Genomic DNA, 57,671 nt, shown 5'->3' on the forward strand with positions numbered 1-57,671 from the left:
CTGCGGGCGGGGGATCTCCACGGTCTCGAGGACGTCCGGGCCACCGAATGTGTTCTGACTGATTGCTCGCATGACAGCGATTCTGCGATGCTTGGTAACCATTGGAAAGTAGGCACTAATTAGATACCGAGGTACCCGATGGATACCGCTTGCGCCCCGCACTGGATCGACGAGAACGACCTCGTCGACAGCTACCTGCACCGCTGCCCGGCCCGCGAACTGCTCGGCCTGCTCGCCGACAAGTGGGTGCTGCTGGTGATCGGCGTGCTGCGCCTGAGCGAGGAGCCCGTCAGATTCAACGTGCTGCGCCGCCGCCTGGACGGAATCACCCAGAAGATGCTCACCCAGACGCTGCGCGGCCTCGAGCGCGAGGGCCTGGTCCAGCGCACCGTATACCCGACCGTCCCGCCGCGCGTGGAGTATTCCCTCACCGCGCTCGGCCTCGACCTGGGCAACATCACCCACGCCATGGGCATGTGGACCGTCGACCATCGCGACGAAATGCTCACCGCCCGTGCCGAATTCGATGCGCGCGAGGTCGGCTCACCGGCACCCGTCGCACACCGCGGCAACTAGCAGCGCGCCGGAGCGACACTCATTGCGGAACTCGGCGACGAGAACGTCGCATGACCGGGGAACCTACGAGCCGAGTGGCCACATGGCGATCGACGTGGCCGCCGCGGATTCGGCCCGAGGCCTACCCCCAGGGTTGATACGCGCGTTGACGACGGGTCGGTATCCTGGCGCCGGGCCGTAGCCGCCGACCGGGCTCGCGGACAGCGCGGCGCGAGGCCACCACCGACCACACGGTGTCAGTTCCCTCCGGCGCGGGAATGCCCGCGAAACGGTCACCGATCCAGTCGGCCATCGCCCGAATCCCGATGAACTGCAAGGGAAGATGGGTGCTGAGACGGTCTCGCACGTACCGCACCCGCGCCCCCGCGCGCAGGTAGCGACGCACCAGCTCATCGACGTCGGCGACGGCGATCACCTCGTCGTTCACGCCCTGCAACACCAGCATCGGCATCGCCGGGGCCAGGTCGCCGGGCCGGATGTCCGCGATCACCTCCCGCATATCCGGCAGGTCCAGCAGCGCAGCCAGACCGGGTTCGCAGTGCCGATCGACATCGCGCCCGGCCAGCCGTGCGAGCAGCGGAAGGGTCGGCGTCACTTCGGCTTTCGCGAGCAGCTCCAGATACGACGGGCGCAGATGCGCGAGCAGGATCGCGTCCAACCGCGGATAGGCCCGCCGCAGACCCGCGAGGAAGACCATGGCGAATCCGGCGAACGGGGTGCCGTTCAGGCGGACGAAGGCCGCGCCCGGATCGCCCACCGGAGACCCGGCCACGGCGCCGACGATCCGGAGCTCCGGCGCGTACCCCGCGGCGAGCTCCGCCGCCCAGGCCGTGGCCAGCCCACCGCCCGAATACCCCCACAGCGCAACGGGTGTCCGCGAATTCAAGCCGAGCGGCCCGAACCCCAGGGCGGCCCGGATCCCATCCAGCGCGCGATAACCGGGCTCACGCGGCACCCCGAAGTGCCCGCCCAGGCCGCCGTGATCCGGCACCGACACCGCCCAGCCGCGGGCCAGCGCGGCGGTGATCAGCGGCACCTCCAGCTGCGGCACGGCCCCCAGCGCCCTGGCACCGCGGCGCAGCGCATAGGATGGAAAGCATTGCGGTGCAATGGCATCGATCGCGCACTGATAGGACACCAGCGGCCGCGGCCGGGCGGGATTCGCGCCCCGGGGCAGCAGCACCGTGGTCACCGCGACCTCGGGAGCGCCGTGCAGATCCACGCTGCGGTACAGCAGCTGCCACGCCGAGACCCGCAGTGGGACAACACCGAACATCGCCAGCTCCACCTCACGACTGCGCAGCAGCGCGCCGGGCTCGAGCCGCTCGAATCCGCCGGGCGTGCGATAGAACGGGTCCCGGTCCGGACGCAGCGGCCACACACGGTCACCACGCCGAGCGCCGCGCACTCTGTCTCCCTCGCCCATTCGCGTCTCTCCGCTCACCGGCAACCACCGTTCGTCTCGTCACAACTCACACCCGCCCTCGCAGCGCATACGAGCCACCGCCGCCACGATCCCGCTCGTCCACGCGCGTTACCGGGCGGAATGCGCCGTCGCCGCACTGCCCGCCCGGTCCGAGCACACCGAGTTGACGGAAAACCAAGTGCTGCTGCGGTATTCGTTGCTTCTCACAACCCACCTCCGCCGCCGACCAACCACGGATTGAATGTGCACACCAGCCCGGGATGCCCTATCGGATCCAGTGCGTGCAGCACGATCGACAGTGCGCGAGGCGAATACATCATCGTGAGATGGTCGGACAGATCCTGCCCGCACCCGTCCTGCAACGTGATGTCGTCCACGGTCGCGGCGGGGCCCGCGCGCAGGTAGCCCAGGGCGACCGGGTTCATCACCTCGTCGTAGCGCGATTCCACGACCGTGTAGGCGACCCCCGCAACGGTGTCGCCGCCCGCCCCGAGCCTGGTCAGGAAGTCCGAGCCGACCGCCTGCTCCACATTCGCCGGGCCGATGATCGGACGGTAGAAGCCGAAGATGGGCACGCCGAGCCGATCCAGCAGCCGTCCCAGCGTCGCCATGCCCAGCAGAGTGGTGCCGTGATGGGTGCCGCCGAGGCTGATCACCCGCGCCACCCTGCCCGTACCGCCGTCGAATTTCAGATATTGATCGGTGACCGGCGCCCCCTGCGAATGCGCGACGATGTCGACCCGATCGGCGTGGGTCGCCGCGCGCACCCGGTCGACGAAATCACCGAGCTGGCGCGCGGAATTCTCGATGGGGCCGACCCCGTAACGCCCGGGCAGCACCGAGGCGACACCACCGCCGTCCAGCAGCCCGCTTCGCCCGTAGTTGAAGGCGAAGACGCAGAATCCGGCGCGGGCCAGCCTCGGCGACATGGCCGAGAAACTGTCGTAGGCATCGAGCCAGGTGCCGTGCACCAGCACGATCGGATCCGGATGTGCGGCGCTCGGCGTGCATCCCCAGTTGTTCGCTCCCGGCGGCGCCGCGTCGGGATGACTCAGGCTGTAGGCGAATGCGGCCAGGTAGGAGGACATTTCGGGGCCGGCGCCGAGCGTGTCCGAGGCCCAGCTGGGCCTCGGGCCCGCGCTACCGGTGTCCACGATCGGCCGAATCCACCGCCCCGCGTCCGCATGCGTCCCCACGGCCAGGTAGTCGGCGAACTGCTGTGCGGTGGGCGGGGGCGGCGGCGCGGCGTATCCGGCCCCCGCGCCCGCGGTGATTCCCAATGCGGCGGCACAGGCCAGCACGGCCGCGCCGAATACCCTGCGCCCCATTGTGTGCGTCATTGCAACCTTTCGTCGAACCCCGCCGCTCCGTACACGAAATTCGTTGCCGCAGTGAATGAACCGCCAATTCCGGTGTCACACCGCGATTCCCGCCGAATCGACCCGAATCGACGCTAATCCGGGGGAACGGCCGGTGTCACTGCACTCGGGCGAGCAGGTATCCGCGGTGACATTGTCGTGCGGAACAAAGTTCAGGCGCCCTGAGCGCTCCCCTTGCCGCCTGCACTGTCGCCGGTAACAATCGGCCCATGCCCCCGCCACCCACCCTCGCCGTGCGCATGCTCGATCGCCTGCCACAGATCGCCGAGCGCATCCTGGCCTCCGGGCTGGGTTCGACCCCGCCGGCCGCGGACCTGCCCGACGGGCATTTCCTCGAGGTGCTCCCGGTCATTCACGGCTGCGCGCACGCGTTCCTGCATGCGGTGGATCAGGGCCGCGCGTTCACCCACGAGGAGGTGGCGGAGTTCATCGTTCCGGCGGTGGAACGCCATGCGCAGGACCGGCTTCCGCTGCGGCTGCTCGTAGAGGCGGTGCACGCCTCGGCGCGGCAGGTGCTGAGCGAGGCGGTGGCGCTGAGCGATCCGGAGGACCTCGATCAGCTCGTCGACTTCGGCGATCGCATGCTGGAGCTGCTCATGCACATCAATACGATCACCGTCGAGTCGTATGCCGAGGTCGAGCGGTCGATCTACCACGCCGAGCGCGAGGCCCGCCGGGCATTGTGCGCGGCGCTGCTGCGCGGGCACCCCGCGACCGAACTCGCCGCCCAGGCGGGCATTGCACTGGCCGGGCGCTACACCGTGCTGGCGATCGGGCTGCCGCCCGGCGAGCATCGCGCGGCGGTGGCCACGCTGCTCACCCGGCGGCGCATCCGGCTGCTGCAGCAGAGCGTCGATCAGCTGGCCGGCACGGCGGTCCTGCACACCTTCGACGGATCGCACGGAATCGCGTTGCTGCCCGCCGATTCCGAGCCCGGCACCGACGAATCTGGCTGGCTGGCAACCGAACTCGCCGACCAGTTCGGCACGAGCGTGATCCTGGCCGAGATTCCCTCGGCGCCACGCGAATCCGTGCCCGACGCCGCGCGCCTGGCCGCCGAACTCGCCGAGCTGGCCCGGTTGCTGAACCGCCCTACCGGCGCCTACCGCCTGGACGATCTGCTGCTGGAGTACCAGCTCACCCGCCCGGGACCGGCGCGCGAGCGGCTGGCCGGGCGCATCGCCCCGCTGCTGCGCAGCCCGCACCTGCTCGAGACCCTGGACGCGCACCTGCGGCACGGCTCGGACCGCAAGGCGGCCGCCGCCGAAATGCACGTCCACCCCAACACCTTCAGCTACCGGCTGCGCCGGATCGCGGAGCTGACCGGAACCGACCCGGGCGAACCCGACGGCTCGCGGCTGCTGGCCGCCGCCCTCATCGTGCACCGAAGTAGCCATACCATTCAGCACATTTCGGACACCGACCCGAAAACAGCAGGTAGGCCCGTATAGTCAAACGGTTTGCCAAAAGGTAGCCTTTCCGATCGACAGGGGCGGGGGTCCGTCCCGATCACCCCGGCCCACGGGGTGTCTGGTCGACGGCAGGGAAGCGGGTTTCACGATGGCTACGAACGGACAGCTCAGGGCGGCGCTGGCGATCCTGTGCACCGATGTCGACGCCGTCGCCGAGCAGGTGTGGGGCCGGACGACGGCCGGCGAGGACACCGCCGGGATCGAGCAGGCCATGCTGGCGGGCCTGCTCTACCGGGTGGTCGGCGCGCAGCTGCGGCAGTCGCTCGCCAACGCGCCGGATGTCGCCAGCCTCGAGAATCGCGCGCGGGCCGCGGGTCCCAGCGGCGTCGCGGTGCGCGGCGAGGACGAATACGGCCAGGCACATTTCGAGGCCTACTGGCTGACCGACCGCATCGCCGAGCTCTACGGCAGCCTCGATTCGGTACCGCCGCAGCTGGCCGCGGCGGCGTATACCGCCGAGGCCTCGCGCACCCTGCTGCGCATTCATCGCGAGACCTTGCACAGCGCCCGCCCCGACGCGGCGCACGCAGGATGGGAGTCCGTGCTGGGCCAGCTCGACCGCGCCCGCGCCCTGGCCCGCGCCGCGCATGCGGAGGCCGAAACCGTGCCGCAGCGCGGCATCATCCGAACGCCGGCCGAATAACCATCCAGGCTATCGAGAACTTCCGCGCTATCGAGAACTCTTGCGCAACAGCGAATGCCGGACACCGTAGGTGAAGTACAGCGCAAAGCCGACGACCATCCAGATCAGGAAGCGCAGCCAGGTCTCCACCGAGAGGTTCAGCATCAGCCAGGCGCACGCGATCACCGCGAGGATCGGGATGAGCGGGACCAGCGGGACACGGAAGCCGCGCTGCAGATCCGGGCGGGTGCGACGCAGGATCATCACACCGAGGGACACCAGCACGAAGGCGAACAGCGTGCCGATGTTGACCATCTCCTCCAGGGTGCCGAACTGCACGAAGCCCGCCAGCACCGAACACGCCACGCCGACGATCAGGGTGATCCGCACCGGGGTGCCCTTGGATCCGGTGTGCGCGAGCCTACGCGGCAGCAGTCCGTCGCGCGCCATCGCGTACAGCACCCGGGTCTGGCCCAGGAACAACACCATCACCACGGTGGTCAGGCCGGCCAGCGCGCCGACGGAGATGAGGTTCTTGGCCCAGGTCACCCCGTGCACCGCGAACGCGGTGGCCAGCGTCGCGTTCTTACCGGCCAGGTCGGTGTACGGCACCATGCCGGTGAGCACCAGCGAGACCACCACATACAGCACGGTGACGATCGCGAGCGAGCCCAGGATGCCGCGCGGCACGTTGCGCTGCGGATTCTTGGTCTCCTCCGCGGCGGTCGCGACGACGTCGAAGCCGATGAACGCGAAGAACACCAGGCTTGCCGCGGCCAGCAGCCCGTACCAGCCGAAGTTGCTGTTGCCCGCGCCGGTCAGCCAGGAGAACAGCGTCTGATGCACGCCCGAACTACCGGTGGTGTGCTGCGCGGGCGGGATGAAAGGCTTCAGATTCGAGGTCTTGAAATAGCCCAGGCCGACGACCACCACCACGGCGATCACGGCGAGCTTGATCGCGACGGCCACGGCCGACACCCGCGAGGACACCTTGGTGCCGACGGCCAGCAGCACGGTGAGCACCGCGATCAGCAGCACCGCACCCCAGTCGAAGGACACCGACCCGAGGTGCACGACCGGCGAGTGCGAGCCCATCACGTTGCCCAGATACTGCGACCAGCCCTTGGCGACCACCGAGACGGCCAGGGCCAGTTCCAGGATCAGGTCCCAGCCGATGATCCACGCGGCCAGCTCGCCGAATGTGGCGTAGGAGAAGGTGTAGGCGCTGCCCGCCACCGGAACCGTCGAGGCGAACTCGGCGTAGCACAGGGCGGTCAGCCCGCAGGCGATCGCGGCGAAGACGAAGGCCAGCGAGACCGAGGGCCCCGCCACGGTGCCCGCGGTCTGCGCGGTGAGGGTGAAGATGCCCGCGCCGACCACCACGGCGACGCCGAAGACGGTCAGATCCCAGGCCGTCAGGTCCTTGCGAAGCTTGGAATCCGGCTCGTCGGTGTCGCGCATGGACTGTTCGACCGACTTGGTCGCGAACAGCGCGTTGCGCCGGCTAGCCGATGAATTGCCGGTTTCCCGCTGACCTGGCTCCGGGATAGCCAACCGTCTCTCCTTGATCTGTGGCGCGATCTACCGGCGCCGCGAACTGCGTGAACGTGCCGGAAGAATCTAGCAGCCGCGACCTGTGACCCAGATCTCCGGGTTGCTCAGACAATGCCGGTTCAGCATGGTATGTGACGGAGCAGATCGAGAAACTCCCTTCCGCGCTCCGACTCCGCCCATCGCAAATGTCCCAGAAAGTAGTGGCGATAGGCGATGTCGGCATTGCCAGCACCGGGACGCGGCAGCACCGACAGGAAGTAGTCGATCTCGGAGAGTTGGTAGTGCACATGCGCCAGCGGGAAGATCTCCGGCAGGACGGCGCGTTCGCGGAGGGCGAGCGGGCGGATCTCGGCGTATCCACGCAGGAAGGCGGCCAGCTGATCGGTGTGGATCCGGGCCACACCGGTATCGCGCAGTCCGATCCAGTCGACGGCGAACCGCTCGATCGCGACCGCCAGGTCGAAGACGGCGGTCGTGCGATTGGCCAATCCGAAATCGAACACCGCCGTGATCGCGTCGGCACTGTCCGCCGCGAGCTCTCCGCCACCGGCGCTTCCCCTGGCGCTATCGCTGCGCCACAGCAGGTTTGTGGCATGCCAGTCGTTATGTGTCCAGAGTGGTTCCAGACCGGCGAGGTCGACCGCGGGCGGTACCCCCGGCCCGAGTTCCGCCTGCCAATCCCGTTCGGAGAGAAACGCCCCCAGCGCTGGGCGCGCGGCCGCATGCCGCTCGACACCCGGAACGAGATCCGTGCACTGCGCCGACAGCAAGGGCAGCGGCGGCCGGGAGGGTGCATCGAAACCACGTGCCGCGCAATGTATTCGAGCGAGCATGGCACCGGCTGCGGCAGCGTGCCCCGTGGAGCGATACGGCGACCACGAGAAATCGCCGCGATACGCGTCGTCGCCCGACCCCGGTGCCTGGAATTCGTAGCTGAATTCCCCGTGCGTGCGCGACCACACCTCGGGAATCGGAATCCCGCGTGCCCGAAGGTGATTCATGAATGCGTGCTCCTCGGCGAGCGCATCGGCATCGCGCAGTGCCACCGGCAACCGCTTCACCACCAGCCGTGCACCGTCGTCCAGGCGCACCCGCACGGTCGACGACAAAGGCCGGGGACTGCGCCACTCGATCTCAGCAGCGAGACCTCCCGACACCGAATCACAGTCGGCCAGAACACTATTGATCTCGTCGAGCGTCAACGGCGGCCAGTCGGGCTCGGCCATCCGGGCCTCCCCCATCCCGAACACCAGGCCCGCATCGGCCCGGTCGCGCGCGGTCACGGATGCCCGGCCGATCCCGGCGGAGCAGGCTCACGGCCGCTTTCACTCACGCGCGGGCCGACGCTCGACGAGCACCAGCACACCGGTCGCCACACCGGCGACCACGAACGAGAACAGCGACGCCGAGGACCACCAGCCCGGATGCACGTGCAGCGCATCCTGGGCGTGCCCCCACAGGCGCGCCCACCAGCCGACCGATCCGGGGTTGAGCAGCTGATAGACCGCGAAGCCCAGCGCCCACGGCAGCAGCATCAGCGGCCGGGCCGGGGCCCGTTCGTCCAGGTCCCAGCCCTGCCGGCCGCGCCCCAGGAAGTAGTCGACCACGAGCACCGCGCACAGCGGCACGAAGACCGAGCCGATCAGCAGCAGGAAATTCGAGAACCCGGTGAAATCGTGGACGCCCAGCGCCAGCACCGTCGCCAGCGCGCCGACCGCACCCGCGAGGATGCGCCGGTCCACCCGCGGCAGCAGATTCTGCAGCGACATCGCCGTCGAGTAGACGTTCGCGAAGGATTGATCCGATTCGCGCAGCACCAGCACCGCGAAGAACACCCAGCCCGCCGCGACACCCAGGAAGGTGTCGAAGATCTTGTCCGGATTCCCGCCGACCTGGATCAGCGCGATGACACCCAGCAGATAACACCAGGTCTGGGCGACCGAATAGCCGACCATCGCGGCGCCCGACGCCGCGCGCGCCGACCGGGCGTGCCGGGTGTAGTCCGCGGCCAGCGGCACGAACGACACCGCCACGGCCAGCGCGGTGTCCACGCCCGGAAAGAATCCGCTCCATGAGGTCCCGGGCACGTGCGGCAGCGGATGGCGCAGCAGTTGCACCGTGAAGTACAGCATCGAAATCGCCACGGCCACGGTCACATACCGGCGCAGGATGTGCAGCACCCGCAGCGGCCAGATCGACATCGCGGTGCACAGCACGCCCGCCGCGATGATCACCGGCGCGTGCGGGGCATGGCCGTGGGTCAGGGCCAGCACACCGCCCGCGATCACCGTCAGCTCGTAGACGCCCCAGCCGATGCACTGCACGATATTGGCCACCGTCGGCAGGTACGACAGCCTGGTGCCGAACAGTCCGCGGAAGTTGGCCATCGCCGGGGCGCCCGTGCGCGCCCCGACCGCGCCCGCCGCGGCCACCATGGCCGTGCCGAGCACGGTGCCCAGGATCGTCGCCAGCAGCGCTCCGACCAGTGGCAGCTGCGGATGCCCCGCCGGTTGCAGCACGAAGATCGCACCGGTGAAGCCGATGAGGCTCACACCCAGGTTGGCCCAGAACGCGGTCTGATCGGCGAGGGACAGGCTGCGCGGCGGATCGGTGGTCAGCACCAGCGGCGCTTCATCGGCGCGTATCGGTCGGGTTGTCGTCATAGCGGATCCGATGCTACGGGGCCCTCGAAGCCGCAAATGTCCTGATCCGCCGATTCACCCCCGACGCCTGTCGTGGTCGACCCTGCGGTGACCGGCCGCCGGGTTCGAGCCGTCTCGGGCGGGTGGAGCGCAGCTCGGTGCGCGGGCCGAGTCCTCGATGGCGCGCCGGGAGTACATCGGCGCAGGACACAGGCGGTTCGGTGGTATACGGGGGTAGCAGGTAACCTCATCCCGGATGGTTAGTGTCACGGACTCCGCACGTCAGCAGCCCGCGACCCGTCCGATGCGACGCGTCCGATGGCTGGTACCGCCGACCCTCGTCACCGCCGCGGTGCTGTGGATGGCGCATCCGACCTGGCCGATTTTGCCCATCAGCCGGGTGTTCATCGATCTGCAGGTGTACCGGCTCGGGGTGCAGGCCGCCATCCACGGCGTCGACATGTACGGCACGCTGCCCAAGACCACCATGGGGATGGGGCTGCCGTTCATCTATCCCCCATTCGCGGCGATCGCGCTGGGCCCGTTCGCGCTGATTCCGTGGGGCGTGACGCAGTGGGCCTTCTTCGTCGTGTCGGTGCTGGCGCTGTCGATCACGATCTATCTCACCGCGCGCCGGGTGTGGGGTGAGCGCGGCACCGAGCTGGTGCTGTGGGCGACCGCGTGCGCGATCCCGCTCGGGGTGCTGCTCGAGCCGGTGCATTCGACGCTGGACTTCGGCCAGGTCAACCTGATCCTGATGGTGCTGGTCGCCGCCGACTGCCTGACCGAGAAGCCGAAGTGGCGGCGCGGCATCGGGGTCGGCATCGCCGCCGCGATCAAGCTGACCCCGGCCGCGTTCGTGCTGTACTTCCTGATCCGCCGCGACTACAAGGCGGCGATCACCGCCGCCGTCACCGGGGCCGTGGCGACCGCGCTGGGCTTCGCGCTGATGCCGCACGAATCCACGAAGTACTGGTTCGGCGGGATGGGCAACGTGTCCGGGCTCAGCGGTTCGTCGTTCCGCACCAACCAGTCCATCCAGGGCGTGCTCTCGCGCCTGCGGGTGCCCGAGCCGGCGTTCACCGCGCTGTGGGCGGTGCTGAGCCTGGCGCTGCTGGTGCTGGCCGTGGCCGCCATGCGGCGCGCGGCGGACAATCCGCCGCTGGCGATGTCGTTCAACGCCGTGTTCACGCTGCTGGTCTCGCCGATCTCGTGGTCGCACCACTGGGTGTGGATCGCCCCCGCGCTGCTGGCGGCGGTCGGCGCGGCCACCCGGCTGCCGCGGCGCCGCGCGCTGATCTGGTATCTGTTCCTGCTGGCCACGGCCTGGATCTTCGTGGACGGCCCGCAGAACCGCCTGCCCGGCGACAACAACCGCGAATTGTCCTGGACCCCTTGGCAGCACATCGTCGGCGACACCTACGTGTGGTTGAGCGTGCTGCTGGTGATCCTGTACGTGATCAGCACGCCGCGCCCGGCGAACGCCGAACCGCTGCTGCCGAATTCGCTGCGCCCATTGCGCTCCAAGACCTGAGGAGGCCGCCGCGGTACCGGTTCCGGTGCAGCTCGGACGGGGTCCGGCGTATCGTTCACTCTTGTTGTCGCACAATCCGGTTGATACGTTGCCGAGCACGCAGGCGGCCGGGACCGACGGAGGATGATGACCGAGTTCGAGGACGCCGCGAAGCCGAAAGCGGACCTGAACACGCCGAGCAGCGCCCGGATCTACGACTACGTTCTCGGTGGGAAGGACAACTACCAGGCGGATCGGGACGCGGCCGAGAAGGTCATCGCGGCGTATCCGACGGTTCGTGAGGCCGCGAGCCACAATCGGCACTTCATGAACCGCGCGGTCAATGCGCTCACCGACATGGGGATCGTGCAGTTCCTCGACATCGGCACCGGCATTCCCACCGTGCCGAACCTGCATCAGCTCGCCCAGGAGGTGGTCCCCGAAGCCCGGGTGGTCTACGTCGACAACGATCCGATCGTGCTGGCCCACGCCCGTGCGCTGCTGCACGGCAAACCCGAGGGGCGAACCGTCTACCTCGATGCGGACCTGAACGACCCGGCGGCGATCCTGAACTCCCGCGAGCTGCACGAGACCCTGGATCTGGACCGCCCGGTCGCGTTGAGCCTGGTCGCGGTCCTGCATTTCCTCTCCGACGAGCAGGACCCCTACGGCATCGTCGACACGCTGCTGGACGCCCTGGTACCCGGCTCGGTCCTGGTGGCATCGCACATCACCGCCGACCTCGATCCGGTCGGCATGACCAAGGCCCTGGACATGTACCGGCAGGGCGGGGTGTACGCCCAGGGACGCAGCCGGGAGGAATTCGCCCGCTTCTTCGACGGCCTGGAGCTGCTGGATCCGGGGGTCGTCGTCGTCAACCGGTGGCGGCCGACGCTGCACACCCCGAGAACCCCCGACGAGCAGGTCAACTGCTGGGGTGCCGTCGCCCGCAAGGGCTGAGCTCGGCACGATGGGTGGGTGCACCCTTGACGTCAACCGGCCCGTGCCGTCTCAGCTGGATTGTCCGAAGGTGATATCACCGTGGATGTCACGGGCCTGCAACACATTTCCCAGGGTAGTCCCGGAAAGATCGTTGGCGACACTGCCGTCACTCGCGCGGCCGTCTACCGTCAGGCTTGCCCACTCAGCCCGTAACTTCTCCTTGAAACTCCCGTCGGATCGCTCGGCACGTTCGAGAATCTCGGCCAGCATCAGCACCTTTGGCGAATCAGGTCCCGCGCCTACCGCCTCATCGAGGACCGCGGCCTCCTCGGAACTCTTTGCGAACTTCTTGCGAACAAGGTCGTAGAGCCCACCGGCAGCCTTGGCGGCCAACGAACTAGCAATCGAAATCATAACTGGCTCAACCATTTCGGCCCCCTCGAGCATCGATGACCACTTCCGGCTATGATACTTCGCCGCCGGCCATTCCCCAGTTCCTTCAGACGTGTAGTCCCTAGCCTGCTTCGTCCTCGAGGACAGCCGCGATACGCCGCCGCATGCGGACAGCCTTCGGATCGTCGAATTCGGCGAGGATGGATTGGGCTTCCTCCAAGCACGACCGGGCACTGCCTGCGTCACCGACATGGCGCATGTCGGTACCGAGCTGTTCCAGGGCCGATGCGAGCAGCCACCGGTCGCCGAGTTCACGCTGTGCGGCGACGGCCAGTCGATGGAAGGCTACTGCCTCGTCCGGCCTGTCCAGTTCCCGGTACACCTCGCCGGCGCCGTCCCACGATTGTGCCTCGCGTCCGCGATCACCGATCCGACGATGCAGAGCCGCCGCGCGTTGATACGATTCCAGCGCTTCGCCATACCGGCCCAGTGCCCGCTGGACCGCTCCCAACTCCATTGTCCAGCACCCCTCCCACATATGGTTGCCGTGATTGCGGGCGATATCCACGGCCTCCTGCGCGGCGAGCAGAGCTTCGTCGGGACGATCGAGTTCACGCATGGCCATGCTGAGCAACCACAGCGCGTTCCCCACCCTGGAGGACTGCTCGCGTTCCCGGAAGATCGCCAGTGCCGGGCGAAGCAGCGCGGCGGCCTCGTGCTGGCGCCCGAGGCGAACATAGGCCTCGGCGATATTGACGGTGGCGAGCACCTCCCACATCGAGTCACCGAGATCGTGCAACACGACGCGGCACTGCTCCAAGTGCGCCAGCGCCCCCGTGAGATCGTGCTCCCGAAAAGCCAGCAGCCCCAATCCATTCAGAGACATGGCCGCTCCGAACCGATCGCCGGTCTCACGTCGAATCGCCAGGGCCGCGCGATGGTGTTCGGCCCCTTCGGCCAAACTGCCGGACTGGGTGTAGGCGATCCCTAGGCTCTCCAGAACCTCGGCCTCCCCGCCACGGTCGCGTGCGCGGCGCGCGGCGGCGAGTGCGACGTGCCCGGTGATCAGCCAGTCGTCGAACGGATTCTCCTGCATATAGATGCTGCGCAGTACGACATGGAGTCGCCAGGCCAGACGATCCAGCCCGGCGTCCGCCGCGGTGCGAACGGCGCCTACCAGGTTGACCCGCTCGAGGTCGTACCAGCGCACCGCTCGTTCGGCGTTGTCGAACGCGACCGGCATGATCGTGGTCCAGATCCGTTCCGGCGCCTCGTCCGGGTCGAACGCGACATGCGGTTCCATCGGGCTGATGTGTGCCTGAGCCGCATCCGCGCCGAGCAGGTACCACAACAGGATGCGCCGCAGTGGCGCTGTCCGAGCCTCGGGCGGCTCAGTGGAGTGAATCTGGTCCAGCGCGTATGCCCGCAGCAGGTCATGGAACCGGAAGCGGTCTGGGGCATGCTGCTCGATGAGATGCGCACCCACGAGGACGTCCAACAGATATCGTGCCTGCCGGTCGGATAGGTCGGCCAGGGCCGTCGCCGCCGCGGTACCGAACTCGGGCCCCGGGTGCAGGCTGAGCAAACGGAACAAGGTTGCCGCTTCCTCGGGTAGCGCCCGATACAACCATGCAAACACTGTGCGCACGTCTGTTTCGTGTTCCGGGCTCGACCCCAACGCATCCCAGAGTTTGGACTCGTCGCGAAGATCCGCGATCAGATCGGTCAGTGGCACGCAGGGCCTGCTCGCAGCGCGGTCCGCGGCGATGCGCAAGGCCAGCGGCAGTCTCCCGCACAGCCGGGCCAATTCCGCGAGTTGCTCGGCATCGTCGGCGACCCGTTCGTCGGACGTCGCGGCGCGCAGCAAGGTCACCGACTCGTTGTCGCTCAGCACATTCAGAGTCAGCCGTTTCGCGCCTGCCCGCACGGCCAAGCCGGGCAGATCGCTACGGCTGGTCACCACCGCCAGGCAGTCGGACGTGCCCGGCAACAGGGGTAGCACCTGGGCGGTCGTCGACGCGTTGTCGAGAACGACCAGCATCCGCCGTTCGGCCAGCAGCGATCGGAACAGGGCCGCCTTGCCCGCCTCGTCGGCTGGAATCCTGGCTGGTGTGACACCGAGCGCACGGAGGAATCCGTCAAGGGCCTGACCGGGAGTGAGCGGGGCGCCGGCGTCGTAGCCCCGCAGGTCGACATAGAGCTGTCCGCTGGGAAATCTATCCCGAACCCGGTGTGCCCAGCGTAGAGCGAGCGAGGTCTTTCCAACCCCTGCGGTCCCCGTAATCACCGATACCCCACACACCAGCGGCTCATCGGGATCGCCCGCCAGTACCCGGTCGAGCCGCGCGAGGTCGGCCAGCCGGTTGACGAAACCGCGGATATCGGCCGGCAGTTGCCGCGGTGTTGGATCATCGGCTCCACGGCGGTCGCTTCCAGCATGGAAATGCACTCCACCGTGGACGTCTCGAGCCTGCACGATGTCGCCGCCCGAACCCGAGAGCTCGGAATGCGTGGAGCCGTCGCCGGAGCTCCCGCCATCCTCATCGGCCCCGGTCATTCGATACCACGTAGGGATTTATACGTTTGTCGCACAGTCAGCGTCTTTCCGGCGGATCCATGGTGGTCACCCGTCGATCGAAGAAGCTGCTCATGTCCTCACCTACCGCGTACACCTCCCGCATGAGATCGGTACAGCGGGTGTAGATATCGGGATCCTCGTACCGGCTTGCGCCGATCAGGGTGCCGGTTTCGTCGTAGCGGAATTCGTAGACCGTTTCCGTGCCGACCGTCAACAGTTCGGGCAGTTCACCACTGGACTCGTACCGATCGATGGCCTCCGGCCCAACGATGCGGATCTTCTCGCCGTACTCCGCTCGCAGGGCCAAGAGATGAAGTTCCCACTGCAGATACGGAACGATCGGCTCCTCGACCACACGCACCCGGTAGAGGTCGATGCCCCGCGTAATCGTGTCGCTCCGCAACTCAGCCAGGTTCGGACGTTCCTTCTCGAGCAGCCGCAGAGCTTCCGCCCATTCGCCCCGGTCGAAGGCCTCCCAACTGGCGAACTGCGGATCGCGGAAATGCTGTCGGCGTTCGAGCTTCCATGAATCGAGCCCACCGGGCGCGGCGAAGCGCTTCTCGTAATCCGCATGCATAGCGTCGGTGGCCAGGAATTCGCCGGGGATGTCTCGAAACAGATCATGCATCTGGAATATCCGACTTGGCTGCGATGATCATCGCTCGCGGAATGATTACCAAGCGCTCATCGTGGTAGATTGTCACGTCTTGGGGGAGACGGGTGGCATAGACATCCGTCAGGTCCCGACCGATTACCGCGATGTCGCCATTATCGAGCTCCCAAATATCTGGGCACGAGTCCCGTCCACCGGTCTGGCCCAGCTCCTTGGCCGACTTGCCCAAGCGTCGCGCCATCGACGCCGCGGGATCGGCCTCCCACCTTCGCTCCATAGCCACCCCTGTGCGTTGGGTTGAGGTAAGTTCGACATCCAATTCTATAGCACGTCAACAAGATCCGCGCAGAGATCTACCGCGGGGAGCTGTCGTTCGATGTCCCACGGGCAACACATGAACGGTAGTCTCGAGGTGAGTCTCGCACGTCGAGAGGGGCTGCTTTGGTCGAACCACTACGGGTTGTGCTGGCCTCGTCGAGGGCCGACGGACTCGTTGCCCTTTATGATGGCTGCAAACAAACTGGACATCTTCCAATAGCCGCTGTCGTACCACGCTCGGCGGTGTCGGAGGGTGCAAAATCCGTTGCGGCATTCGCCGCAATCACCCAGGCAGTACCGAACGGTCTGGATTTGATAATGGTTGCCGGAAATAGCGGACTTGGCATGGTTTTATCCGGCTATCGCGCCGACGTAATGATCTGTCATGGATTCCCCTGGCGACTCTCCGGTACAGTTTTGCAGGCGCCGCGCCTGGGAGTTCTCAATGTTCACACCTCACTGTTGCCTCAGCACCGCGGCCCGATGCCCGTCCACTGGGCTCTGCTACACGGAGACGCCGAGACGGGGGTCACGATTCATTGGATGGATCGCGAATTCGACTCGGGCCCGGTCGTAGTGCAGCGAGGCGGGGTTCGCCTGCCAGAGGCCATCGACGACGCAACCGCCGATGGTCTGATCCGCGATTTCGATGACATCACGCGAGACCTGGTGCCGACAGCCTTGGAACGAGCGGCACAGGGGTTCCCTGGAGAACCACAGAACGAGGCGGACGCAACATACGAGGGCCCCGTCGGTCCCGAGTGGTCGACGGTCGACTGGTCGAGAACGGCACGCGAGATTCACAACCAAGTGCGGACACGACGGTTCGGTATCTACGATCCCCCCGGCCCCGTCGCCGAGCTGAACGGTCGCCGGATCTCTCTGCTGCGGACCAGCCTGACGCCGGCTGCCGGGCTGCGAGTTCGTTGCTCCGATGCTTCCCTGTGGATAACGGAGTATCGCGAGGCCTGACTCCGGTCAGTCGAGCTGTGCGGCAATATCTTTGAGTTCTCCGCGCGAGGTCACGCCGAGTTTCGGGTACGCCTTGTAGAGGTGGTAGCCGACGGTGCGGTGGCTCAGGAACAGCTGGGCGGCGATGTCCCGGTTGGACAGGCCCTGGGCGGCCAGGCGCACGATCTGCAGTTCCTGTGGGGTCAGCCCGGCCACCGCGCGGTCGCGGGCGCGCTCACCGGCCTCCGGAGCACCGGCGGCGGTAAGTTCGTTGCGCGCCCGCCGTGCCCACGGTTCCATGCCGAGCCGAGAGAAGATCGTCAGCGCCTCGGTAAGATGGGTTCGCGCCGGGGCCTTGCGCCGCTCCCGGCGCAGCCATTCGCCGAAAAGCAGTGCGGTACGGGCATATTCGATAGGGCGGCCGTCGGCATCGTGGGCCGCCAGGGCCCGGGTGTACAGGTCTTCGGCGGCTGCGTCGTCGAGCAGTGCGCGACAGCGCAGGACCAGGGCGTCGGCCCAGGGCTGCCGCACCGACGCGGCCCAGCCCTCGAATCGCGCGAACGGGGCGGCGGCCCGCTCGGGCTCGCCCACCCGGACGGCCGATTCGACCAGATCGGGAATCGACCGGGTGGCACAGATGTGGTGGCTCAACGGTTCCCGGGTCAGGCGCTCGAACCGCGACAGCGCGGCCTCGGCGCGGCCGAGCCCGAGTTCGAGCAGGCCCAGGGACCACTGCGCCCAACCCGCGCCCGGGGCAAGGGATCCCGCACTGTCCCCGCCCAGGCCCGCCGACGCGGCGGCCCGGCATTCCTCCTCGCGCCCGCTCACCGCGTGCACGAAGGCCAGCACGCTGCTGAGCTGGCTGATCCACTGCTGCTGGCCGGTGACGCGGGCCAGCTCCAGGCCCTCGGTGGCGGTGGCGAGCGCGGCGCCCGGACGACCGGTGAAGCCGTCCACCTCGGCGACGAAGAACAGCACCGTGGGCAGCCTTCCGGCCGCGCCGGTGGTCCGGTATCGCGCGGCCAGGCCGGTCGCGAGGTCGTACGCCGCGCGGTCCTGACCGCGTGCCATCGCCACCCCGCACAGCATGATCAGCACCTGGTCCGAAACCTCGCCCCGGGCGCGGATTTCCGCCAGGGTGTCGGTCAGCGAGGGCGGCGGCGCACCGGGCCCGGAGTCCAGCAGCCGCGCGACGAACGCCGCCGCGGGCATGATCGGGTGCGCCCGCGGCAGTTCCAGCGCGCCGAGGCGTTCCAGCACCTCGGCCAGCGCGCCCTCACCCAGGTACCAGCCGGTGTGGATGGCCTGCAGCAGCTGCGCCGCGGACTGCCCGGGATCCGGCTCGGCAATCAGCGCCGCGCCGTCCAGCAGCAGCCGGTGCCCGGCGGGATAGTCCCGCTGCCAGAAGGTCGCGAGGGCCTGCACCTGAAACAGGCCGGCGCGCAGGGCATTGTCGTCCGTGCGCCCGATCGCGCGCCGCGCGAGCCTGCGCGCGTGGTCCAGATCCCCTGCCTCCAGGGCGGATTGGGCGGCCAGCGCCTCGCGCCGCGCCCGCGGACCGGGCTCGGTACTGAGCCGGGCCGAACGCTCGTAGGCCGCTGCGGCGGCCTGCTGACCGCCCCGCTCCCGGGCCCGCACCGCGGTGCGTTCCAGCGCGTCCGCCACCTCGGCATCGGGTCCCGCGGCCGCCGCGGCCAGGTGCCAGGCGCGATGGTCGGCGTCCTCGGCGTCCGTGAGCGCGTCGGCCAGGGCTCGATGCACCGCGATCCGCTGCCCGAGCGGTGCGCGCTCGTAGACCGCCGCACGAATCAGCGGATGCCTGAAAACGATTGCCGCACCGGCGGTATCGCCCCCGGCACCGCCGCCGCCCCAGCCGTCCGCACCGGGACGTCCGCCGGTCCACCGCAGCAGGCCCGCCTCCTCCGCGGGCGCCAGGTCGTCGATGTCGGCGCCCAGCGTTGCCGCTGCCCGCAGCACCACGGCCGGATCCCCGGACTCGTGCGCGGCGACGACGAGCAGCAGGCCCTGGGTGGCGGCGGGCAGGCGGCTGACCTGACCGTGGAAGGCCAGCCGCAGCCGGTCGGTGAGCGGCAGCGCGCCCGCGCGCAGATCCGAGGAGGGCTCGGCGGCCAGTGCGATCGGCAACTCCCGCAAGGCAAGTGGATTGCCCTGCGCCTCGGCCAGCAGCCGGTAGCGCACGGCCGGTGCGAGCTCGAGCCCGTCGAGCAGCGCGGCGGCCGCATCCGCCGACAGGCCGGTCACGCGATGTTCGGGCAGTCCGTCGGCGGGGAACGCGCCCTCGCCGTCCCGGGACGCGAAGACCATCGCCACGCCCTCGGCGTAGAGCCGGCGGGCGGCGAACAGCAGCGCGTCGCGCGAGGCACGGTCGAGCCACTGCGCGTCGTCGACCAGCACGAGCGCGCCGGACTCGCCCCCGTGATCGGCCAGCAGCGAGAGCACGGCGAGTCCGACGAGCATCGGATCCGCGCCCGCGCCCGCACCGATTCCCAGCGCCGATTCCAGTGCAGTGCGCTGGGATTCGGGCAGGCCGGCGAGAGTATCCGTCGCCGGCCGTGACGCCTGCCGGCTCACCCCGCCGAGCACCGGGCGCAGCAGCAATTGCAGGCCGGCGAACGGTAATTCGGCCTCCACCTCGATGCCCGCCCCCCGCAGCACCCGCAGCCCACCCGCCCACGCGGCGGCATGATCGAGCAACGCGGACTTGCCGATTCCCGGCTCGCCGCGCAATACCACTGCTGCACTACCGCCCTCGCGTGCGGTGTTCACCAGTGCGGCGAGAACGGCGATCTCGGTCTCCCGGCCGCGCAGGTCCCTCTCCGGGCCACCCACGCTCTCAACAGCATCCGGCATCAATGATTCGATCGGGAAACTCACAGCGCGGCGGCCGCGTCGAGAATCATCCGGCGCGAACGGTCGGGGGTCTCGGCCTGCACGCTGATGCGGTCCATGACATGGCGGTAGTTTTCCAGATCAGCCTGCTTGTCCATGTAGGTCGAGCTGCTCAGCTGCTCGGTGTAGACCACGTCGGGCAGGTCCTTCTCGGCGAAGCGCAGCATCGTGAACGAACTACCCAGTGCCGCATGGCCGCCCGCGGCGTACGACAGCACCTGGATGGTCACCCGCAGATGCTCGCTCATCTGCGCCAGATGCTCGAGCTGCCCGCGCAGCACGGCGACGCCGCCGAGCGGACGATGCAGCACCGCCTCGTCCAGCACCGCCCACAGCGTCGGCCCGGAGGGCCAGTCCAGCATCTCCTGACGACGCTTGCGCAGCTGCACCCGGCGCGCGGCGTCGGAGTTTCCGTGGCCGAGCGCGACCACCGCGCGGGCATAGTCCTCGGTCTGCAGCAGCCCCGGAACCAGTTGCGCCTCGAAGGTTCTGATCGAATACGCCGCCTGCTCGAGCCCGATATACGTCTCGAACCAGGAGGGCATCAGATCGTTGTAGCGGTGCCACCAGCCGGGCTCGTTCGCCCTGCGGACCAACTCCAGGAACTCGCCGATATCGTCGGGGTCGACGTGGTAGAGCTCCAGCAGATCGCGGACGTCGCGCTCCTTGAAACCCGTGCGGCCCAACTCGAGTCGGCTGATCTTGGCGGTCGAGCCGCGAATATGATCGGCGGCCTGCTCCGGCGTGATACCTGCTTGGTTGCGAAGCTTGCGCAGCTGCCCGCCCACCAGCATCCGCAGCGCCGTCGGACCTCGTTCGGGGACGATCGAGTCGACGCTCGAGATCCGGTAGAACTCTGCGGTCATGAGGTCAGCTCCGATAGTCGAAAGGCTGGCAGCGGTGGGGATGCAATGGTATTCGGCCCGTACATCACCTCGCCAGAAGCCATGGTATCGCCCCGAACGCCCGGTCGTCGAACCCTTCATCGATTTTGCGGTAGTAATTTGCGGCGAAATCGGTCGGTTTCGAACCCTTCTCGAGCGACCATCCAGTAGGTATTAGCTGGCAATATGCGCCCGCCACAGCGCTGGCCGAGCCCCGCCGCCGCACCGGGCGAGAAGCCTTCCAAATCCGGTGGGGTGCTCGGCGATCCGTCCACCCCTGGGAAGCGGTGTGCGACCCTCGGCGGGTTCGAGCTCCCGGGCCGGGTGACAGGACGCCGACGCATCGACCGCGCGCAGGCACCGGCCGTCGCCGACGTGGCGCAGCTCACTTTCGGCCGCCTCCGGTCCGTGAGCAGGTATTTTCCGGCCTCCACGCGGAGCGGTGACCCGGAAAATCGGGTGCGATTGCCGACAACCGCTGGAATACTCTCGCGGATGCGATGAGTTGACCCGATAGATTCCGTCCTCACTCGTATGGCGCCGAACCCAACGACGGGTGGCGCTCATCCCGACCCCGTTCAACGCTCCCGGAGGTACCCCATGTCCGCCGACCTAGACGCTCGTCCAACAGGGCGTCGGACGCCGACCGTCATCCGGCTCCTGGTGCTCGCGACCTTCGTCGTGATCCTGAACGAGACCATCATGATCAACGCGATCCCGCGCCTCATGGTGGACATGAAGGTCAGCGACCGTACGGCGCAATGGGTTTCCACCGCGTTCATGCTCGCGATGGCCGCACTCATCCCGATCACCGGATGGTTCCTGCAGCGGGTCAGCACCCGGCGCGCCTACGGGTTCGCGATGGGCGTGTTCCTGACCGGCACCACGATCGCGGCCATCGCCCCCGACTTCGGGGTGCTGCTCCTCGGGCGCGTCGTGCAGGCCGGCGGCACCGCGGTCATGATGCCGCTGCTGATGACCACGCTGATGACGGTGGTGCCCGAGCACGACCGCGGCCGGGTCATGGGCAACGTCACCCTGGCCATCTCGGTGGCCCCCGCCATGGGTCCGGTCATCTCCGGTCTGGTCCTGCAGCTCGGCTCGTGGCGCTACCTGTTCCTGTTCGTGCTGCCGATCGCGGCCGCGGTCACCTGGCTGGGCCTGCGTCAGCTGGAGAACATCGGCGAGCCGGAGGGCGGCACGATCGACTGGCTCAGCGTCGTGCTCGCGGCCCTGGGCTTCGGTGGGCTGGTGTTCGGCCTGAGCCGGTTCGGCGAGGGCAGCGTGCTGACCCCCGCCCTGATCGTCACCGCCGGGCTCATCCTGATCGGCGCGTTCGCGGGTCGTCAGGTGATGTTGCAGCGCAACGGAACTCCGCTGCTGGACCTGCGCACCCTGCTGTCGGGCGCGTACGCCAAGGGCCTGGTCCTGATGTCGATCGCGTTCCTGGCGATGATGGGCTCGATGATCCTGCTGCCGCTGTATCTGCAGAACCTGCGGCACCTGAGCCCGCTGCAGACGGGTCTGCTGGTCATGCCCGGCGGTCTGGCGATGGGCGTGCTCGGCCCGACGGTCGGGCGCGTGTTCGACCGGTTCGGCGGCCGCGTGCTGGTCATTCCGGCCTCGATCGGCATCACCGCCGCCCTGGCCGGATTTACGCAGATCTCCCTTACCACGCCGTACTGGCTGCTGGTTGGCCTGCACATCCTGCTGATGCTGTCGCTGGCCGCGGCGTTCACGCCGGTGTTCACCCTCAGCCTCGGCGCGCTGCCGCAGCATCTGTACTCGCACGGCAGCTCGATGCTGGCCACCCTGCAGCAGGTGGCCGCGGCATTCGGTACCGCGCTGGTCATCACGGTGCTCTCGGCCCGCAGCACCTCGCTGATCTCGCACGGCGCCAACCCGATTCACGCCACCCTGAGCGGCATGCAGCTGGCATTCGGCGTCTCCGCGGCGCTGTCCGTCCTGGTCGTCATCGCCGCGATCCTGCTGCCCAATCGGGCAAACACTCCGCTCGAGGAGGTCGCCGCGTCGGACGAGGTCATCGCCTCCGATGCGGCCGTGGCGGATCTGGTCGCGGACTGAATCACCGGCGATCCGGGAGCGGGCTGCCCGCTCCCGGATCCTCCCCGTACCGGGAATCCGCGCCGATCATGCCTTGATGAACTCGAGCAGATCGGCGTTCAGCTGATCGGCGTGGCTCGCGTAGAGGCCGTGTCCGCCGGTTGGGTACTCCTTGTAGACGGCCTCGGGCAGCGCGGCGGCCAGCTGCCGCCCCGTCACCTCGACCGGCGCGGAGAAGTCCGCCGCACCGTGCACGATCAGAGTGTCGATATCGAAGGAGCGCAACGCCTCCCGGCTGTCGCAGCGGGCGATGGCCTCCTGGATCTTCAGCATCGCCCACGGCGAGCAGGACAGGCACTGCTGGTAGGTCAGGTCGACCTGGCTCGGGGAGACCCCGGTGGCCAGGTGGGTGGCGAAGTACGCCTGGGTCTGCCGCGCAAGCCAGTTCGAGCGGTCCGTGCGAATGTCGTGCAGCATGGCCTCCAGCGCCGCCTCGGGCACCCCGATCGGATTGTCCTGCGCCTGCAGCAGATACGGCAGGATCGCCGCGACATAGGCCACTCGCGCCACCCGCTCGGTGCCCCGGCGGGCCAGGTAGTGGGCGATCTCCGCGCCGCCCGTCGAGTGCCCGACCAGGGTGGCGTCGCGCAGATCCAGATGATCCAGCAGCGCCTCCATATCGGCGGAGGTGGTCGCGATGTCGTATCCGGACACCGGCCGGTCCGAGCGGCCGTGTCCGCGGCGATCCAGCGCGATGCACCGGTATCCGCGCTCGACGAAGAAGGGAATCTGGCACTCCCACATGTCAGCGTTCAGCATCGCCCCGGCCAGGAAGACGATCGGCTCGCCGGTCCCGTACTCCTCGTACGCCAGGGTGGTGCCGTCGGTGGGGGTGGTGAAGAACATTTCGTGCTCCTTTGTGCTCGTTGTCGCTGTACACAAAGGTATTGAGGATCGGGCGGCCTGGAATCCGTCACGCTTAGGTACTTTCGACCGGGATACCGGTGCACTCGCGCGCCATCCCCGGACGCGGGCGACATCCCGCGCCCGGGACGGCTCGAGGTGGGCCTACCGGTCGCGGTGGACGACAGCGTGCGCCAGGTGATGCAGATCCCCCGAGGCCGGAAAATCGGCCAGCTGGGACACCGCACTGTCCAGATAGCGCCGGGACTCCGCCTGCACCCACCGCTTTCCGCCCGCCAGGGTGACCAGGTCCGTCGCGCGCGCGATCGTCACGGGGTCCATGGGGCGCCCGTCGCGATACAGCTCGGCCAGCTCGCGACCGGCGGGCGTACCCGACGACAACGCCGCGACCACCGGCAGCGAATGCTTGCGCCGCACGAGATCCGCACCGACCGGCTTTCCGGTGCGGGCCGGATCGCCCCAGATGCCGAGCAGATCATCGACCAGCTGGAAGGCGATGCCCAGCTCGCGGCCGAAGGTGTCCATCGCGTCGATCACCCCGGGCGGGGCCTCGGCGGCCAGGGCGCCCAGCACGCACGCGCAGCCGAGCAGCGAACCGCACTTGTGCCGCACGACCTCCAGGCATTCGTCGAGGGTGACGTCCTGGCGCGTCTCGAAGGCACAGTCGTGGAACTGCCCCAGGCACAGCTCGATGACGGCCTGCTCCAGACGGGCGATCGCACCCACCCCCACGCCCGGCTCGGAGGCCAGCAGGCGAATGGCCAAGCCCTGCAGGGCATCACCGGCGAGGATGGCGTCGGTGGCGCCCCACAGCTTCCAGATGGTGGGGCGGCCGTGGCGCATCTCGTCGCGGTCCATCACATCGTCGTGGATCAGCGTGAAGTTGTGCACGAGCTCGACCGCCACCGCGGCCGGTAGCGCGGCCTCGGCTGAGGCGCCGGCGGCCCGCGCCGCGGCCAGCACCAGCGCGGGCCGCAGGCCCTTACCGGATTCGGCCCGTGTCGGCGTGCCGCGCTCGTCCCACCAGCCGAAGTGATAGCCGCTCATCATCCGTAGCTCGCCGGGTAAGGTCTCCACCGCCGCTCGTAGCAGCGGATCCGTGGCCAGTTTGGCCCGGGCCAGGATCCGGGCGACCGCGGTCGCCCCTCCCGCGCTACTTCGCTCGAGACCACCGAAACCTGCTGTGGCCGTACCCATCACGGACTCCCTTCGATTGCCGCAGAACTGGTCGAAGTCGTGATGCGGGCGTACGTACCCGCGAACGGCCCGGTCGGACCCGCGATCCGGGGCCGCGGCCGGTGGCGTCGCGCCGCGGCGTCGTCGTACCGGCCGCCGGTCTGGTGCCAGGCCAGATTTCCCGCGATGTAGTCGCGCAACCGGCGCGCCCGGGTCAGCAGCGCGCGACGCTGCTCGCCGGACAGGTCGCCACCGGCGCAGAATGCGGGCAGTTGCTCCCGCTCGAGCTGCTCGAACTGGTGTAAACGCTGCTGCGCGAGATCGATGACGATGTCGCGAGCGGCCTCGCGCGGGCAGTTCAGGAACGACTCGGTGAGATAGACGAGATTGTGCCGCTCACCGTCGGCCTGGATCTCCTTGCGGTAGGAGTACAGATCGTTGACGAGTGCGGCGTGATCGAATGCCGAATTCTCCAGCTGCCGAAGCACACTCGCGTCGTCGAGGGCGCCGCCGAGCGGTCCGGCCCCGGCGAGCACGGCGACCAGCGGCCCGCCGAACGCGCTGCGGCGCATCTCCAGGTAATCGATGGGATCCGGGATGCGCCCACGGGTTTCGTTGTCCAGCCGCCACTGCCACGCCTCGAGCAACCGGAGCACCGCGGCCCGCAGGTGCGTGCGGGTGCGCGCCCGCGCCGTGGTCCGCCACAGGTCGCACAGGGCACGTTCGACCGGTGTCGCCGGCGCCGGAATGATGGCGACGGCGATCGCGGCCAGGCGGCGCAACTGCGCCCGCCCGGCCGCCGGATCCGCGCGCCACACCCGGGTCGTCAGGTCGCCGACGTGAAATCCCCACGCGCACCAGCGCGCCCGGACCGCCAGCGCGGCGGCATCGGCCTCCGGGTAGACCAGGGCGGCCAGGCGGGCGAAGTCGGCGTCCGCCAGCGACTGCGGGGTCCACCCGAGGAGAGGATCCAGCATCCCCATCTCCGCCACCCAGTCCGCGAGCCCGGCGCGGACCGCGCCCAGATGCGGGTTCGTGTCCGCGCCGTAGGGCATCGACAGACCGGTGACCGGTAGCGGCCCGGAGGTCCGGGCCGGCGGGGTGTGCTGGTTCACCCGGACGCGGAGCCCCGGCAGCAGCCGGGTCGCCGCCGTACCCAGACCCGTTGGCTTGGAATCGATTCCGGAGTTCATGTAGCGGCTCGACCGCAGGTGCCATTCGTGCCCGCCGGCCTGCCAGTCCTGCAGCCCCAGCGTGTAGCGGGCGACGGCATGCTGTTCGGCGGGCGCGGCGGCCCGGTCCAGGAACAGCTGCGGCACATCGACTTGCGCGGTGTCCTCGAACTGCGTGAGCCGGCTGGTGATCAGATCGTTGACCAGATTCGCCGCGGCCTGGGTCGGTAGCCCCAGGAATTGTTCCAGCACCAGAACGGCATTGGCGTTCTCGCCCTCGACCCGCACCTCCCGCTCGTAGGAGAACAGGTCGTTGCGCAGGTGCACCGCATCGGAGAAGGTGTCGCACAGGGTGCGCAGCGCACGCTCACCCGCGAAGCGGCCGGGCACCTCGGCGGTGGCGTATTCGACGAGATTGGCCGACCAGGGTGCGCCGCCCACGCGCCGGCGCATCTCGATGTACTCGATGGGGTTGGCCACCCGGTCGCTCGCGATATTGTCCAGCTCCCAGAGCGATTCGACCATCAGGTTGTGCGTGCTCAGGGCCATGCGCCGCCGCCAGTCCGGCGACATTGACCCGACGGTGCGTGCCCAGCAATCCGACAGGCCGGCCTCGGCGGGATTGCCGGGTTCGGCTGCGGCGGCGCCGGACTCGGCCATGAACAGCTCGAGCCGATTCAAATATCGCACGGCGGCGGCGCGGTCGCGGGTGTTCTTGAATTTGGCGAGGAAGTCGTCGTCGAAAAAGAAGACCCAGATGTACCACTCGGTGATGAGCGCCAGCGCGTCGGCATCACAATCGGGATGGGTATAGGCACACAGCAGCGGCATCTGCATGCGCGTAAGCCGGTCGGCATCCCACACCAGACTCCCGTCCGGACCGGGCTCGTCGAGAATTCCCATGCGCCGCGCCCATGCCATCGAATGCTCTCGGGCGTATTCCAGATGCGGATTGAGCCGAGCCGGATGGGGAAGATAGAAATCGGGCAGAGTGAACGGCTGCATCGACGGCCCCTTTTCGACATCACACTGTTTCAATTACCTCGCGGATGTATATCCCTGATGCGGGCGGACGTCACGAATCACAGAGCGCGGAAACCACATGCCCCGACGCCGAGGGCGACAACGCGTTATCGTCGAAACCCTATGTTAGCTGGCGCTTTTCGGACTGTCGAGACCTTCGAATTCATCCGACCGACCGGTTCCCTACCCGGGCGCCCACAGCGGGCCACGTTCCGCGGCTCGGCGCAGGTAGGTCGCGGTCATCGGCATACCGGTTCGAGCTGGGCATCTTCCGAACGAAAACGGGCGATACAGACAGCGGCGTCACCGCGGGCGCGCGGCACGGCGTTCAGATTCGCGATCGGCCGCCGCGCGATGTTCGGGGGGCAGCAGGGTACGGATGTCCTTGCGGGTGCTGATCATCAGCTTGGGCAGAATGGCCGCGATCTGCGCGTCCACCGTCCGGCGGGACGTGCCGCGCCGCGCGGCGATCGCGGTATTGGTCATGCCCGCCGCGGCCAGCACCGCCACCTCCTGCTCGGCAGCGGTCAGCTCGTCCCACCGCGTCGGATGCGCGCCCGAATCGGCCGAACCATTCGAGGGCGGCACCCCCGGGCCCGGATCTCCGGCCGCCAGGACGGCCTCCGGCTGCCCCAGACCACGCCGGGCAGCTATCTCGAATTCCCTGTCGCCCAACACTTTACGAGCCAATGTGTCCGCTTCGACGGTCTTCATCCCGAAGGGTCGCAGGTTGTTCAGATCGATGCCCAGTTGCCGTCGCAGGGTTGATGTTCCGCCGGATATCCAGGCGATCTCCCTGGCCCACCGCCGAATTCGATCCCGCGATCCGTCCGGCTCCGCCGCCGTGGCGTCGATCATGGCCGCGAGGATCCACGCCCGGATATGCACCGCCCAAACCCCGCCCCAGCGGTCCCGCATCGGAATCTGCCAGGCCAGCGCCGTATCGCACAGCGCCATAGCCGCATTCGGGTCCCCGTGCGCCGCCTCGGCGATCGCGCGCGCCAGCCGGGCCCACGAGGTCGCCCATGCGGCACCGGAGGATACGAAGGTAACCAGGTGGCGGCCGGTGACTTCCATCGCCTGCTCCGCGGAGCCGTGCAGGGCCGCCGCCAGTGTCTCGAACAGCTCGGCCATCGCGACGCCACCGAGATCGCCCGCCGCGGCGAACTTGGATCGCGCGCGCGCCAGCACCATCGTTGCCCGCGCATCGCAGTCGACGAGCATCAACGTACTGCCCCACAGATATTCGACCGACGCGGGCAATCCCAGGTCGGTCGCCGGATCGGCCGGCCATTGCGAAAGGCCCTGCGGTTCCAGGCAGATCGCGACCGCATCGTCCAGCATGCGCAGGGCGTCGTCGCGCACCCCTTGGCACAGGCTGAGCCAGCCGATCAGCGCGAGCGCCGAGACCTCGAGCTCGGCCGGGCACCGTCCCAGCGCCCGGGCGGCCGCAAGGCTGCGCTCGGCCAGGGCCCGCGATTCCCGTAGATGGCCGCGCAGGAACGGGAGTCGCAGCGCGATCAGGCCGGTCGCGATCTCCAGGCCGACCACGGCCTCGTCGGGATCGGACAGGCTGCCGTCGACGGCGCACTGCTGGTTGTCCGAATCGGCGCGGGCCCGGGCCAGCAGTTCCTGCTCCCGCGGACTGAGCCACTGGATGCAGTACTCGGCGATGCGGTCGCGGTAGTAGCGGCGGTGCCACGCGGCCAGCCGGAGCCATTCGCCGTCGCCGCCCTCCCGCAGGCGCTGCTGGGCGAACACTCGGAAGCTCTCGAGCAGGGAGTATCGAACGGTGTCCGCGCCGACATGAATCGACACCATGGATCGATCGACCAGTCGTTCCAGCAGGCCCTCGATCCGGTCCCGGGCCAGCCCGCCGGGGTCGGTGTCGGCGCAGACCGCCTCGATCGCGGCCAGATCGGCGCCGACGTCCGGGCAGTAGCCGCCCTCGGCGTCGAGGTCGATGTCGTCGGGGTTGTCGTCGTGGCCGGTGGCGAAGACCGACATCCGCTCGAACAGCAGCTGCTCGACCGGGTCGCACAGCTCGAAGGACCAGCCGATCACCGCGCTCAGATCGCGATGCCGCTCGTCCGCCCCCACCCGGAACCCCGGTGACCAGCGCAACCGGCGGTCGGTCCCGGCGCCGTCCAAATCGTGCAGGATCATCGGCAGGGATTGATACCGCAGTCGCGCCGCGGCCAGGCGGATGTGCAACGGATAGCAGTGCAGATGACGGCAGATCGACTCCACCACAGGCAGATCGGCATCGGCGACGGGCCGGCCGCCCAGGTCCGCGCGCTGCCGGAACAGGGCCACGGCCTGGGCGCGCGTCAGGGGCGGGATCGGCACGACGTGCTCGTCCACCCAGCCGATCGCGGTGCGGCTGGTCGCCAGCACCGTCAGGCCCGGGACCGCGTCGAGCAGCTCCGCGACGACCTCGCCGACCTCGTCGAGCACGTGTTCGCAGTTGTCCAGCACCAGCACGGTCGGCAGGACCCGGCCGACCGCGTCGGTCCGGCCGAGGGTGTCGATCAGGGTCTGCCTGCCCGGCCGCGCGGAGTAGTCGCCGTCGACCACGGCGCCGACGATCTCGTCCTCGATCGCGCCGACACTCGCACCCTTGGGCAGGCGGGCCAGATACACCCAGTGCACCGGAAGTAGTTGCGCCCTGCGCATTCTGCGCGCAACGGCCATCGCGAGCCTGGTCTTGCCGATTCCGCCCGAGCCGACCAGCGTGATCAGGCGCGCGGAGTCGGACAGCAGCGAGGCGATGCGGTCCAGCTCGCCGTCCCGGCCGACGAAACCGTCGCTGTCCGTAGGTATACCGACCCCCAGCGCCGCATGTCCCGCTGACATGAGTGGAAAGCATAACGGCTGGTTCGCACAGCGTCCGCCCGACCGGCAAACCCGCAGCTCGGTGCGACATCGGCAGGTCACCGATGCAATGTGCGGATGTGCCGGGACTACCTATCTGCCCAGACTTGGGGGCAGGGCCTGGACGGGTCGGGCGCGGTAACCGGAAGGGCGAAGCATGGCTCGGGTGCGGGTGTTCGGTGCGGGTGAATGTGGTCTGCCGCTGGCGCGGCGGCTGCTGGACGGTGGAGTGCCCGTCACCCTGGTGGCCGACCGCACCGCCGAGCAGGTGCTGAACGGCTCGGTCACCAGCACGCAGGTCAAATTCCCCCGCACGCTCGATCTGGAGACCGCGGCGGGCATGGGGACCTGGCGCGAGACCGCGCCGCAGATCCTGGGCATCCGATTCCATCTGGCCGTCGACGCCGCACTGGTGACGACGTGGACCGCGCCGTTCAGCCGGCCCGCGCAGAGCGTCGACCAGCGCACCGCGCTGAGCCATCGGATGACCGAATTCGTTTCCGCCGGAGGGGATCTGCGGATCACCGAGCTGTCGGCGGCCGAGGCCGACCGGCACTCCGGCGACTACGACCTGACCGTGGTCACTCGGGCGTCGAAAGATCTGGCCGCCTGCTTCCCGGCCGATGCCGCGCGCCCGATGCCCGACCGGCCGATGCGGCGGCTGCTCGCGGTGTACCTGGACGGCGTCGCACCCGACCCGGACGGCATGGGCGCCTATGTGGCGCTGCCGGGTCTGGGCGAGGCCGTCACCACCCCCTGTCTCGTCGGCGCGCCCGGACACGAGCGACGGGCCGACAACGTCATGTTCGCCGCGCTCCCGGGCGGCGAGCTGGATGTGTTCGACGAGGCGCGCACCCCGGCCGCTCGACTGGACCTGATCCGGGCGCTGATCGTGAAGTACCTGCCGCCGGAGCTGGCCGACCGCTTCCGCGACGTGGACCTGACCGATGCCGGCGCCACGCTCGCCGGCGGCGTGACACCGGCCGTCCGGGAGCCGGTCGGCGTTCTGCCATCGGGCGCCGCGGTCCTGGGTGGCGCCGATGTCGTGTGCCGGATGGATCCCGGCGGCGCACAGGGCGCGAACAACGCGGTGCACTGCGGCTTCCGCTACGCCGAGGCGATCTTGGCCACGCCCGAGGGACCGTTCGACCGCGAATGGATGCGGGCCACGGCCCAGCCCTGGCTGACCGAGATCGCCCATCCGGCGGCCGAGTGGACCATATCCATGCTCGATCCGTCGCCGCGGATGCAGGAGCTGCTGCTCACCGCCGCGCAGAATCCCGCGCTCGCCGCGGCCTTCGCCGAGACCTTTGTGCACCCGGCCACCATGTCCGATCTCGTTGCGGGACAGGTGTCCTGAGCAATCCAACAGGAGTATGTGAGATGGATCGAGACTGCCCGTACCGCTTCCGGGGACGGGTGACGCCGAATCCGATTCGATCGGTGTGCCACAGCCGCTCGGCATCCTGGCCACAACCGACCGACGCGGGCTGGCTGGTGGTGGAGCGCAGGGGCACGGCCGGACCACGGGTGATCCTGGTCCACGGCATGCGGGCCGCGCGGGCCAGCTGGGCCGCCCAGCTACCGCTCGCGCAACGGATGCGCCTGGACATCCTGCACCGCGGCGTCCGGGACGGCGCACTGTTCCCCGGTGGTGACTACCTGCACGACGCCGGCGATCTGCTCTCCCTCCTCGAATCCGAACCGGCCCATCTGGTCGGGCACGGCTACGGCGCCGTCGGCTGCCTCGTGGCCGCGGCCGCGATGCCGGACCGCGTCGCGTCCCTGACCCTGATCGAACCGACCTGCCTGGGCGTGCTGTCCCATCCCGCCGTCGTGGGCATGCGCCAACGCTGGCGCTGGGACCGCCCCGTGGACCTACTCGAGTTCGCCGGCGCCTACGGCCGCCTCGCGGGCCTGGCCGCCGACACCGAGTTCACCACCGAACAATGGCGCGCCATCGCCCGCCTCCGCACCTGCCGCCCGCCCTGGGACACCCGCCTCCCCCTGGAAACCATTGCCCAGCAATCCATCCCGTCCCTGGTGTGCTCCGGCGACCACTCCCCCGTCCTGACCGCCGTCGCCGCCACCGTGACGGAGCACATCGGCGGCGAGCACGCGGTGCTCCCCGGCGCCCAGCACGCGGTGCAGTCGCTGGGCGCGCCGTTCAACGATCTTTTGGAGCGTCATATTCTCCGGGCCTCGCAGGATTGATCCGCCAAACTCTCACGCCCCCAATCGGACTCGACCCCGGCACCGAACTCGCCGCAGAATGGTTCCATGAGCAACGAGGTGCGAGGTGCCGTGGTGGCCGAGCTGATCAGGCTTGCCGGAAGCCCCGACTACCGCGACCGGGCGGACGCCGGACGCTGCCTGGCCAGCTTCGCCGAGATGCCCGAGACCAGGGGGCCGTTAGTGAGCCTCGTGCTTGATACGGACGATACGTTCGTTACCTACGCCACGGCAGAAGCACTGCTCCGGCGTCAGGATGCAGCCGGTTTCGCGGTGGTCGCCGCAGGGCTCGCCTCGGCCGGCTGGGAACAATCCGACTGGATATACACAGCGATGCGCGATGTACTCGGCGTGTTCGCGAACGACCGGGATGCCGCACTACGTGAGTGCGAGAAATTAGCCAAGGTGACCGATGAGCAGGTACGTCGCGGCGCAGGCCTGCTGATCACCACCTTGGCCAAAATCGACACGATTTGCCTTCCAGTGCAGGACGATTAGACACCGATTGCCACAACCAGCGGGAAACAGACTGCGCAACAACCGATTACGTATGGCTCGCCTGGACAGCCGAGGCGTTGAGGTGGTCGGCATCCCGGCTACGACCCGGCCGCCAGGTGGACCATGTAGACGGCGGACGCTATCGCGAGAAGCAGGTACAGGCCCGGGAAGGCGATGTTGTAGAAGACGCGGGCTCGGACGTGGGCAACGACGGCGCCTAGGTAGAACAGGATCAGCCCGATGCCGGCGGCGACGCCGAGCCAGGGCGCCACCGTCGGACCGAGGACCAGCCCGAGGGCCCCGGCCAGTTTCAACGTCGCGAGGTAGGGCAGAACGCCGGCGGGAAGGTGCACCTCGGCAGAGTTCTCCAACACGAACGGCGCCTTGACGTAGTCGGCGACAGCGATGAGAGCGTTCGCGACGATGCACACGATCGTGGCGGCGAACAGGGTCGTAGTCATGCGCTGCACCCGCCCATGACTGTGTGGGAGCGCAGCGCTGGGTGGTCGGCCCGCGCGAACAGCGCTGCGATCTGCTCGGTCACTGCGGGGATCGGTGCGGGATCGGTGCGGAATCGGATCGTCTGTACGCTCATCGGCAAGTGTCTCCTCGGGGGTGGATCGTCGGACATGGTTGGTGGTCTCATCCGTCCCGACGTTTCCCGCCTCGGAAAGGTGACATCCGGTGGTACCGATTGTGGAATTCGAAGCGGCCCGACCGCAGCTGACGGCAATGGCGTTCCGATTCCTCGGATCCCTCCAGGACGCGGAGGACGCCGTGCAGAGCACCTGGATCAAGGCATCGACCACGGACGCCGGCGCCCTCCGCAACCCGGCCGCGTGGTTGACGACCGTCCTGACCCGCGTGTGCCTCGACCAGCTACGAATGCGGAACCGCCGTCGGGAGGAGCCCCTGCTCGCCGACGTGCTCCCCACCGAGACGCCGGCAGCGGACGAGCACTACCTACAGCGGGAGAACGTCTCCCGCGCATTGATGGTGGTCCTCGACCTGCTGACGCCCGCCCAACGCGTCGCGTACGTTCTGCACGACCTGTTCGATGTCCCATTCCGCGAGGTGGCGGACGCTCTCGGCACCAGACCGGATAACGCGAAGAAGCACGCCAGCCGGGCCCGCAGCCGAATCGAAGCGACCGAACCGACGCCGAGGGCGACCACTATCGACAGTGCCGTCGTGGACGCGTTCCTCGCCGCTGCCGCCGGCGGCGACATCAACCGGATGGTCGCCCTGATGACCGACGACTGCGTACGCGTCGCCGACCCAGCCCTCCTCCCTCCCGGCACGCCGGCCGTCGTCACCGGCGCCCGCGCCGTCGCCGAGGAGACGACGCTGTTCGCCGACCGAATCCGAGCCAGCTCGCCGATGCTCATCGGCGGGCGCCCGGTCCATGTCATCGCCCCCGGCGGCCACCTGCTCGCCGTCATCGACATCACCGTCAGGGACCGGCGAGTCGCCCGGATCGACATCCGTCGCGTACGCCGAAACGGTCTGACCGAGAACGGCACGCAACCTCACACGGTGGTCTCGCGCCGACTCGCGATCTGATAGACGTTGCCGAACGAGTCACGGACCATCGCTCGGCGGTCACCATAAGGCGTGTCGAGCGGTGGCTCCACGCTGACCGCACCCGCGGTCAGCGCTCGCTGATATGTGGCGGCGACGTCATCGACATAGATATACAGAAAGGCTGGAAACACCTCGCGCTCGCCAGATCCCGACACCATGATCAGCGAGTCGCCGATACGGACCTCGGTCGGTCGATTCGGCTCGACGTCGCCGACGGCTCCGAATACCGTCCGCAGGAACCCGACCGCGGCAAGCTGGTCGTTGACCACCATTCGAGGTGTCACCGAATGAAACCCTGGCGGAAGTGCAGCATCGGCAGCCATACACAGAGTCTCGCACGCAACCGCGAGCTTTGACCTGACTCAACCGGATTCTGCAGCAGTCCTTGTATCGGTGTGATGCGAAATGTGCGCGCAACTGCTCGACCAGTAACGCGCCCGAGGGATGCGTGGCCGGCTGTGCGAGATCGCCCAGCTCACCATCTGATTGCGGGAAGACTGAAAACCCCTGCTCAGAGCACAGGAGTGGCATGTGTGGATGCCGTACGTGCCCCCAGTCGGACTCGAACCGACACTGGGCGGATTTTAAGTCCGCTGCCTCTGCCAATTGGGCTATGGGGGCTCCCGGGACAGCGTACCGAAGTCGTACGTCCGTCTCGGAATTCTTTTGGGAAGTTAGTGGACGCCCTCCATCAGACGGCTCACCCGGGGTGCGATGAGGAAGACGCCGATGCCGACCGCCATGGTGACCAGGCCGAGGATGCCGAAGTAGGCGACCTCGTGGTGCGGGCTGTAATAGTCCGAGAGCACGCCGGACATCGAAGTGCCGATGCCGACGGAGAAGAAGTACAGGGCCATCATCTGGGCCCGGAATGCCTCCGGCGCAAGCTTTGTCGTGACGGCCAGGCCGATCGGGGACAGCATCAGCTCGAAGATCGCGAAGGCGCCGAGAATGAGGAAGACCAGCAGCGCGGGCACCGTCTTGCCGTGGAATCCCGTCAGCAGCACGAAAAGCATGAAGGCCGCGCCCATTCCGATGACGCCGTAGGCGAACTTGCGCGGCGTGCTGGGCGCGCGGTCGCCGAGACGGGTCCACATGAGCGCGAACAGCGGCGACAGCGCGATCACCCACACCGGCTCCTCCGAGCCGATCCAGTTCGACGGCGCGGTCCAGCCGAAGATGGACCAGTTCATCCGCTCGTCGGAGTACACCGCGAGCACGGTGAAGATCTGCTGGAACAGCGACCAGAACACCGCATTGGCGATGAACAGCGGAATGAACGCCCGCACGCGGGTCTTCTCCAGCGCGTCGACCTTCGGGCTCCGCAGCATGACGGTGAAGTAGACGATGGCGGCGAAGGCGATGACGCCGGTGGTCCACAACGACACGTTGGACAGCTTCACCAGTCCGGTCAGCGCGGCCATCGCGATCACCACGATCACCACGGCGATGAATCCGATCACGATCGGGATCTGGTTACGCGGCAAAGGATTCGGCACGATGCGACCGTGCGTGCCCAGGTTGCGCCGGAACACCACATACTGAATCAGGCCCAGCGCCATACCGATTGCGGCGGCCCCGAAGCCGTAGTGGAATCCGAGGCCGGTCTGAAGCACGCCGGTGATCAGCGGGCCGACGAAGGCACCGATGTTGACCCCGAGGTAGAACAGCGTGAATCCGCCGTCGGCGCGCGCATCACCCTTCTCGTAGAGGGTGCCCAGCAGCGAGGACGCGTTCGCCTTCAGCGCACCGCTGCCCAGCGCGACCAGCATCAGACCCACGCCGACGCCCGACAGGCCCGGCAGGACGGCCAGCGCGATATGCCCCGCCATGACCACCACGCCGCCGTAGAACACGGTCCGCTCCATGCCGAGCACCCGGTCCGCCAGCCAGCCGCCCAGCACCGTGGACATGTACACCACGCCGCCGTAGGCGCCAACGATGCCGGTGGCGGTGGTCTTCTCGAGCCCCAACCCGCCCTGTGTCAGGGAGTAGTACAGGTAGTAGCCCAGGATCGTGACCATGCCGTAGTAGGAGAACCGTTCCCACAGCTCGACCCCGAACAGATTCACCAACCCGATCGGATGCCCGAACAGGGTTCGTTCGGCTGCCCGTTCGGTAGCCCGTTCGGGCCGGTAGTCCACCTGTGTCATGCGCTCGACCTTTCCATGGCACGCAATTTCTCAGCAACCAGGGTTGGGTTGCAGTACTTCGAGCGAACCGGGTTGCCGGGCCGCCGCCGGGAGGCAGAGTAGTCAGGTTTATGTGACGTACACGTTAATTCCGATCACATTGCTCTCAATCAGAGCAGTGTGCCAGGCTAATTTGCGCCGTGATCTAGATCAACTGACCAGATTGCACAGTCCAATCGTGTCCCACGTCACCCATTTGCCACGGAATATCCGTGAGTCCCCTGAACAGGGTAGGCGAGGAACAATCCGGCGGCGATGCGCCCGGGGCCGGGCCCGCATCTCCTGCTCACGGCTCGAGGCGGGGAACACGGACACGTCATACCGAATCCCTACCGCCGCGGATGGCCGTTTGCGGAAACGAAACCACCGGACGTCACGGCAAAACGCCACGCTCGACGAGCGCACGACGCCCCGGGCCGGCCGACGCGCGCAACCCGAGGCACGCATCGAAAAAGCACCCCTGACACCCCATCTCCGCGACCTACCGGACAACCTTGTCCATATGCCCGGCAATCCGAGGGCGGATCGATCGCGCCGCGACCGCACGGACGACCCCGTCCCGGTTCACGATCCCGGTCCCGCCCGGCCACCTCGAGGCGCCGTTCGGCGGGCGTCCGCGTAATCCACAGCGCCGTCGTGGAGTCCGGCCGCGGGCACCCCGGAATCGTTCCCCGACCCGATCAGGCGATGGATAAAGCGATTCCGTCGAGAATGTCGTGCTCGCTGACGATGAGTTCACCGATTCCGGCCCGGCGCGCCAGCTCGTCGGCCAGCACCTCGGCGATCACCGCTCCCCCGCCGATCACATCGACCCGCCCCGGATGCATCGGACCCAGTGCCGCGCGCTGGTCGTGGTCCATGCCGATCAGCCGATGACACACGGCGCGAAGGTGATCCAGGCTCATGCGCGTCAGATGTACCTTCTCCGAATCGTATTCGGGCAGGTCCAGCGCGACGGCGGCTATCGTGGTCATGGTCCCGGCCACGCCGACCCAGGTGTGCGCCCGCTCCACCGGCACCACGCCGAACGCCTGCGCCAGGCGCTGCGAGGCGAAAAACCGTGCCGCGGCAACCTCTTCGGGTGTGGGCGGATTCGAATGCAGGCAGCGCTCGGTGATCCGCACACAACCGATATCGGCCGAATAGGCGGCGTGTACGCCGCTCGCGTCACCCAGCACCACCTCGGTGGATCCGCCGCCGAGATCGACGACCACGAAAGGCCCTGCGGCGCTGGACAATTCCCCGACCGCACCGGCGAACGAGAGCCGCGCCTCCTCGTCGCCGGTGATCACCTCGGCCTGTGCGCCCTCGACGACGCGGCCCAATTCCGTTGCGGTCATGGCGAAGAAGTCGTCCCGGTTGCGCGCGTCGCGGGTGGCCGAGGTGGCGACCATGCGCACGGTCGTGACGCCGGCCTCGAGCATCATGGTCACGTAGTCGTGCAGGGCCACGCGAGTGCGCTCGATCGCGTCGGGATTCAGCTCCCCGGTCGCGTCCACGCCCTGTCCGAGGCGCACGATCCGCATCTCGCGGTGCAGGTCGGTGAGGCGGCCGTCGGCGCCGGCATCCGCGATCAGCAATCGGATCGAGTTCGTGCCGCAGTCCACCGCGGCCACCCGGTTACTCATCGCGCCACCCTCTTCTCGTCAGCTGTCGGCATTGTCAGGACTCGGCCGGATGGAGATCGGCGTAGGCGGGCCAATCGGCCGGAATCGCCGTCCCGCGCAGGCCGTTGTCGGCGGCCAGCGCCACCGCCTCGTCACCGAGCGGGTTCAGTCCCGGCCCCTTGGCCAGCGCGTGCGCGATCAGCACATGCAGGCACTTCACCCGGTCCGGCATGCCACCGCCGCTGAAATCGGTGTGCGTGGTGAGGAATTCGATCTCGTTGCGCTCGGACAGGTAGCTCTCGTGCGCCTTGCGGTAGGCCGCGGCCAGCTCCGGGTCCGTCGCCAGCCGCTCCTGCATCGGCCGCATCAGGCCCTCGGCCTCCTGGCGGCTCGCCTCCGCGGTCAGGCGCGGATCGGTGAGATAGTACAGGGTGGGGAACGGGGTCCCGTCGGGCAGCCGCGGCGCGGTCTTCACCACGGCCGGTTGGCCGTCCGGGGTGCGATAGGCCACGGCCAGCACACCGCGCGGCAGACGGCCCAACTGCCGGGCGACGATCTCGAGATCGGCGTCGCTGGGAGGGGTCTCGGTCACCGGTGCGGTCCTTCCGGGGTGGGTGGTGGCGGGGGTGCGGTCGTGGCCGGCGCGACGGCCGGCTGCGGGTTGTCCATGCTGCGGAACAGCTGGGTGTACCAGGGGTCCGGCCTGCGGGGCGCGGCCGTCGGGGTGGGCACCGCGGGCTGTTCGATGCCGGGCACCTGCACGATGTAGGCGGTGTCGCCGGGCATCACCAGCCGCAGCCGATCCCGGGCCTCGGACTTGATGTAGTTCGGATCCTGTTGCTGCGCACGGCGTTCGCGCAGCTGCGCAACGTCGGCCTCGAGGTCGCGGCGCTGCTGGGCCAGCTGGGTCGCCTCCGCGCGCTGGCTCAGATAGGTGCGCGTCGGCACCGCCAGGGTCAGCGCCAGCGCGCACAGCACCGCCGCCAGCACCACCGCGCGGCCGGTGGACAGGCCCAGGATCCGGTGCTCGCGTTTGGGTTTCGCTTCGCGCGCCCGCGGGGATCTGGACCGTCCGGTGGGCCGCGGCGCCGACTTCTTCTCCGCGACACCGGATTCGGCCTTGGAGCTCGAGGTCCGGCGCTGCGCGGCCCGCTGTCCGGCGGCGGTGCGGGCCTGCGTGCTCGCGGCGGCGCGCTGACGCTCGGGGCGGGAATTCGCCGACCGCGACGAACGGCGGTCACCACGTCCGCCGGGACCGGCACCGCGCCGTTCGGTCATCTCACACCTCGAAAGTCGCCTCTGATCCACACCGCGGCGCAGCCGGATCCCACCCGGGGATCCGACGTTCGCGCCGCGGCCACAATGGATCCGACGGTACTACCCCTCGGCGGCAAAGCGCGGGAACGCAACGTCCCCGGCGTAGCGGGCCGAATCGCCCAGCGCGTCCTCGATGCGCAGCAGCTGGTTGTACTTGGCCACGCGCTCGCTGCGGGCGGGGGCGCCGGTCTTGATCTGGCCGCTGCCCACCGCGACCGCCAGGTCGGCGATGGTGGTGTCCTCGGTCTCGCCCGAGCGGTGGCTCATCATGGTCTTGTAGCCGTTGCGGTGCGCGAGATCGACCGCGTCCAGGGTCTCGGTCAGGGTGCCGATCTGGTTGACCTTCACCAGCAGCGCGTTGGCCGCACCCTTGACGATGCCGTCCTCGAGGCGCTCGGGGTTGGTGACGAACAGGTCGTCGCCGACGATCTGCACCTTGTCGCCGATCAGGTCGGTGAGCGCGACCCAGCCGTCCCAGTCGTCCTCGGCCAGCGGATCTTCGAGGGAGACCAGCGGGTAGGCGGCCAGCAGCTCGGCGTAGAACTTGCCCATCTCGTCGGCCGAGCGGACGCTGCCCTCGAACTTGTACCCCTGGCCGGTGGTGTAGAACTCGGTGGCCGCCGCGTCGAGTGCCACGGCAACGTCGGAGCCGGGCTTGTAGCCGGCCTTCTGGATGGAGGCGACGATCAGGTCGAGCGCCTCACGGGTGCCGCCGGTCAGCTCGGGGGCGAAGCCGCCCTCGTCGCCCAGACCGGTCGACAGGCCCTTGCTCTTCAGCTCGGACTTGAGCGCGTGGTAGACCTCCGCACCCCACCGCAGCGCCTCCCGGAAGGTGGGCGCGCCGATCGGGGCGATCATGAATTCCTGGAAGTCGATGCTGTTGTCCGCGTGGGCGCCACCGTTGACGATGTTCATCATCGGCACCGGCAGCACGTGCGCGTTCGGACCGCCCAGGTACCGGAACAGCTCCAGCCCCGAGGATTCCGCGGCGCCGCGCGCGACCGCCAGCGAGACGCCCAGCAGCGCGTTCGCGCCCAGCCGGGACTTGTCCGGCGTGCCGTCCAGATCCAGCAGCACCTGGTCGACGGTGCGCTGCTCGACCGCGTCCAGGCCGATCACGGCCGGTGCGATCTCGTCCAGCACGCCCTCGACGGCCTTGCGCACGCCCTTGCCGCCGTAGCGGTCTCCACCGTCACGCAGCTCCACGGCCTCGTGCTCGCCGGTGGACGCGCCGGAGGGTACGGCCGCCCGGGTGAGCGTGCCGTCGTCGAGTGCAACCTCGACCTCGACGGTGGGGTTACCGCGCGAATCCAGGATCTCGCGAGCTCCGACCTGTTCGATGATGGCCACGAAAACGACACTCCTTCGGCTGCAACAACGGTCCTGCTCACCGCCGTCCATGGGCAGGTCGCACGGGATCCCGTGCAGGTGCGAGCCTACTGTGTTTGATCGCCTCCGCTTCGCTCCGGCTGTTTTTCGGCCCCCGAGGGGCGCGCCGTTCGGGCACCGCTGCTTGCTCGTTCGTCGAATGCGCAGCGGTACCCGAACGCCGCGCCGCGCCGAAAAACTGCAGGTCTACTTCTTGTGCCCATAGCTTCGCGGGCGAGTTCCAGCCGAACGGACAGGCTTCGCCGCTGGGCACGCCGATCGTTGGGTTGTCGGCGCGTCGGCCGAATCAAGGGCACTGATCAGGGGTGGCGGCCGACGCCGTAGGCCGCGGCGGCACGGCGGACCGTCAGCATGTATGTCGTGGATTGGTTATAGGTCAGCAGCGCGCGCTGCCAGCCGGCGGCTGTGGTGAGGTCGCCGCCGCTGGCGCAGAGGTAGCGGGCGGCGGTGAGGGAGGCGTCGTCGATGCTGTCGGGGTCGGCGATGCCGTCGCCGTTGGCGTCCACACCCCAGCGCTGCCAGGTTTCGGGGAGGAATTGGAAGGGGCCCATGGCCCGGACGTAGACCGGGCTGCCGGTGCGGGCGGTGGCGTCCTGGTCGAGAATCCTTGCCACGCCGGGGGATCCGTCCAGGGGGATGCCGCGGATGGGCGGGGCGACGTTGCCGTCGGGGTCGATGTGCGCGCCGCCGTGGCTGCCGTGCCTGCTCTCCACGTAGGCGATGGCGGCCACGGTGGTCCAGCCGATGCCGCAGTCCGGGTGCGAACGGGCCATGACCGCCGCGGCGTAGCCGTATGCCTCGAGCGCCGTCACCGGGATGCTCAGGGCGCGGGACCGCGCGGCGGCCCAGTCGTGCAGTTGCTCGGCGGTGCGGCCCGGGGCATCGAGGTTGATCGCGGGCGTCGGGGCGCCGGGGGCGGGCGGAATTCCGTCGGGAATCGGCGGGAGGTGTTCGAAGCTTCCGCATCCCGACAGCGCGAGACATCCGGATAACACCAGCGCCGCGACGGCCGGCAGACCGGCACGCGCAGCGGGAATCACGCGACGACCGGTCCTGGACTTACGCACTACTCCATCATCCAGATCATCGGGCCCGACGGGGCTCGACAGCCCCGGGACTCGAGTGAGCATCACCACGAAGATCCGCGCCCTCGGGGAGGCTGCGACGGATTCACAGAGGTGAGCCCAGGCTGGACGCACCCCGCACCGCGCCGTGTGCGATGCCCATCTTCTATCACCGCCACCATTCATTAGGTAAGCCTTGCTTAATGATGTTGAAGCGACTACCTTCGCAGATCGAGTGGCCCATACCTGCTTCACCATGCCTCACAGAAGGGAAGACCTGGTGAAACACGTTCTCTGCGAACGTAAGACGTATCACCCACCGCACGGCACACCCGCCCCCACACCCTCGGGAGAACTCGAGCGCCGCACCCTTCCCGCAGCCGCCGCAAGGACGGTATGCGATACGGCGCATGAGATTGCTATCACAATCGATGCCGTCGCCTCGTTGTCCGGACAGGCCTGCTCCACCCTTGCCGATCCCCGGCTGATCGACCTGGTCGACGCGCGGGTCACCGACCTGCCCGATGCGGTGCGGACCAGGGTCGCACCCCCCGCGACCAGCGCCGGTGCAACGATCATCAGCGGTCTACCGGTGCGCGACGACGAGCTCGGCCCCACCCCGCGCGACTGGCGGGAGGCCGCCGCTTGGAGCGCGGATCCCGAGCGGCGGCGATCGAGCTTCGAGCTCGACATCGCGATGCTGCTGCTCGCCCGCGCGGCCGGGGAACCGTTCGGCTGGCGCGGACAGCAGGGCGGGCGCCTGGTCAACAACATCGTCCCCTCCCCGGGCCACGAGCAGGAGCAGTCGGGCGCGAGCAGCACCACGCTGCTGAGTCCGCACACCGAGGACGCCTTTCATCCGGGCCGGGCGCATCTGCTCATGCTGGGCTGCCTGCGCAACCCGGACCGGGTGGGCACCACGGTGTCCTCGGTACGGCAGGTGCGGCTGGACGAGCGGCAGCGCCGGCTCCTGGGCCGCGCGCACCTGCCGATCCTCCCGGATGTCTCCTACGGCACCGACTTTCACCGCTACCCCACCGCACCGGTCGCGACGGTCGGCGATCGCGACGGCCTGGCCACGCTGCGTTACGACCCCGCCTACACCCCGATCGACGACGCGGACGACGAATTCCGCAGCGCCTACGAGCATCTCGGAGCCGAGCTCGAAAGGGTGTGCCGCACAGCGGTATTGGAACCGGGCGAGCTCCTGCTGGTCGACAACGACGCGGTCGTGCACGGCCGCGTGCCGTTCACCCCGCGGTACGACGGCAGCGACCGGTGGCTCAAGCGGGTGAATGTGCGCCTCCCGCAACGGCGGCGGTCGGCGGCCGAGGCGGCGGAGAATGGATACGGGCAGCACACGGTCACCCCGTTCTCGGCGCGGTCCGTCGCCCGGCCGCCGGGGACCGTTGCCCCGGATCAGAACTGAACACCTGCGACCAGCGAACCGAGGATCGACATGAGTGCTCGACCGACACCCCTGCGCGTACTGTCCCGCAGCGACCTCGCCGACGTTCCGATCACCCCCGACGCGGTGGTCCGCGCGGTCGAGGAGGCGTATCTGGCCCTGGCGGCGGGCGATTCGGACAATCCGCGCAAGCTGAGCGTGGCCCATCCGGACGGCTGGTCGGTGGCGTACGCCATGCTGGGCCGCGACGGCCGCCGCCGGGTGGTGGCGATGAAGACCTCGTACAAGTTCGATCCGAGCCACGACCGCAGCACCAAGCGCTACTACACGACGATCACCCTGTACGACGACGCGACCGGCATGCCGATCGCGATGATGGACTGCGCCCGCGTCGGCGCGCTGCGCACTCCCGCGGTGTCGGCGCTGCTGGTGCGCGAGACCGTGCGGGCCGGGGCCCGCAGCGTCCTGCTGATCGGCACCGGCACCCAGGGCCGAAATGCGCTGCCGCACTTGCTCGCCGCCAATCCCCAGCTGAACCGGCTGATGCTCTACGGCACCCACCCCGAGGGCATGAAGGCGGTGTACGACCACCTCGCGGCCCACCACCCGCAGCTGGAACTGCAGACCGTCGCCGATCCGCGGGAGGCCGCGGCGAGCGCGGACGTGGTGCTGGCCACCGCGGGCCCGGGCACCAAGGTCGCCCTCGAATCCGCCGATCTCGCACCGGGTTCCACGGTAGTTCTGGTCGGCTACGGCCTGGCCCCCTCGACACTCGCCGACGCCGACCGGGTCGTCGCGACCAGCGCGGAACAGATGGCCCTCACCGGAACCGATATGGCCGGCCCCGACGGCACCCTGCGCCGGGTCGATACCGAACTGCCGCAGATCCTGAACCGCCGCTCCCCCGGCCGCACCCGTGACGACGAACGCATCTTCGTCTACAACAGCGGCCTGGTGCTGACGGATATCGCGGTGGCCCACGCCCTTGCCGAGCGTGCCATCGCCGAGGGCCGGGGAACGGAGGTCGCCCTGTGGGATTGAGCCCCGGCGCGAACCGAGCCGCAGCCGCACCTGGCGGCACGTCGGCCATCGCGGACGATCGACTCGCGATTGCCGCGCCGCCGATGCCCGCACACCGGGACGAGTGGGAACAGCGACTACTCGAAGACCCGGATCTCCTGGGGGACATGGCCTTCGCGATCGGCAGGCCGTTTCATGTGATGTATCCCGAGCGGGTCGGGCGCAACATCGACGGGTTCCGGGCGGTGTTCGAGCAGGCGGGAGTGGACGGCGCGATCTTCTACGGGAAGAAGGCGAACAAGGCCGCGTGCGTCGTTCGCGCCTGCGCGGATCATGGTGCGGGAGTGGATGTTGCGAGCGTGAGCGAGCTCGTGGCGGCGCTGGCGAACGGGGTGCGGGGCGAGGATCTGGTGGTGACGGGTCCGGCAAAGTCGGCCGAGCTGTTGTGGCTCGCCGCGCGGCACGGGGCGCTGATCGCCGTCGACGAGCCGGGCGAGCTGGATCGCCTGGCGGAGTCGGGATCCGTGGTCCGCGTGCTGCTTCGGGTGCTGCCACCCGGCTCGGACAGCCGCTTCGGGATGACCCCGGCCGAACTCGATGCCGCCGTGAACCGCGCCGATCTCGGGCCGATCATGCTGGAGGGCTTCAGTTTTCACCTGTCCGGCTACGATCCGATCCCCCGATCGGAGCTGGCCGCCACGCTGGTCGATCGATGCCTCGCCGCCCGCGCCCGGGGACATCGGGCGCGGACCATCTCCATCGGCGGGGGCTTCGCCGTGGATTACGTGGGCGTGGAGGCGTGGCAGGGCTTTCTCGCCGCCGCGGGACCGGGCCGGTTCCATGCGGGCAAGTCCTTCGACACCTACTACCCCTATCACTGCGACACTCCGGGACCGGTCATGCTCGCAGCCGTTCTCGACAATGCTCAGCTGGCACGGCGGCTGCGCGAGAACGGGATCCGGCTGGCCATCGAACCCGGGCGGGCCCTGCTCGATCGCGCGGGAAGCACGGTACTGCGAGTACAGGGCGTGAAAATCCGTACTGCACAGGGCCATCCGTACCAACTACTCACCGTCGACGGCACCAGCCTGAGCCTGTCCGAGCAGTGGTTCGACAGCGAATACCTCCCGGATCCGGTGCTGTGGCCCACCCGGCCCGGCGCCGGCACCCCGGCCTGCGTCGGCGCCGCGACCTGCCTGGAATCCGACATGCTCAGCTGGCGGCGCATCCCGCTGCCCCGCGCCGCCACGATCGGCGACCTGCTCGTCTATCCCAATACCGCCGGCTACCAGATGGATTCGAACGAATCGGCGTTCCACGGGCTGCCGATCCCGCCGAAGGTGGTGCTGCGGTCCACATCGGACGGGCGGATGCGCTGGCGGCTCGACACCGGCCCGCTCTGAACGACGCGTCACCCCCGAATCACCTGTCACTCACAACTCACCATCGAGGAGACCCGCATGCCGCTCGTCACGCGCGTGACGGACCTGATCGGCAACACCCCACTGTTCGAGCTGGCGTCGACGGCCACCGGCACCCGGCTGCTGCTCAAGCTCGAGCAGTTCAACCCGACCGGCGCGGCCAAGATCCGGATGGCCCGCGAAATGGTGCTCGACGCCGAGCGCCGTGGATTGCTGAACGATCGCGGGCATATCATAGAATCGACATCGGGTAATACCGGACTGGGTCTGGCGGTGGTGGCGGCCGAACGCGGCTACCGCTTCACCGCGGTCGTCGACCACCACGCCTGCAAGGACAAACTGCGCGCGATGCACGCCATGGGAGCCGAGCTCGTATACGTCGCCGACGGCGGCGACGACGCACTCGCGACCTCGGCGCGCGAGGATCTGGCCGAGGCGATGGCCGCGGCCCGCCCCGACGCCTACTTCACCGAGCAGCACAACAACGACGCGAACGCCCTGGGCTACTATGCGGTCGCCGAGGAGTTGCTGGCAGACCTGGACCGGGTGGATATCCTGCTATCGGCGGTCGGCACCGGCGGCTCGCTGTTCGGCACCGCGCGACGGCTGCGCGAACTGGGCCGCCCGGCGCGGGTGATCGGCGTGGAGCCGGTCGGCTCGATCGCCTTCGGCGGCCCCGGCGGCCCGTACTGGCAGTCCGGCACCGGCACCCCGCCCGGCGCGACGGTCGGCACCGCGGTCGACTACTCGCTGCTGGACGAGGGCCTGAAGGTGTCCGACGTGGCCGCCTTCGCCACCGCCCGCGCCGTGGCCCGCAGGACCGGGCTGCTGATCGGCGGCTCCGCGGGCGGCTCCGTGCACGCCGCCCTGACCCGCCTCGAGGAGTTACCCGCCGCCTCCACCGTGGTGACCATCGTCTGCGACGGCGGGGAGAAATACCTCGACACGATCTTCGACGACGACTGGATGAGCGACCGCGACCTGCTCGACCAGGCCACCGAACTCGAGGTCCTCGCTCTGCTCGACCGCTACGCCCCCGCCCACCGAGACCTGGCGGGCGCCCGATGAATGCACCGAACCCCGCCCATCGGCGCCGCGCGCAGTCCACCCATGGTGGGGCACCACGGACCTCGAATGCATGGAAGACATCCGCGAGCGCGCTTACATCCCTGGTGCGCAACACGTCGCGGGGTCGACTGCAGTGAGCGGGAGGGCAATCCGCACCGACGGGCGACAGCTGACGGCACTCGCGGCTCCCATCGCGATGACGCAGCTGGCGCAGGTTGCGGTGTCCACCACCAATATCGCCCTGATGGGTTCGCTCGGGGTCGACCAGGTCGCGGCCGGTGGGCTGGCGTTGGTGCTGTTCAACCAGATTCGCACGATGTGCGTCGGGCTGATCACCGCGACGGGCAATCGGGTCGCGACGGCGGTGAGCCAGGCGGAGAAGCGGAACACCCGGGCGGACAACGAGATCCGTGACGTCGTCCGGGCGAGCTTGCTGATCTCGACCCTCGCGGGCATCGCGGGCGCGGCGGTGCTGATCGGCCTGGGCTGGGCGCTGCGATGGCTCGGCCAGGACGCCGACGTCCTGGCGCAGGCCCGGCCGATGCTGGTGGCCCTGGCCCCGGGCCTGCTGCCCTGCCTGTGGTTCCAGGCGATCCGCCAGTACACCGTGGGCATGCAGCGCCCGCAGGCGTTGCTGCTGGTGACGCTGGGCTCGGTGGCGCTGAATCTCGTTGCGGCCCTGGCCCTCATGCACGGCTGGGCGGGGCTGCCCGCGCTGGGTTTGACCGGGATCGGCGTCGCCACCTCGCTGGTCTTCCTGATCACCTGCGCGGTGTTCTGGGCGATGGTGCGGCACGATGCGCTGCTCGGCCCCACGCTACCGATCCGGATGTGGCCGGCGCACCGGTCCACGATCGCGGCCGAGCTGCGCCTGGGCACCCCGATCGCGCTGACCTACGGCTCGGAGGCCGGGCTGTTCTCGGTGCTCGCGCTGGCGATGGGCACCCTGGGCCCGGCCGCGCTGGCCGCGCACAACGTCGTCTACCAGCTGGTCTACATCGTGTTCCAGGTGGCGATCGGGCTCTCGCACGGCGCGTCGATCCTGGTCAGCCGGGCCGCGGCGCGCGAGGAATTCCGGCGCGCCCGAGGCCTGGCATGGCTGGCGCTGCGGCACGCGGCCGTGGTTGTCGCACTGGTCGCGGCGCTGTACATCGCGACGCCCGATCTGGTGCTGCACCCCTTCCTGACCAGCCACGACGGCGAGACCGTCCGACTCGCCCACACCCTGCTGCTGATCGCGATCGTGCTGCAGTTCTTCGATGCCGCCCAGAACATCGGCAACGGCCTGCTGCGCGGCCTGCACGACACCCGCGCCGGATTCCGGCTCTCGCTCGTCGGCTACTGGGTGGTCGGCCTCCCCGTCGCGCTGCTGCTGGCCTTCCCCGCCGGGCTGGGTGCGGCGGGCCTCTGGTTGGGCCTGACGGCTGGGCTGGCGACCACCGCGACGCTGATGCTGCGCCGGTATTTCGCCCTGCTGCACGCCCGTTCACTGCTGCGAAGCGGCCCTCCTGCGCAACGGGTCGGCAGCAGCTCGAGCTAGCGCACCGATCGAACGGCCACCGAGCGTACCGACGTCAGGCTCGGCGCACCTGCGGCAGTTCAGCCCACCCGATCGGCCGCGATCGACACGCAATTCTCACCTTCGTGTAAGCATGCGGACACCGGCCGTGGGCACTTTGTAGAGAAAGGCTTCGATATCCTCACGAGGGAGCGCGAGCCAGGGCGAGTACGCCAGGAGGAGTCCGGTGCACATCAGCAGAGTTGCGGAATACCCGCGACCGGACCATGTTCTGTTCCACTTCAGCGACACCCATCTGGTCGCCGACGGCCGGCTCTACGGAGCGGTCGACGCGCAGGAGCGCCTGCGCGCACTGCTCGCCCGGGCCGAGGCCAGCCGGATCACCCCGACCGCGATCGTGTTCACCGGGGACCTGACCGACCGGGGCGAGATCGCCGCATATCGCGACCTGCGCGCGTTGGTCGAGCCGCTCGCGCACCGACTCGGTGTGCCGGTCGTGTGGGTGCCCGGCAACCACGACGACCGCGCCACGCTGCGCGAACAGTTGCTCGACGAGGACGGCTCGGACGCACCACTGGACCGGGTGTACCTGTTCGACGGGCTGCGCGTCGTCGTGCTCGACACGACCGTGCCGGGCCACCACTACGGCGAACTCACCACCGACCAATTGCATTGGCTGCGTTCGGTATTGGCCGAACCCGCGCCCTTCGGAACGATCCTGGCCATGCACCACCCCCCGGTTCCCTGCATCCAGGATCTCGCGGTGACCGTGGAACTGCGCGACCAGCGCCGCCTCGCCCAGGTGCTGGACGGCACCGACGTGCGCAGCATCCTGGCCGGCCATCTGCACTTCTCGACCACCGCGACGTTCGCCGGAATCCCGGTGTCCGTGGCATCTTCCGCGTGCTACAGCCAGGATCTGGCGGTGGCTGACGGCGGGCAGCGCGGCCGGGACGGGGCGCAGAGCTTCAACTACGTGCACGTCTATCCCGACACCGTGGTGCATTCGGTGGTTCCGCTCACGCAGGGACCGACCGTCGGACAGCCAGCCACCCCCGAGGAGGCCGCGCGGCGGCTGGCCGAGGAGGGGATCATCATTCCTCCGGCATCGCGCATTCCTGAGGTCCTCGACGCGTCGGCACCCGAATCGGACGGCGAATCGATCAGCTGATCCCCGGAGGGACCCTCCACAGGTGGTCGGACATCACGACCAGGCCGCCGGCCGGTCCGGGCCGCACGACGATTCCGGCGAAGTCACTCCACGGGGATGGCGAATCCTCTTATGCCGCTCCCGATTCGAGTGCCGCGAGCGGATCGTCGTCCGGAATCTCCTCCCACGGCGCGGGATCCGGGAAATACACCTGCAGGAATTCCGATACCGCGCGCACCCGTTCGGTCTCGGCGACCTCCGGGAAGCTGCCGTCGTTGAGGCAGAAGAAGTCCGCGTTCCGGCTCCTCCTCAGCCCCTCGAGCAGCGCCAAACCGGCGTGGCGGGTGGTGTCGACGTACCGCATCGTGGCCGTCTCCTGCGGCACCGCTCGCCCGGTGAGCAGGGCATAGTAGTGGTAGAGCGAATTGGTGACCGAGATGTCGGTCGCCGCGCGGAACCGGCTGGCCCGGGTGCGCGCGAAGTCCTCGCCGAAGACCTGCTCCATCTCGTGTAATACGCTGCGCCGCAGGGGAACCGGGGTGTGCTCGAGATGCCGGGTGATGACCGGCCCGAAACGCCGCGTGAGCAGCTGCCGGTTCACCCGGGCGGCGTTCTCGAAACCGCTGCGGCGCTCGTTGTTTCCGCCCGGTCCGATCCGGGTGCCCGCCTCGATGAAGCGGCTGATCCCGGCCGGGGTGAAGAACATCGAGGGCCGCACCGGGCGCGCGAAGAACATGTCGTCGTTGGAGTACAGGAAGTGCTCGGACAGACCCTCGATGTGCTGGAGCTGACATTCGATGGCGTGCGAGTTGAACACCGGAAGCCCACTGGTGTCGGAGAAGTGGTCCACCGCGCGCACGACGGTCACCTGCGGATCGTCGGTGAGCCATTGCGGCAGTTCGGAGTCGGTGGCGATGAAGATGCGGCGAATCCAGGGCGCGTTCTTGTGCACCGAGCGCAGCGCATAGCGGAGCTCGTCGATCTGGCGGATGCGGGCGTCGGCCTCGTCTCCCTCCCCGACGACCACCTGCGCCATCATTCCCGCACGGCGAGCGCGGAATTCGGGATCGCTGCCATCGACCCAGGAGTAGACGATATCGATGTCGAAGCCGACATCGGTGGCATGCGGGGCGAACATGCCGTCCAGGGTCGGCCAGCTCGCGTCGTACAGCAGCACCGTCGTCGGGTTCACATCGTCGAGGTCGAAGACGTTGCGAGTCAGCGCGTTCGGACGGGGACATTCGACCGTGTCGCCGTGGTGGTCCCACAGCTCGATCTCGACATGATGGGCCGGATCGAGATCGCGCCCCAGCCGGAACACGTTGTGACGCAGTTCGTTACACGTAAAACCGGCGACCATCGCCGCGCCCAGCACCCGGCGCAACGCGGTGCGGTGGGCCGAGTCCACCGCCAGCACCAGCCGATGGGCCGAGTCCCGCACCAGCAGGTACGAGACGTCCAGCGCCGCGAACTCGGCTCGCAGATACCGCAGATCACCGACCACCGCGGCCGACACCGCCAGATTGCGCACACCGGCCGAGCCGATCATGTCGACCGCATCGAATTCCATCATTACCATCTCCTGCCTCATTGTCCGGCCCGGACGGCCCGCCCCTGCGGACCCGCGGGCACCGGCACCCGTGAACGACGAACACACACAACGCCCTCCGCCACGACGACGGAGGGCTCGCAAACCCCGTGAGCGCGCTGGTAGAAGCTGCGTCAGCGCGCTAGTGAATACTTCGCCCGGTGAGACTATTCGGGAAGGCAGCCCACAATCGAAGCCGTAAGGACCGGATTTCCATTCGTTCTCACCTCGCTCGGAGACGGGCGCGGTAGTGCGCCACAGTGGTTGTCGCAGGTGTCGGCACCGGCGCTCGGCGAACCGAAGGGCAGTGTCGGCGGGATTCACCGGACAGACATCGGCCGGTCACTCAGTAGACCTCATATGGACGAGGAACTGTTACGAATGATGCAGCCGGCGTTACCAGAAGTCAATCCGAAACCGCCCTGGTGGGGTGCAGTTTTCACGGCGGTAACGTCCACGGAGCCGAATTGCCGGAATCTCATCGATTTAGGGTAGCCTTACCATATGAAGTTGACGATCCTGTTCGGAACGGAGATGGGTACCGCCGAGCGCGCCGCGGAGGCGATTGCGGAAGCGCTGGCATCGGATCACGAGGCGGCCGTGCGCGATATGTCCGACTTCGACGTGGACGACCTCGACCTCGACCGGCCCTGCCTCATCGTCTGCTCCACCTACGGCTCGGGCGAGCTGCCCACCGGCGCCGAACCGTTCTTTGCCCAGCTCGAGGACCGCCTCCCCGACCTGACCGGACTGCGTTTCGCGGTCTTCGGCCTCGGCGACACGGTGTATGACGACACCTTCAATCGCGGCGGGGAGATCTGCGCGGAACGGCTGATCCGCCTGGGCGCCACCCAGTTCGGCGAACACGCCCGCCACGACGCGTCCACCACCACCCGCCCGCAGGACCAGGCCGCCGACTGGGCGCGGGGCTTACCGATCGGCACGCTCACCCCGGCCTGATCCGCCGCGCACCGTGTCGAGGCTCCCCGCGGTCGCGCGCCCTACCGGGCACGCTCGGTATCACCGGCACCAGCGGACCGGACGGTCATCCACGCCAACGGGTGCGCACGGCGAATCGGTCCGCCCGGCGTGGGTGCACGTGTCGTTACTCGGTGGGAAAGTACATGCGACCCAGCAGGCATGCGGCGCAACGGCTTACACTGTTATCGTGGCGCAGCCCGCCGCATAGCCGACCGTGAGGTGAGCAAAGATGGCAGCCGGAGCCCGAGAGCGTCAAGAGTCCCAGACCGATCACCCCGAACTGGACGTTCTACCGGAGTGGCCGCAGGAGACGATCGCGGTACTGGTGACGACCGATCCGGCCCCGCACGCCATCCCCGTATCCTGGCCGGTACGCGCTGGCGACAAGCGAATCCTGTTGAGCCTCAAGTCCGATCGCGGCTCGCTGGCACGGCTGCGGGCGCGGCGCGAGGTGGGGCTGCTGATTCTGGGCGCCGGAAACGTCGCCATCTGCGCGCGCGGGCGGGCCCACGTGCTGGCCGATCCGATGCCCGGCGCCGACGACTATGCGGCAGTGGACATCGACGTGGACGTGATCGACGATCATCACCAGTCGGCGTTCGCCATCACCGCGGGCATCCAGCGCGACGTGCTCGACGATTCCGAGCTGCGCTATCTGGAATCCCGCGTCGCGACGCTGCGCAAACTGGCCGAGACGGAGGCGCACTCGTGAGGGAGCGCAGCGAGCGAACAATGGACACAGCATCGCCCGCAATCGTGCCGGAGCCGAGCGCTAGCGAGGTGGAGGCATGATTGCCGCCTTCTCGATCACCCCGCTCGGCGTCGGCGAGGACGTCGGCCGCGCCGTCGCCGAGGCCGTGCGTGTCGTGCGCGCCAGCGGCCTGCCCAACGAGACCACCGCCATGTACACCACCGTCGAGGGTGAATGGGACGAGGTCATGGCCGTGATCAAGCGCGCCACCGACGCCGTCATGGCCGTCTCCCCCCGCTGCAGCCTGGTGATCAAGGCCGACGTCCGCCCGGGCATCACCGACGGCATGACCTCGAAGGTCGCCAGCGTCGAGCGGTATCTCGCCGAGAAGTAGGGCGGCGGATATCCTACCGCCGCCGAGGCGCCGGCCGCCCCGGCGGAGAGTGGCGCGTATCCCCCTCTGGACTGGCCAGTTGCCGCTCCAGGGCGGGTGAATGCCGCGATGACCTCCGGGGCCTCGAAGGCTCGGTTACGACGCCCGACCGAAAGCTGGCGGAGAATGCCGACCTCCGCGAGTCGTTCGATCGCCGCATCGACCGCCGGGTAGCTGCGGTCGAGCAGCTCGGCCGCGGTATTTTAATAAGGAGGGTTGCCGAATCGGCTCCGAGGCTCCGGCGCGCCAACGAGTCGGGCGCGATAGTTCAGCGGGGTAGATCGGTGGCGGCCCACTCGCCGAGGGTGAAATGTGTTCCGGTGCGGTGGATTTCCACCGCGCCGGGGCCGGAGAAGTGGGCGGGGACGACCAATTCCCGTTCATCGGCGGCTCGTTCGAGGATGCGGTGACGGGACGCGGCGGCCTGATGGGGGTCCAGGCACAGGCAGCTGCTGTGCGAGGGGTGCAGGAGTTGCATGGGGGTGTGGACCAGGTCGCCGACGAAGACCGCGCGGTCGGGGCCGGAGGCCAGGCGCACCACGGCCGAGCCCGGGGTGTGGCCGGGGGCCGATTCGAGCGTGAGGTTGTCGTCGATGCGGTGGGCGCCGTCCCAGAGCGTCGACAGGCCGGCGCGGTGGATGGGGGCGATGCTGTCCTCGTAGAGGAGGCGATCGTCGGGGCGGCGGGCGTGGGCGTAGCCGCCGGCGGGGCCGTAGTAGGCGTCGTCGGCGGCCGGAATCAGATACTGCGCGTTGGGAAATGACGGGATCCACTCGCCGTCGGCGTCGCGGGTGTTCCAGCCGACGTGGTCGCCGTGGATGTGGGTGTTGACCACGACGTCCACGTCCTCGGAGCGAACTCCCGCCCGCTCCAGGCGTTCCAGAAAATCGCTCTGCCGTTGGTGGAACATCGCGCTGCTGGGCCGCTCGCGCCCGTTGCCGACGCCGGTGTCGATCAGGATGGTGCGGCCGCCGCTGCGCAGCACCCAGGTCTGCACGGCGCCCAGGGTCAGTCCGGTGCCCGGGTCCCAGTGCCCCGGCGCCAGCCACTCCGCGTTGTCGCACCAGGTCTGCGCGTCGATACCCGGCACCAGATCCGGGCCCGGCCGCAGCGGGCCCTGCAATTCGATCACCCGGAAGATCTCGACATCCCCCAGCACAATGCTCTTCGAACTCTCCATGTCCTCGAGCTTAAAAACGCGACTGTGCGCTGATCAATGCTTATTCGGCTCGCAGAAATACTGGATCGTCTCATGGATGAGCATCGGAGTTATCATCAACGCATGGACGTACTCAGCGATGCGATCGCCGCCATGCGCCTGGGGCAACCGTCGTCGAACCGGCTGCGGTCCCGCGGCGGCGGCTGGTGCACGCGCCTGGATCCGTACGACGGTGCGGGTTTCCACATCATGCTGCGGGGCAGCTGCTGGGTGCTGCCGGACGGCGGCGATCCGGTGCTGCTCGGCCCCGGCGACGCGGTGCTGCTGCCCCACGGGATCGGGCATGTGATCGCCGATTCTCCCGCCGATCCGGCCACCGCGGCGCGGGCGATCCCCTTCGAGCGCTGGCGTGAGGAGATCGTCGAAGTGGATTCGCGGACAGCCGAATTCGAGATCCTCTGCGGCAAGTACCGGCTCGACCGACGCGGGCAGCATCCCCTCGTCGAGGAGCTGCCGGCGCTCATCCACCTGCCCGCCCGCATCGGCGAACACCCCGAGCTGCGCGCGGCCATCGATCTGCTCGGGCGCGAATTGGACCGGCGCGGCCCCGGGTCCTGCATCGCCGTGCCCGGCCTGCTCGATCTGCTCCTGATCTACATGCTCCGCGCGTGGATGGACGACCATCGGACCGGCGTATGGCCCGCGGCACTGAACGATCCGGTGACCGCCGCAGCCCTGCGCGCGCTGCACACCGACCCGTCGGCCGCCTGGACCACCGACCGGCTGGCCGCGGAGACCGCCGTCTCCCGCGCCACCCTGGCCCGCCGCTTCACCGCACTCGTTGGCCAGCCACCGATGGGCTATCTGACCTGGTGGCGCCTGACGCTGGCCGCGGCGTCGCTGCGCGACACCACCCGATCCCTCGCCGGAATCGCCGAACAGATCGGCTACGCCACGCCCTACGCCTTCTCACACGCATTCAAGAAACAGTTCGGGACAACCCCCGGCCGCTACCGCGAGACCCACACCACCGCAGCCGTTTCCACAACTCTTCCACCGAACTCAGCACTGCTACCGGCCGTCGGATCAACCGACCAGACGTGACGTCGCAGTGATGTCAGAAATCGGACGTGTCCACTGTGATCCCGAAGGGATCCGGTAGCACAATCGGAGTGATGCGGGCCGTCCTGCTCGGCGAGCCCAGAGGGTCAGCGAGGCCAGTACGTGGACCAATCGGTGGCCGACAGGGGGAGGCGGGCGCCGCGGACGGCCTCGGCGGCATCCTCGGCGGCGCGGATCTGCGCCGCGAAGCTCAGCGCGGCCTTGCGCAACCGCTCCTCGGCGCTGTCCTCACCGCCCAGGTGAACCGTGCGCAAATCCGCCGGGATCAACTCGTCCGGCAGGCCCGCGCGGCGGCTGCGGGACAGGATCTTTTCCGCCAGGGCCAGGGCGGGCTGGGCCATGGCGATGCCGTCGAGGCAGGAGCGGCGGGCCTTCTCGCTGGTTTTGCGTTCCTCCCAGGCCTTTTCCTGGGCGGCGATCTTCTCCTGCAGGGTGGCGGCCGGGTCGATCGGCGCATCGCGCAGGTGGGGGCTGCGGTGGACGAGTTTGGCGACCAGGGTCGCGGCGACGTCGTCGACGGTGAATTCGCCCGCGGCCTCGGCAATGCGGGAGTGGAACAGCACCTGCAGCAGCAGGTCGCCGAGTTCCTCGCGGATGGTCTCGCTGTCCTCGTGCTGGATGGCATCCAGCAACTCGTAGGTCTCCTCGAGCAGGTACGGCCGCAGCGAATCGTGGGTCTGGGTGACCTCCCAGCCGCCGAAATTCCACAGCCGGTCCATCACCTCGACGGCCTCGGCCAGGCCGTGCGCCATCCGGGCAGAATCCGCCTCGCTCACCGCTCCGACATCTCTGTCGCCACCCGCAGATCCACCATCCCCTGCGGCTTACCGTCCAGCGCCAGCAGCAGATCCGCGATGAACTGCAGCAGCTGCACATCGCGCACGCGGGCCGCGCCCACGCTGTCCTCCACGCGCGGCAGCGGCAGCTGCACGATGCCGGTGGTCGGGCGGTAGGTCACCGCCGGGTACAAACGCTTGAGCCGCAACTGTTTCGAGTCCGGCAGCTGCATCGGGGACAGCTTCAGCGTGGTGCCGGTGACGCCGACCTCCGTGAGCCCGTATTCGCGGCACAGCAGCCGCAGCCGGGCGACGGACACCAGGCGCCCGACCTCCACCGGCAGCGGGCCGTACCGGTCGACCAGCTCCTCGACGACCTTCGCCAGCGCCGAATCATCCTGGGCGGCAGCGAGTTTGCGATAAGCCTCGAGGCGCAGCCGGTCGCTGCCGATGTAGTCGGGCGGGATGTGCGCATCCACCGGAAGGTCGATGCGAACCTCCTTGACCTCCTCCTCGGTGACGATCGGCTTCCCGTCGGCCGCGGCGCGATACGCCTCCACCGCCTCCCCGACCAGCCGCACGTACAGATCGAAGCCGACCCCGGCCACATGCCCGGACTGCTCGGCGCCCAGCACATTTCCCGCGCCGCGGATCTCGAGGTCCTTCATCGCCACGGCCATGCCCGCGCCGAGATCGGAGTTCTGCGAGATGGTTGCCAGCCGGTCGTAGGCGGTCTCGGTGAGCGGCCTCTCGGGCGGGTACAGGAAGTACGCGTACCCGCGCTCGCGGCTGCGCCCGACGCGCCCGCGCAGCTGATGCAGCTGCGACAGGCCCAGGGTGTCGGCGCGTTCCACGAGCAGCGTGTTGGCATTGGAGATGTCCAGGCCGGTCTCGATGATGGTCGTGCACACCAGCACGTCGAACTCGCGCTCCCAGAAGCCCTGCACGGTCCGCTCGAGGGTGTCCTCGTTCATCTGGCCGTGCGCGATCGCCACCCGCGCCTCGGGCACCAGATCGCGAATCCGCTTGGCCGCCTTGTCGATCGAGGACACCCGGTTGTGCACGTAGAACACCTGGCCGTCGCGCAGCAGCTCGCGGCGGATGGCCGCGGCGACCTGCTTGTCGTTGTAGGCGCCGACGTAGGTGAGGATCGGATGGCGCTCCTCGGGCGGGGTGAGGATGGTGGACATCTCGCGGATGCCCGCCAGGCTCATCTCCAGGGTGCGCGGAATCGGCGTGGCCGACATGGTCAGCATGTCGACATGGGTGCGCAGCGCCTTGATGTGCTCCTTGTGCTCGACGCCGAACCGCTGCTCCTCGTCGATGACGACCAGGCCCAAATCCTTCCACCGCACGCCGGTCTGCAGCAGGCGGTGCGTGCCGACGACGATGTCGACCTCGCCGGTTGTCATGCCCTCCAGTACTTCCCGGGATTCGGCCGGATCG

The 57,671-nt window shown here is 68.7% G+C and carries 50 protein-coding genes and 1 tRNA gene (2 of these 51 cut by a window edge); 21 read left to right on the top strand and 30 right to left on the bottom strand.

Features of this window, described 5'->3' with window-relative positions; translation table 11 throughout:
• Window positions 1–72, bottom strand: partial view of an NADP-dependent oxidoreductase gene (locus ABH933_RS41075; RefSeq protein WP_429427613.1) — the 5' portion only. Its footprint begins 849 nt before the window's first position; the window shows 72 of its 921 coding nt (coding positions 1–72); it begins with the start codon at window positions 70–72; its stop codon lies beyond the left edge, outside the window.
• Between the two features lie 66 nt (window positions 73–138).
• On the opposite strand from ABH933_RS41075, the gene ABH933_RS41080 reads away from it, so the two are divergent.
• Window positions 139–576 carry a winged helix-turn-helix transcriptional regulator gene (locus ABH933_RS41080; protein ID WP_429427611.1) on the top strand — a complete coding sequence of 146 codons (438 nt, stop codon included), beginning with the start codon at window positions 139–141 and terminating at the stop codon, window positions 574–576.
• Window positions 577–697: 121 nt separating this feature from the next.
• Here the strand turns inward: ABH933_RS41080 and ABH933_RS41085 are convergent, their stop codons facing one another.
• Window positions 698–2,002 carry a lipase family protein gene (locus ABH933_RS41085; protein ID WP_429455279.1) on the bottom strand — a complete coding sequence of 435 codons (1,305 nt, stop codon included), beginning with the start codon at window positions 2,000–2,002 and terminating at the stop codon, window positions 698–700.
• A gap of 203 nt (window positions 2,003–2,205) precedes the next feature.
• A complete protein-coding gene (locus ABH933_RS41090; protein ID WP_429427607.1) occupies window positions 2,206–3,342 on the bottom strand; it encodes an esterase/lipase family protein in 1,137 nt (378 codons plus the stop codon).
• A 248-nt stretch (window positions 3,343–3,590) separates the two neighbouring features.
• Between ABH933_RS41090 and ABH933_RS41095 the strand changes: the two genes are divergently transcribed.
• Both ABH933_RS41095 and ABH933_RS41100 read left to right on the top strand, forming a co-directional pair.
• Window positions 3,591–4,832: a PucR family transcriptional regulator gene (locus ABH933_RS41095; RefSeq protein ID WP_429427605.1), complete on the top strand. Its 1,242-nt coding sequence runs from the start codon at window positions 3,591–3,593 to the stop codon at window positions 4,830–4,832.
• A 109-nt stretch (window positions 4,833–4,941) separates the two neighbouring features.
• On the top strand, window positions 4,942–5,496 hold the full coding sequence (locus tag ABH933_RS41100; protein WP_429427603.1) for a hypothetical protein: 555 nt from the start codon (window positions 4,942–4,944) through the stop codon (window positions 5,494–5,496).
• A 27-nt stretch (window positions 5,497–5,523) separates the two neighbouring features.
• Here ABH933_RS41100 and ABH933_RS41105 read toward each other — a convergent pair whose 3' ends face one another.
• The 3 genes from ABH933_RS41105 to ABH933_RS41115 form a co-directional block, all read right to left on the bottom strand.
• The gene (locus ABH933_RS41105) at window positions 5,524–7,029 is read right to left on the bottom strand and encodes an APC family permease (RefSeq protein WP_429427602.1); all 1,506 of its coding nucleotides are present in this window, start codon (window positions 7,027–7,029) and stop codon (window positions 5,524–5,526) included.
• Between the two features lie 119 nt (window positions 7,030–7,148).
• Window positions 7,149–8,312: a phosphotransferase enzyme family protein gene (locus ABH933_RS41110; RefSeq protein ID WP_429427600.1), complete on the bottom strand. Its 1,164-nt coding sequence runs from the start codon at window positions 8,310–8,312 to the stop codon at window positions 7,149–7,151.
• A 42-nt stretch (window positions 8,313–8,354) separates the two neighbouring features.
• A complete protein-coding gene (locus tag ABH933_RS41115; protein WP_215923595.1) occupies window positions 8,355–9,692 on the bottom strand; it encodes a purine-cytosine permease family protein in 1,338 nt (445 codons plus the stop codon).
• A 235-nt stretch (window positions 9,693–9,927) separates the two neighbouring features.
• Between ABH933_RS41115 and ABH933_RS41120 the strand changes: the two genes are divergently transcribed.
• Window positions 9,928–11,205, top strand: coding sequence for a glycosyltransferase 87 family protein (locus tag ABH933_RS41120; RefSeq protein WP_429427597.1), 1,278 nt, complete (start codon window positions 9,928–9,930; stop codon window positions 11,203–11,205).
• Between the two features lie 126 nt (window positions 11,206–11,331).
• Window positions 11,332–12,144: an SAM-dependent methyltransferase gene (locus ABH933_RS41125; protein ID WP_429427595.1), complete on the top strand. Its 813-nt coding sequence runs from the start codon at window positions 11,332–11,334 to the stop codon at window positions 12,142–12,144.
• 51 nt (window positions 12,145–12,195) lie between these two features.
• On the opposite strand, the gene ABH933_RS41130 is transcribed toward ABH933_RS41125, so the two are convergent.
• The 4 genes from ABH933_RS41130 to ABH933_RS41145 form a co-directional block, all read right to left on the bottom strand.
• Window positions 12,196–12,540: a hypothetical protein gene (locus tag ABH933_RS41130; protein ID WP_429455281.1), complete on the bottom strand. Its 345-nt coding sequence runs from the start codon at window positions 12,538–12,540 to the stop codon at window positions 12,196–12,198.
• A gap of 100 nt (window positions 12,541–12,640) precedes the next feature.
• On the bottom strand, window positions 12,641–15,076 hold the full coding sequence (locus ABH933_RS41135) for an ATP-binding protein (RefSeq protein ID WP_429427591.1): 2,436 nt from the start codon (window positions 15,074–15,076) through the stop codon (window positions 12,641–12,643).
• Between the two features lie 37 nt (window positions 15,077–15,113).
• Entirely contained in the window at window positions 15,114–15,725 is a 612-nt protein-coding gene (locus ABH933_RS41140) for a DUF6879 family protein (RefSeq protein WP_429427589.1), read from the bottom strand.
• Entirely contained in the window at window positions 15,718–15,939 is a 222-nt protein-coding gene (locus tag ABH933_RS41145; protein WP_429427587.1) for a hypothetical protein, read from the bottom strand. The genes ABH933_RS41140 and ABH933_RS41145 overlap by 8 nt, the downstream gene beginning before the upstream one ends.
• A gap of 233 nt (window positions 15,940–16,172) precedes the next feature.
• On the opposite strand from ABH933_RS41145, the gene ABH933_RS41150 reads away from it, so the two are divergent.
• Entirely contained in the window at window positions 16,173–17,000 is an 828-nt protein-coding gene (locus tag ABH933_RS41150; protein ID WP_429427711.1) for a methionyl-tRNA formyltransferase, read from the top strand.
• A 6-nt stretch (window positions 17,001–17,006) separates the two neighbouring features.
• Here the strand turns inward: ABH933_RS41150 and ABH933_RS41155 are convergent, their stop codons facing one another.
• Window positions 17,007–19,850 carry an ATP-binding protein gene (locus ABH933_RS41155; protein ID WP_429427585.1) on the bottom strand — a complete coding sequence of 948 codons (2,844 nt, stop codon included), beginning with the start codon at window positions 19,848–19,850 and terminating at the stop codon, window positions 17,007–17,009.
• 20 nt (window positions 19,851–19,870) lie between these two features.
• Window positions 19,871–20,755 (bottom strand): helix-turn-helix domain-containing protein, encoded by an 885-nt coding sequence (locus ABH933_RS41160; protein ID WP_429427583.1) that lies wholly within the window; start codon window positions 20,753–20,755, stop codon window positions 19,871–19,873.
• A 618-nt stretch (window positions 20,756–21,373) separates the two neighbouring features.
• Between ABH933_RS41160 and ABH933_RS41165 the strand changes: the two genes are divergently transcribed.
• Window positions 21,374–22,858 carry an MDR family MFS transporter gene (locus tag ABH933_RS41165; RefSeq protein ID WP_429427581.1) on the top strand — a complete coding sequence of 495 codons (1,485 nt, stop codon included), beginning with the start codon at window positions 21,374–21,376 and terminating at the stop codon, window positions 22,856–22,858.
• A 66-nt stretch (window positions 22,859–22,924) separates the two neighbouring features.
• Here the strand turns inward: ABH933_RS41165 and ABH933_RS41170 are convergent, their stop codons facing one another.
• The 4 genes from ABH933_RS41170 to ABH933_RS41185 form a co-directional block, all read right to left on the bottom strand.
• Window positions 22,925–23,743, bottom strand: coding sequence for an alpha/beta fold hydrolase (locus ABH933_RS41170; RefSeq protein WP_429427579.1), 819 nt, complete (start codon window positions 23,741–23,743; stop codon window positions 22,925–22,927).
• 162 nt (window positions 23,744–23,905) lie between these two features.
• A complete protein-coding gene (locus ABH933_RS41175; RefSeq protein ID WP_429427577.1) occupies window positions 23,906–24,958 on the bottom strand; it encodes a polyprenyl synthetase family protein in 1,053 nt (350 codons plus the stop codon).
• Entirely contained in the window at window positions 24,958–27,114 is a 2,157-nt protein-coding gene (locus ABH933_RS41180; protein WP_429427575.1) for a terpene synthase family protein, read from the bottom strand. Before ABH933_RS41180 ends, ABH933_RS41175 begins: the two co-directional genes overlap by 1 nt.
• Window positions 27,115–27,435: 321 nt before the next feature.
• Window positions 27,436–29,988, bottom strand: coding sequence for an ATP-binding protein (locus ABH933_RS41185; protein WP_429427574.1), 2,553 nt, complete (start codon window positions 29,986–29,988; stop codon window positions 27,436–27,438).
• Between the two features lie 175 nt (window positions 29,989–30,163).
• Here ABH933_RS41185 and ABH933_RS41190 point away from each other — a divergent pair, with 175 nt between their 5' ends.
• The 3 genes from ABH933_RS41190 to ABH933_RS41200 all read left to right on the top strand — a co-directional run bounded on the left by ABH933_RS41190 (window position 30,164) and on the right by ABH933_RS41200 (window position 32,736).
• A complete protein-coding gene (locus tag ABH933_RS41190; protein ID WP_429427572.1) occupies window positions 30,164–31,366 on the top strand; it encodes a styrene monooxygenase/indole monooxygenase family protein in 1,203 nt (400 codons plus the stop codon).
• Between the two features lie 23 nt (window positions 31,367–31,389).
• Window positions 31,390–32,220, top strand: a complete 831-nt coding sequence (locus ABH933_RS41195) for an alpha/beta fold hydrolase (protein ID WP_429427570.1) — start codon at window positions 31,390–31,392, stop codon at window positions 32,218–32,220.
• A gap of 66 nt (window positions 32,221–32,286) precedes the next feature.
• Complete coding sequence (locus ABH933_RS41200; protein WP_429427568.1) at window positions 32,287–32,736, top strand: hypothetical protein; 450 nt, start codon at window positions 32,287–32,289, stop codon at window positions 32,734–32,736.
• Between the two features lie 98 nt (window positions 32,737–32,834).
• Here ABH933_RS41200 and ABH933_RS41205 read toward each other — a convergent pair whose 3' ends face one another.
• Both ABH933_RS41205 and ABH933_RS41210 read right to left on the bottom strand, forming a co-directional pair.
• Complete coding sequence (locus ABH933_RS41205) at window positions 32,835–33,197, bottom strand: DoxX family protein (protein WP_429427566.1); 363 nt, start codon at window positions 33,195–33,197, stop codon at window positions 32,835–32,837.
• Entirely contained in the window at window positions 33,194–33,331 is a 138-nt protein-coding gene (locus ABH933_RS41210; RefSeq protein WP_429427564.1) for a hypothetical protein, read from the bottom strand. Before ABH933_RS41210 ends, ABH933_RS41205 begins: the two co-directional genes overlap by 4 nt.
• Window positions 33,332–33,420: 89 nt before the next feature.
• Here ABH933_RS41210 and ABH933_RS41215 point away from each other — a divergent pair, with 89 nt between their 5' ends.
• A complete protein-coding gene (locus tag ABH933_RS41215) occupies window positions 33,421–34,299 on the top strand; it encodes a sigma-70 family RNA polymerase sigma factor (RefSeq protein ID WP_429427562.1) in 879 nt (292 codons plus the stop codon).
• Here the strand turns inward: ABH933_RS41215 and ABH933_RS41220 are convergent.
• From ABH933_RS41220 to ABH933_RS41255, 8 genes are all read right to left on the bottom strand, one after another.
• Window positions 34,266–34,604, bottom strand: a complete 339-nt coding sequence (locus tag ABH933_RS41220) for a VOC family protein (RefSeq protein ID WP_429427560.1) — start codon at window positions 34,602–34,604, stop codon at window positions 34,266–34,268. The two genes, ABH933_RS41215 and ABH933_RS41220, sit on opposite strands and share 34 nt — an antisense overlap.
• A 263-nt stretch (window positions 34,605–34,867) precedes the next feature.
• Window positions 34,868–34,941: transfer RNA gene (locus tag ABH933_RS41225), tRNA-Leu, on the bottom strand.
• A 53-nt stretch (window positions 34,942–34,994) separates the two neighbouring features.
• Window positions 34,995–36,473 carry a peptide MFS transporter gene (locus tag ABH933_RS41230; RefSeq protein WP_429427558.1) on the bottom strand — a complete coding sequence of 493 codons (1,479 nt, stop codon included), beginning with the start codon at window positions 36,471–36,473 and terminating at the stop codon, window positions 34,995–34,997.
• Between the two features lie 719 nt (window positions 36,474–37,192).
• On the bottom strand, window positions 37,193–38,140 hold the full coding sequence (locus ABH933_RS41235; protein ID WP_429427556.1) for an exopolyphosphatase: 948 nt from the start codon (window positions 38,138–38,140) through the stop codon (window positions 37,193–37,195).
• Between the two features lie 34 nt (window positions 38,141–38,174).
• The gene (locus ABH933_RS41240) at window positions 38,175–38,711 is read right to left on the bottom strand and encodes a DUF501 domain-containing protein (protein WP_429427554.1); all 537 of its coding nucleotides are present in this window, start codon (window positions 38,709–38,711) and stop codon (window positions 38,175–38,177) included.
• Complete coding sequence (locus tag ABH933_RS41245) at window positions 38,708–39,397, bottom strand: FtsB family cell division protein (protein WP_429427552.1); 690 nt, start codon at window positions 39,395–39,397, stop codon at window positions 38,708–38,710. Before ABH933_RS41245 ends, ABH933_RS41240 begins: the two co-directional genes overlap by 4 nt.
• Before the next feature lie 99 nt (window positions 39,398–39,496).
• Window positions 39,497–40,786 carry a phosphopyruvate hydratase gene (gene eno, locus ABH933_RS41250; protein WP_215923576.1) on the bottom strand — a complete coding sequence of 430 codons (1,290 nt, stop codon included), beginning with the start codon at window positions 40,784–40,786 and terminating at the stop codon, window positions 39,497–39,499.
• Window positions 40,787–41,124: 338 nt separating this feature from the next.
• The gene (locus ABH933_RS41255; RefSeq protein WP_429427549.1) at window positions 41,125–41,892 is read right to left on the bottom strand and encodes a lytic transglycosylase domain-containing protein; all 768 of its coding nucleotides are present in this window, start codon (window positions 41,890–41,892) and stop codon (window positions 41,125–41,127) included.
• A gap of 277 nt (window positions 41,893–42,169) precedes the next feature.
• Here ABH933_RS41255 and ABH933_RS41260 point away from each other — a divergent pair, with 277 nt between their 5' ends.
• The 6 genes from ABH933_RS41260 (at window position 42,170) to ABH933_RS41285 (ending at window position 49,496) form a co-directional block, all read left to right on the top strand.
• Window positions 42,170–43,318: a TauD/TfdA family dioxygenase gene (locus tag ABH933_RS41260; RefSeq protein WP_429427547.1), complete on the top strand. Its 1,149-nt coding sequence runs from the start codon at window positions 42,170–42,172 to the stop codon at window positions 43,316–43,318.
• A 30-nt stretch (window positions 43,319–43,348) separates the two neighbouring features.
• Entirely contained in the window at window positions 43,349–44,338 is a 990-nt protein-coding gene (locus ABH933_RS41265; protein ID WP_215923573.1) for an ornithine cyclodeaminase family protein, read from the top strand.
• Window positions 44,329–45,720, top strand: a complete 1,392-nt coding sequence (locus ABH933_RS41270) for an alanine racemase (protein WP_429427545.1) — start codon at window positions 44,329–44,331, stop codon at window positions 45,718–45,720. Before ABH933_RS41265 ends, ABH933_RS41270 begins: the two co-directional genes overlap by 10 nt.
• Window positions 45,721–45,777: 57 nt before the next feature.
• On the top strand, window positions 45,778–46,806 hold the full coding sequence (locus ABH933_RS41275) for a PLP-dependent cysteine synthase family protein (RefSeq protein ID WP_429427544.1): 1,029 nt from the start codon (window positions 45,778–45,780) through the stop codon (window positions 46,804–46,806).
• A 196-nt stretch (window positions 46,807–47,002) separates the two neighbouring features.
• The gene (locus ABH933_RS41280) at window positions 47,003–48,346 is read left to right on the top strand and encodes an MATE family efflux transporter (protein ID WP_429427709.1); all 1,344 of its coding nucleotides are present in this window, start codon (window positions 47,003–47,005) and stop codon (window positions 48,344–48,346) included.
• Between the two features lie 205 nt (window positions 48,347–48,551).
• Entirely contained in the window at window positions 48,552–49,496 is a 945-nt protein-coding gene (locus tag ABH933_RS41285; protein ID WP_215923571.1) for a metallophosphoesterase, read from the top strand.
• A 109-nt stretch (window positions 49,497–49,605) separates the two neighbouring features.
• On the opposite strand, the gene ABH933_RS41290 is transcribed toward ABH933_RS41285, so the two are convergent.
• Window positions 49,606–51,054, bottom strand: coding sequence for a stealth family protein (locus ABH933_RS41290; RefSeq protein WP_429427542.1), 1,449 nt, complete (start codon window positions 51,052–51,054; stop codon window positions 49,606–49,608).
• A 513-nt stretch (window positions 51,055–51,567) separates the two neighbouring features.
• Between ABH933_RS41290 and ABH933_RS41295 the strand changes: the two genes are divergently transcribed.
• From ABH933_RS41295 to ABH933_RS41305, 3 genes are all read left to right on the top strand, one after another.
• Window positions 51,568–52,023 (top strand): flavodoxin domain-containing protein, encoded by a 456-nt coding sequence (locus ABH933_RS41295; protein WP_429427540.1) that lies wholly within the window; start codon window positions 51,568–51,570, stop codon window positions 52,021–52,023.
• Between the two features lie 250 nt (window positions 52,024–52,273).
• Window positions 52,274–52,756, top strand: coding sequence for a hypothetical protein (locus ABH933_RS41300; RefSeq protein WP_215923568.1), 483 nt, complete (start codon window positions 52,274–52,276; stop codon window positions 52,754–52,756).
• A 76-nt stretch (window positions 52,757–52,832) separates the two neighbouring features.
• Window positions 52,833–53,129 (top strand): MTH1187 family thiamine-binding protein, encoded by a 297-nt coding sequence (locus ABH933_RS41305; RefSeq protein ID WP_429427538.1) that lies wholly within the window; start codon window positions 52,833–52,835, stop codon window positions 53,127–53,129.
• A 307-nt stretch (window positions 53,130–53,436) separates the two neighbouring features.
• Here the strand turns inward: ABH933_RS41305 and ABH933_RS41310 are convergent, their stop codons facing one another.
• Entirely contained in the window at window positions 53,437–54,348 is a 912-nt protein-coding gene (locus tag ABH933_RS41310; RefSeq protein ID WP_429427536.1) for an MBL fold metallo-hydrolase, read from the bottom strand.
• Between the two features lie 102 nt (window positions 54,349–54,450).
• Between ABH933_RS41310 and ABH933_RS41315 the strand changes: the two genes are divergently transcribed.
• Entirely contained in the window at window positions 54,451–55,431 is a 981-nt protein-coding gene (locus ABH933_RS41315; protein WP_429427534.1) for an AraC family transcriptional regulator, read from the top strand.
• A 104-nt stretch (window positions 55,432–55,535) separates the two neighbouring features.
• Here ABH933_RS41315 and ABH933_RS41320 read toward each other — a convergent pair whose 3' ends face one another.
• Window positions 55,536–56,201, bottom strand: coding sequence for a MazG family protein (locus ABH933_RS41320; RefSeq protein WP_429427707.1), 666 nt, complete (start codon window positions 56,199–56,201; stop codon window positions 55,536–55,538).
• A gap of 20 nt (window positions 56,202–56,221) precedes the next feature.
• Window positions 56,222–57,671, bottom strand: partial view of a transcription-repair coupling factor gene (mfd, locus tag ABH933_RS41325; protein ID WP_429427532.1) — the end only. The gene runs 2,162 nt beyond the window's last position; 1,450 of the gene's 3,612 nt are visible here — the last part of the coding sequence; its start codon lies off the right edge, out of view; the stop codon is at window positions 56,222–56,224.

It is taken from the genome of Nocardia sp. GP40, assembly GCF_050434125.1.
Taxonomy (GTDB): Bacteria; Actinomycetota; Actinomycetes; order Mycobacteriales; family Mycobacteriaceae; genus Nocardia; species Nocardia albiluteola.

What these genes read in the sequence shown, in the direction of transcription:
- ABH933_RS41080 (WP_429427611.1), top strand. Translation starts at nt 139, where the DNA reads ATGGATACCGCTTGCGCCCCGCACTGGATCGACGAGAACGACCTCGTC.
- ABH933_RS41085 (WP_429455279.1), bottom strand. Translation starts at nt 2,002, where the DNA reads ATGGGCGAGGGAGACAGAGTGCGCGGCGCTCGGCGTGGTGACCGTGTG.
- ABH933_RS41090 (WP_429427607.1), bottom strand. Translation starts at nt 3,342, where the DNA reads ATGACGCACACAATGGGGCGCAGGGTATTCGGCGCGGCCGTGCTGGCC.
- ABH933_RS41095 (WP_429427605.1), top strand. Translation starts at nt 3,591, where the DNA reads ATGCCCCCGCCACCCACCCTCGCCGTGCGCATGCTCGATCGCCTGCCA.
- ABH933_RS41100 (WP_429427603.1), top strand. Translation starts at nt 4,942, where the DNA reads ATGGCTACGAACGGACAGCTCAGGGCGGCGCTGGCGATCCTGTGCACC.
- ABH933_RS41115 (WP_215923595.1), bottom strand. Translation starts at nt 9,692, where the DNA reads ATGACGACAACCCGACCGATACGCGCCGATGAAGCGCCGCTGGTGCTG.
- ABH933_RS41120 (WP_429427597.1), top strand. Translation starts at nt 9,928, where the DNA reads ATGGTTAGTGTCACGGACTCCGCACGTCAGCAGCCCGCGACCCGTCCG.
- ABH933_RS41125 (WP_429427595.1), top strand. Translation starts at nt 11,332, where the DNA reads ATGACCGAGTTCGAGGACGCCGCGAAGCCGAAAGCGGACCTGAACACG.
- ABH933_RS41130 (WP_429455281.1), bottom strand. Translation starts at nt 12,540, where the DNA reads ATGATTTCGATTGCTAGTTCGTTGGCCGCCAAGGCTGCCGGTGGGCTC.
- ABH933_RS41135 (WP_429427591.1), bottom strand. Translation starts at nt 15,076, where the DNA reads ATGACCGGGGCCGATGAGGATGGCGGGAGCTCCGGCGACGGCTCCACG.
- ABH933_RS41140 (WP_429427589.1), bottom strand. Translation starts at nt 15,725, where the DNA reads ATGCATGATCTGTTTCGAGACATCCCCGGCGAATTCCTGGCCACCGAC.
- ABH933_RS41155 (WP_429427585.1), bottom strand. Translation starts at nt 19,850, where the DNA reads ATGCCGGATGCTGTTGAGAGCGTGGGTGGCCCGGAGAGGGACCTGCGC.
- ABH933_RS41160 (WP_429427583.1), bottom strand. Translation starts at nt 20,755, where the DNA reads ATGACCGCAGAGTTCTACCGGATCTCGAGCGTCGACTCGATCGTCCCC.
- ABH933_RS41165 (WP_429427581.1), top strand. Translation starts at nt 21,374, where the DNA reads ATGTCCGCCGACCTAGACGCTCGTCCAACAGGGCGTCGGACGCCGACC.
- ABH933_RS41170 (WP_429427579.1), bottom strand. Translation starts at nt 23,743, where the DNA reads ATGTTCTTCACCACCCCCACCGACGGCACCACCCTGGCGTACGAGGAG.
- ABH933_RS41175 (WP_429427577.1), bottom strand. Translation starts at nt 24,958, where the DNA reads ATGGGTACGGCCACAGCAGGTTTCGGTGGTCTCGAGCGAAGTAGCGCG.
- ABH933_RS41180 (WP_429427575.1), bottom strand. Translation starts at nt 27,114, where the DNA reads ATGCAGCCGTTCACTCTGCCCGATTTCTATCTTCCCCATCCGGCTCGG.
- ABH933_RS41185 (WP_429427574.1), bottom strand. Translation starts at nt 29,988, where the DNA reads ATGTCAGCGGGACATGCGGCGCTGGGGGTCGGTATACCTACGGACAGC.
- ABH933_RS41190 (WP_429427572.1), top strand. Translation starts at nt 30,164, where the DNA reads ATGGCTCGGGTGCGGGTGTTCGGTGCGGGTGAATGTGGTCTGCCGCTG.
- ABH933_RS41195 (WP_429427570.1), top strand. Translation starts at nt 31,390, where the DNA reads ATGGATCGAGACTGCCCGTACCGCTTCCGGGGACGGGTGACGCCGAAT.
- ABH933_RS41200 (WP_429427568.1), top strand. Translation starts at nt 32,287, where the DNA reads ATGAGCAACGAGGTGCGAGGTGCCGTGGTGGCCGAGCTGATCAGGCTT.
- ABH933_RS41205 (WP_429427566.1), bottom strand. Translation starts at nt 33,197, where the DNA reads ATGACTACGACCCTGTTCGCCGCCACGATCGTGTGCATCGTCGCGAAC.
- ABH933_RS41210 (WP_429427564.1), bottom strand. Translation starts at nt 33,331, where the DNA reads ATGAGCGTACAGACGATCCGATTCCGCACCGATCCCGCACCGATCCCC.
- ABH933_RS41230 (WP_429427558.1), bottom strand. Translation starts at nt 36,473, where the DNA reads ATGACACAGGTGGACTACCGGCCCGAACGGGCTACCGAACGGGCAGCC.
- ABH933_RS41235 (WP_429427556.1), bottom strand. Translation starts at nt 38,140, where the DNA reads ATGAGTAACCGGGTGGCCGCGGTGGACTGCGGCACGAACTCGATCCGA.
- ABH933_RS41245 (WP_429427552.1), bottom strand. Translation starts at nt 39,397, where the DNA reads ATGACCGAACGGCGCGGTGCCGGTCCCGGCGGACGTGGTGACCGCCGT.
- ABH933_RS41265 (WP_215923573.1), top strand. Translation starts at nt 43,349, where the DNA reads ATGAGTGCTCGACCGACACCCCTGCGCGTACTGTCCCGCAGCGACCTC.
- ABH933_RS41275 (WP_429427544.1), top strand. Translation starts at nt 45,778, where the DNA reads ATGCCGCTCGTCACGCGCGTGACGGACCTGATCGGCAACACCCCACTG.
- ABH933_RS41280 (WP_429427709.1), top strand. Translation starts at nt 47,003, where the DNA reads ATGACGCAGCTGGCGCAGGTTGCGGTGTCCACCACCAATATCGCCCTG.
- ABH933_RS41290 (WP_429427542.1), bottom strand. Translation starts at nt 51,054, where the DNA reads ATGGTAATGATGGAATTCGATGCGGTCGACATGATCGGCTCGGCCGGT.
- ABH933_RS41295 (WP_429427540.1), top strand. Translation starts at nt 51,568, where the DNA reads ATGAAGTTGACGATCCTGTTCGGAACGGAGATGGGTACCGCCGAGCGC.
- ABH933_RS41300 (WP_215923568.1), top strand. Translation starts at nt 52,274, where the DNA reads ATGGCAGCCGGAGCCCGAGAGCGTCAAGAGTCCCAGACCGATCACCCC.
- ABH933_RS41305 (WP_429427538.1), top strand. Translation starts at nt 52,833, where the DNA reads ATGATTGCCGCCTTCTCGATCACCCCGCTCGGCGTCGGCGAGGACGTC.
- ABH933_RS41310 (WP_429427536.1), bottom strand. Translation starts at nt 54,348, where the DNA reads ATGGAGAGTTCGAAGAGCATTGTGCTGGGGGATGTCGAGATCTTCCGG.
- ABH933_RS41315 (WP_429427534.1), top strand. Translation starts at nt 54,451, where the DNA reads ATGGACGTACTCAGCGATGCGATCGCCGCCATGCGCCTGGGGCAACCG.
- ABH933_RS41320 (WP_429427707.1), bottom strand. Translation starts at nt 56,201, where the DNA reads ATGGCGCACGGCCTGGCCGAGGCCGTCGAGGTGATGGACCGGCTGTGG.